This is a genomic window from Aeromonas sp. 603079, from assembly GCF_049172135.1.
Lineage (GTDB): Bacteria > Pseudomonadota > Gammaproteobacteria > Enterobacterales > Aeromonadaceae > Aeromonas > Aeromonas veronii.
On sequence record NZ_JAAKPX010000015.1, the window covers coordinates 57,672 to 113,228 of the forward strand.

The window sequence follows — 55,557 nt, forward strand, 5'->3', positions numbered from 1 at the left end:
ACGCCAGTTTTCGCTGGAGAATGCAAACAGGGTCAATGCCTCGATCTTGGCTCGCGCAGCAAAGGTAACGGCCTCGCGCACTGACTTGACGCCCGCCTTGTGGCCATAAACCCGCATCTTGCCTCGGTTCTGGGCCCAGCGACCGTTACCATCCATGATGATGGCGACGTGACGGGGTAAAGACGAGTTGGCACAATCACCCAACGCAGCCAAAAGCGACATGGTTTTCTCCCACAAAGACAAAAGCGCCGTGCAGGGGCACTACACGGCGCTCGTAATATACCTTTCAGGCGCTTAGATTTCCATTAGCTCCTTCTCCTTTGCAGCAAGAGCCTCATCGACCAGCTTGATGTAGGAGTCAGTCAGTTTCTGGATCTCTTCCTGGGCGCGACGGTCGTCGTCTTCGGAGATCTCTTTGTCCTTCAGCAGCGCTTTCAGGTCGGCGTTGGCATCGCGGCGAATGTTGCGCACGGCAACACGGGCGTTTTCCGCTTCGGCACGGACGATCTTGGTCAGGTCGCGACGGCGCTCTTCGGTCAGCGGCGGCAGCGGCACGCGCAGGGTCTGGCCATTGCTGGAGGGGTTCAGGCCCAGATCGGAGGTCAGGATCGCCTTCTCTACCGCCTGGATCATGGAGCGGTCAAAAATGGAGATGGAGAGGGTGCGAGCATCTTCTGCCACGACGTTGGCCAACTGTTTCAGCGGAGTGGCAGCACCGTAATACTCAACCTGGATGCCGTCGAGCAGGCTCGGGTGAGCACGGCCAGTACGGATCTTGGACATCTGGGTCTTGAGTGATTCGACACTCTTGCCCATACGCTCCTTGGCGTCGTTTTTAATCTCGTTGATCACAGCGGTTTTCCTTTTGGCGAACGAGCCGCCATGCGGCTCGCATCTATATTATTTGCTGACGTAATGGATCAGGGTACCTTCCGGCTCACCCATGATAACCCGGCGCAAAGCGCCCGGCTTGTTCATGTTGAACACCCGGATCGGCAGATCATGGTCACGTGCCAGAGTAAAAGCAGCAAGATCCATCACCTTGAGCTCTTTTTCAAGAACTTCATCATAACTCAATTCATGGTACAGCACGGCATCCGGATTCTTGACTGGATCTTCGTTGTATACACCATCAACCTTGGTGGCCTTGAGCACTACATCGGCTTCGATCTCGATCCCGCGCAGGCAAGCCGCAGAATCGGTAGTGAAGAAGGGGTTGCCAGTACCGGCAGAGAAGATCACCACTTTGCCTGCACGCAGCTGGCTGATTGCCTCGGCCCAGCTGTAGGAATCACAAACCCCTTGCAGGGAAATGGCAGACATCAGACGGGCATTCACATAAGCACGATGCAGAGCATCACGCATGGCCAGACCGTTCATCACGGTTGCCAGCATACCCATGTGGTCGCCCACCACGCGGTTCATGCCCGCCTTGGCAAGACCGGCACCACGGAACAGGTTGCCGCCACCGATGACCAGACCGACCTGAACACCCAGCTCAACCAGCTCTTTGATCTCTTGGGCCATCCGCTCCAGCACTGCCGGATCAATGCCGAAACCCTCGGATCCTTGCAGGGCTTCACCACTCAACTTCAGAAGAACACGTCTGTATGCAGGTTTGGGATTGGTACTCATGTCACTGATTCCTGGTCATATAAAGACCGCGACATAAGTCGCGGTCTGGGGAAACGGAAAAACCGGTTCGATTAGGCCTTTTGAGCGGCCGCGATTTGGGCTGCAACTTCAGCAGCGAAATCGGTCTCTTGCTTCTCGATGCCTTCGCCCACTTCGAAACGGGTGAAGGAGACAACGTCAGCGCCTTCTTTCTTCAGCAGCTCGGCAACAGTCATGGAAGGATCTTTCACGAACGGCTGACCAGTCAGGGAAACCTCACCGGTGAACTTCTTCATGCGACCTTCAACCATCTTCTCGGCGATCTCTTTCGGCTTGCCGGAGTTGATGGCGATGTCGATCTGGATTTCGCGCTCTTTGGCAACGACTTCAGCAGATACATCTTCAGGCTTGACGAATTGCGGGCTGTTGGCTGCAACGTGCATGGCCAGATCTTTGGCCAGTTCGTCGGAACCACCGGTCAGCTTGGTGATAACACCGATGCGGGAACCGTGAACGTAGGTGCCCAGGTTGTCACCTTCAACCAGCATCACGCGACGCAGGTTCATGTTCTCACCGATCTTGGCGATCAGGTTGGTGATGGTCAGCTCGACGGATTCGCCGTTGCCAAAATCAGCGGCTTTCAGCGCATCAACGTCTGCGATCTTCTGGGTAGCTGCGATCTCGACGATCTTCTGACCCATGGCCAGGAAACCGGCATCCTTGGAAACGAAGTCAGTCTCGCAGTTCAGCTCGATCATGACGGCAACGTTGCCTTCGGTACGGGCGAAAATCACACCTTCAGCGGCGATACGGCCAGCTTTCTTGGCGGCTTTGGCCTGACCGGATTTACGCATGTTCTCGATGGCCAGCTCGATATCGCCGTTGGCCTCTTCCAGTGCTTTTTTGCAATCCATCATGCCAGCGGCGGTGCGCTCGCGCAGTTCTTTTACCAGGGCGGCAGAAATGTTTGCCATGTCCAGTATCCTCGGTCTTGAATTGACAAGAAACAGGGGCCACAAGGGCCCCTGCTAACCAATTACATCAGCTTGGTTAATAAGGGCTTTGCAGACCTTATCAATTACTCAGCTTCAACGAAGCCATCTTGTTCGGCTTGAACAACGATGTCCTGCTCGCGAGCTTCCAGTACGGTGTCAGCAGCAGCATTCAGGTACAGCTGTACGGCACGGATAGCGTCGTCGTTACCCGGGATGACGTAATCAACGCCGTCCGGGTTGGAGTTGGTATCAACGATGGAAACTACCGGGATACCCAGGTTGTTGGCTTCTTTGATAGCGATGTGCTCGTGGTCGGCATCGACAACGAACAGAACGTCAGGCAGGCCGCCCATGTTCTTGATACCACCCAGGCTCTTCTCCAGCTTTTCCATTTCGCGAGTACGCATCAGCGCCTCTTTCTTGGTCAGCTTCTCGAAGGTACCGTCCTGGCTCTGGGTTTCCAGATCTTTCAGGCGCTTGATGGACTGACGAACGGTTTTCCAGTTGGTCAGCATGCCGCCCAGCCAGCGGTGGTTAACATAGAACTGGTCGCAACGCTCAGCGGCTTCTTTTACGGCTTCAGACGCGGCACGCTTGGTACCTACGAACAGTACCTTGCCTTTCTTGGCAGCTACGGAGCTGATGAAGTTCATGGCATCGTCAAACATCGGAACGGTTTTTTCCAGGTTGATGATGTGAACTTTGCTGCGGGCACCGAAGATGTAGGATTTCATTTTCGGGTTCCAGTAACGAGTCTGGTGACCGAAGTGAACGCCAGCTTGCAGCATGTCGCGCATAGAAACTTTAGCCATTTTATACCTCTATATTGGGGTTAGGCCTCCACACATCCCATATAACCGACCCGTTAAGGCACCCCGGCATATGTGTCGATGTGTGTGTGTTGTTTAAGTAAGGGTGATGAAATCGGGACGCAAGTTCCCCATTCCGGCGCGCTTTATATCATAACTTTGTTCAGGACACCACCGGCCGACACCCTAAACAGGTGTAAATATGGATCCCGCCAGAGGATGCTGCGACGCTGATTTGACGTTGTGATGACAATCACACTGGAAGTACGAGGGGGTTGCGGATAAAATTTTGCCCTGATTGCAAACGCATCTATTTTTCATTACCTGTCCTGTCTGCCCTCGCAGGCCCAGCGGCAGGCCGCAAGAGAGATCCCATGTCCATTAAAATCAAGACACCGGAAGAGATTGAAAAGATGCGCGTTGCCGGCCAATTGGCCGCCGATGTGCTGGTCATGATTGCGCCCCATGTCAAAGCTGGCGTCACCACTGACGAACTGAACACCCTCTGCCACGACTATATTGTCGACGTACAACAGGCGGTTCCAGCTCCGCTCAACTACCACGGCTTCCCCAAATCCATCTGCACCTCGGTGAACGATGTGATCTGCCACGGTATCCCGAATCACAAGAAGCTGCGTGATGGCGATATCATCAACCTGGATATCACCGTCATCAAGGATGGCTACCACGGCGATACCTCGGCCATGTTCATCGTGGGTGAAACCACCCCGCTGCGCCGCCAGCTCTGCAAGGTTGCGCAAGAGAGCCTCTATGCCGCCATCAAGAAGGTGCGTCCGGGTGCCTGCATTACCGAGATTGGGGCCGTCATTCAGCCCATCGTCGAGAAGGCCGGTTTCTCTGTGGTGCGTGACTACTGCGGTCACGGCATCGGTGCCGAGTTCCACGAAGAGCCGCAGATCCTCCACTACCGCAACAGCGGCAAGCTGGAGCTGAAAGCGGGCATGTGCTTCACCATCGAGCCCATGGTCAACAGCAAGAAGTATCACTGCAAGGTCAATCCGAAGGATGGCTGGACCGTGACCACCAAGGATGGCGGCGACTCCGCCCAGTGGGAGCACACCCTGCTGGTGACCGATGATGGCTGCGAGGTGCTAACCCTGCGCCCCGATGACACTATCGACCGCTTCATCAAACACAGCTAACATCGAACCCCGGCCCTTGTGAAAAGCGCCGGGGTTTTTACTGCCTGTTTCAGCCAGATGCCTGCCACTTGTGTGTGAGATGCCATGGACGCCAGCCTGCTTTCCCCTCATCTGTTACCCGACGACCAGCTCACCCGCGATAACTGCAAAGAGTACCTGAGCCGCTTTCTCGGCTGGCTGCACGCCCGTTTCGATGCCGGTGACAACATCATCGAGCTGGTTGCCACCCGCTCCGAATACATGGATCAGTTGCTCTGCCGCCTGTGGCAGAAGTTTGGCTTCGACAAGAGCGACCTGACCCTGATCGCGGTGGGGGGCTATGGCCGCGGCGAGCTGCACCCCCACTCCGATATCGACCTGCTGATCCTCTATGACGGCGACGAACTGGACGAAGTGTTGGGACTACGCATTGGCGAGTTCATCACCCTGTTGTGGGATCTCAAGCTGGAGGTGGGTCAGGCGGTGCGCAACGTGGCGGAGTGCCTCGAGCAGGGGCGCGCCGATATTACGGTCGCCACCAACCTCATCGAGGCCCGCTACATCACTGGTCGCCAAGAGGGCTTTCGGCAACTGAAAGAGGCCACCGGCCCCCAGCACTTCTGGCCAAGTGAAGCCTTCTTTCGTGCCAAGCGCCAAGAGCAGGCGGAGCGGCACCAGCAGTTTCTCGGTACCGCCTACAAACTGGAGCCGGATCTCAAGTGCAATCCGGGCGGCCTGCGCGACATTCAGACCCTGGCCTGGGTCGCCCGTCGCCACTTCGGCGCCACCACCTTGTTCGAGATGACCAGCCACGGCTTTCTCAACCGCGCCGAGTACCGCGAGCTGCTCGACTGCCAGAACTTCCTCTGGAAGGTGCGTTTCGCCCTACATATGGCCATCAACAAGGGGGACAACCGCCTGCTGTTCGACCGCCAGCGCACCGTGGCCCAGATGCTGGGCTTCGAGGGGGAAGGGAACGCTCCGGTCGAGCAGATGATGAAGCGCTTCTACCAGACGGTGCGGCGGGTCGCCGAACTCAACGAGATGCTGCTGCAACTGTTTGACGAGGCGATCCTCGGCAACAGCGCCATGGATGTGCGCCGCCTCTCCGACGAGTTCCAGCTCCGTGGCCGCCTCATCGATGCGGTCGATGCCGAGCTGTTTGCCCGTGAACCGGTCGCTATTCTGCGTCTCTTCTATCAGATGGCCCAGCATCCCGAGATTGCGGGCATCCACTCCGCCACCCTGCGCCAGCTGCGCGAGGCGCGCCGCAAGCTCAACTGCTGGCTGCAGGAGTTGCCGGACTGCCGCCGCCTGTTTATGGCGCTGCTGCGCCATCCCAACGGCATCGGCCTGCCGCTTACCCTGATGCACAAATACGGCATCCTCGCTGCCTATCTGCCGCAATGGAACCTCATCGTCGGCCAGATGCAGTTTGACATGTTCCACGCCTATACGGTGGATGAGCACACCCACCGGCTGCTCAAGAACATTCACGGCTTTCCCAACCCGGCCAATCGCCAGAGCCACCCGCTCTGCCATGAAGTGTTCACCCGACTGCGTAAACCGGAGCTGCTCAGCATCGCCGCCCTGTTCCACGATATCGCCAAGGGGCGGCGCGGCGATCACTCGGAACTTGGCGCCGTCGATGCGCTGGAGTTCTGTCAGCTGCACGGCCTCGATCGCTACGAGAGCCGGCTGGTCGCCTGGCTGGTGCGCCACCACCTGCTGATGTCGGTCACCGCCCAGCGCCGCGATATATACGATCCCGACGTGGTTACCGACTTTGCCCAGAAGGTGCGCGACGAGCAGCATCTCGACCTGCTCTACTGCCTCACCGTGGCCGATATCTGCGCCACCAACGATAGCCTGTGGAACGACTGGAAGGGCACCCTGCTGCGCGAGCTCTACTTCGCCACCCAGAAGGCGCTGCGTCAGGGGCTGGAGAACCCGCCCGACATGCGGCTGCGCATTCGCGAAAATCAGCGTCAGGCCAAGCAACTGCTGGCACAACGGGATGTATCGGAAGAAGCGATCAATCAGCTCTGGGGCGACTTCAAGGCTGATTACTTCCTGCGTCACAGCCCGGAACAGATCGCCTGGCACTGCCGCCACATCATCGAGCATGGCGACAATCCGGCTCCGCTGGTGATCATCGGCAAACACCCGACCCGCGGCGGCAGCGAGGTGTTCATCTACTGTCGCGACACGCCGAACCTGTTTGCCACCGTGGCCTCGGCGCTGGATCAGAAGAACCTCAACATCCACGACGCCCAGATCATGAACTCGCGCAGCAACTATGTGCTCGATACCTTTGTGGTGCTGGAACCGAACGGCGAACCCATCAGCCCCAACCGCACCGCCACCATCAAGAAGGCGCTGGAGAAAGCGCTGCAGGAGCCGGGCAAGCTGGTACTGCGCAGCAAGCCGTTGTCGCGCCGCCACCGCCAGTTCAGCGTACCAACACGGGTGGTCTTCCTACCCCATAAAGGGGAAAGCCGCCACACTCTGATGGAGCTGACCGCCCTCGACACTCCCGGCCTGCTGGCGCGGATCGGCGCCGTGTTCCAGCAGTGTGGTCTGTCGCTGCATGCCGCCAAGATCGCCACCTTTGGCGAGCGGGTCGAGGACTTTTTCAGCCTGACCAGCCTCGATGGCGAGCCATTGACCGCCGAGCAACAACAGCAATTGGAAGAGCGACTGGTTCATCAGCTTAATCCGCAGCAATTTGCTATGGAGTGAGTGCAATCTGATTCGAAAGAGGCGGTTTTCACCTCTTTTTTCCCATACCAAACAAATGGTTGGCCGGGAAATATGGACGAAATGGTCGTTGGCTGGAAGAATTCCGGTCAGCCACTTAAAAACAGTCGGAAAAGTGTGATACAACAAACAGAATTTTTTAAAGGAAACCTGTCATGACCGAGTTGCAACAGATCATTGAAGCGGCCTTCGAGCGCCGCGACACCATTACCCCGAGCACTGTGGACAGCGCTACCAAGTCCGCCATCCTGCAAGTCATCGAACTGCTGGACTCCGGCAAGGCCCGGGTTGCCGAGAAGATCGCCGGTGAGTGGGTCGTTCATCAGTGGTTGAAGAAAGCGGTACTGCTCTCGTTCCGTATCAACGACAACTACATCATCAAGGGCGACGATGCCCAATACTACGACAAGGTTCCCCTCAAGTTCTCCAACTACACCGCCGAGCAGTTCAAGGAAGCGGGTGTGCGCGTGGTGCCGCCGGCGACCGCCCGCAAAGGCTCCTTTATCGCCCCCAATACCGTGCTGATGCCCTCCTATGTCAACATCGGCGCCTTCGTTGACGAAGGTACCATGGTCGATACCTGGGCTACTGTCGGCTCTTGCGCCCAGATCGGTAAGAACGTCCACCTCTCCGGCGGCGTCGGCATCGGCGGCGTACTGGAACCGCTGCAGGCCAACCCGACCATCATCGAAGACAACTGCTTTATCGGCGCCCGCTCCGAAGTGGTTGAAGGGGTCATCGTCGAGGAAGGTTCCGTCATCTCCATGGGCGTCTTCATCGGCCAGTCCACCCGCATCTATGACCGTGAAACTGGCGAAATCCACTACGGCCGCGTACCGGCTGGCTCCGTGGTCGTCTCCGGCTCCCTGCCCTCCAAATGCGGCAAGTACAGCCTCTACGCGGCGGTGATCGTCAAGAAGGTCGATGCCAAGACTCGCGCCAAAGTCGGCATTAACGCCCTGCTGCGCTCCATCGACGAGTAATCAGCATAGCTGTGATGAAAAGGGCGCCTGATGGCGCCCTTTTGATTTTGGCGCCCTTGTCACAGGCAAGCCATGAGGCATCGGTTAAGATGGATGGGACAGGATCGTTTCAAACCGAGGAAGCCTGATGTACGAGAATCTCAAGAGCCTGGGGATCCAGGATCCCACCTCAGTGGACAGCTATACCCTGCGCCAGGAGGCCAACCACGACATCCTCAAGATCTACTTCAAAAAGCAGAAGGGCGAGTTCTTCGCCAAGAGTGTCAAATTCAAGTATCCCCGCCAGCGCAAGACCATGCTGGTCGACTCCGGTACCCACGAGTACAAGGATGTCACCGAGATCAACGCCAACCTCAAATACGTGGTAGATGAACTCGACAGCCTGACCCAAGGTATCCATCTGCAGGCCGATCCGGACATCAAACAGAAGATCCTGCGCGACCTGCGCCATCTGGAAAAAGTGGTGCAGAACAAGATCAGCGAAATCGAGCGGGATCTCGAGAAACTCTAGCCACACCGATTCGACAAAAGAGCGCCCTGGTGGCGCTCTTTTTATTGGCTGGCTTTATGGGGATATGGGGTTATCTGGCAATGCCGTGCGATAAGGTGAGCGGAGCACACCACCTTGTGCTGTTGGGCCACCATTGAGCAACCCGTTACACATAGCCCCTTGGAAAACACAACCCCTGCCAAGCCCCGAGACACGCTACAAGCAACCACAAATAGCAAGAGGGAGGCTTTCGCCTCCCTCTTCAAACACGCTGATATTCAGGCAACAGAATTAGTTGCTCTTCATCCAGATGTCCATGTCGGTTTTCAGGTTGTCAGACTTGGTACCAAAGATGGCTTGAACGCCGGAACCAGCCACAACCACACCGGCTGCACCCAGCTTCTTCAGACCAGCCTGGTCAACTTTGGCAACATCTTTTACGCCAACACGCAGACGGGTGATGCAGGCATCCAGAGAAGCGATGTTCTCTTTACCACCGAAGGCGGCAACCAGAGCAGCAGACATCTCGTCTTTGCCTTGGCCAACGGCCTCTTCAGCAGTCTCGTCTTCACGACCCGGGGTTTTCAGGTTCATGGCACGGATAACGAAGCTGAATACGACGTAGTAGATGGCCGCGTAAACCAGACCCAGACCAACCAGCAGCAGCATGTTGTCGGCACGCGGTGATTGCACCACGAAGTCGATGAAACCGTTGGAGAAGGTGTGACCGTGTACGATCCCCAGAGAGTTGGTCAGCACATAAGCCAGACCAGCCAGTACAGCGTGGATGGCGTACAGAACCGGAGCGATGAACAGGAAGGAGAATTCAATCGGCTCGGTGATACCGGTCAGGAAAGAGGTCAGGGCTGCAGAGGCCATGATACCAACGATCTTGGCACGGTTTTCCGGCTTGGCAGCGTGAGCAATGGCGAACGCAGCAGCAGGCAGACCGAACATTTTGAACAGGTAGCCACCAGCCAGCTGACCAAAGCCGTTACCGGCAGCGCGGGACGCATCATCAGCAGTCAGGAAGCAGGTCATGATACCGTGAACAGTTTCACCAGCACCGTTGACACAGGTACCCGCCTGATAGAAGAACGGTACGTTCCAGATGTGGTGCAGACCGAACGGGATCAGGGAGCGCTCAACCACGCCGTAGATACCGAAGGCCAGTACCGGGTTCTGGTTGGCAGCCCAGTCAGAGAAGGCACCGATGGCGCCACCCACTGGCGGCCAAATCACGGACAGGATCACACCCAGACCGATGGAGAGGAAACCGGTGATGATGGGTACGGCACGTTTGCCCGCGAAGAAACCCAGGTACTCTGGCAGCTGGATCTTGTAGAAGCGGTTGAACGCCCAGGCAGCGATACCACCGGCCAGGATACCACCCAGCACGCCGGTTTCGATGGTTTCAACACCCATCACAGGTGCCATGACCTTCAGGGTTGCGACCATGATGCCGTAGCCAACGATGGCTGACAGACCGGATACACCGTCGTTATTGGTAAAGCCCAGAGCAACACCCACTGCAAACAGCAGGGCCATCTGGCCAAATACGGAACCACCGGCTTGCTCCATCAATTGGGAGACAATTTCCGGCATCCAGCTGAAGTGGGCAGCACCCACCCCCAGCAGAATACCTGCGACTGGCAAGACTGATACTGGCAGCATCAGCGCCTTACCAACCTTTTGCAGATTAGAGAAAGCATTTTTGAACATTGTGTGCGCTCCTGAATGGATTGTCGTCCCTGAACGATCTATCTGGATGAAATAAGCACTAATTCATTCAGATATCTTCGAGTCGGGCTTGTTTATTTTGACCATCAGAATATAACCCAGCGGGTCATAAATTGCTGCTTTCGAAGGCGGGGGAATATTGAATTTGGAGGGAAGATCACAACTTGTTTAGCGGCTAAAAAACGTCTCTAATATAAGTTAATAATCGGCATTATCACTTTATTACAAAGACATATAAATAGCAGTTTCACTTTGTATTTTAATAATGCCATTTACATCAAACAGAAACCAATTGTAACCAAATGTAACAGCTTGATTTTTATTTATTACAGCCTACCGATTAAAAAGGCCTCCAACAAGGGAGGCCTCAATAAATATATCTGACCAATAAATGGTCGTATTATTCTATTTTTGCGACCGCTTGACCGCATCAATAAACACGCTTTTTGCCTTGGTTGAACCAGCCCGCTCGGCCTCGTTCACCAGCTTCATCGCCTTGTCGATATCCCCCGTCTTGACCGCTTTTTCGATCTGGCTCTGGTAGAAGGCTTCTGTTTCACTCAGCATGGCAGGAGCAGGTTTGGCTGCGACCGCAGCTGTTGCAGTTGTGGTAACGGCTGCAGTCGTCGCTATCGCGGCAACCTGCTGACCCTGGCTCATGGCCACCTTATCGGCATATTCGGGTTTGAATACCGCATCAAGACCACTTCCACGGGCCATATCTTTGACTTTGATCTGCACCAAACCCCAAGGGGAGTGCGGGATCACCGGATCCTTGATATCAGGCTCAACGGTACCATTAGCACGAGCAAACGCTTTTGATGGATGAAGGATTGTTGTGCTGCCAGAGAGTTGGTCCGCAGGCGCATAGACGATCATGTATGTTTCGCTGGCCGGGTTGCCAGGCATGCTGCGGTCAACAAAGAGACGCCCTTCGATACGGTCGTTATCGAGCAGGTGAGCAGGCTGATAACTGAATACAGACTCACCCAGTACGCGAGTCACCTTGAACTCGGCATCCAGCATAATGACTTTGGGCACCATCACGGTTTTGCTCACCTGTGATGCCAGGCTAATCGCCAGATTACCGGTGTTGGCCGGCAGGCGATAAGCCGCAAAGTAACTCATCCCCTCATCAAACTGAAAAGTGGGTTGCTTGCCATCGATGGCCAGCAAGGTCTCACCTTCAGGCAAGGGGGCATAACTGAAATCTTTAAACGCCACACAGCAGCTGGAGGCTTTGGCCAACGCTTGCTTGGCTTGATCTGCATCGCTCAAGATAGAGCCATGTTCTTGCAGAGGAACAACCATGTTGCCGGCACAACCGGTTAATAGCGCAGTGATTACGGCTGCAATAGACATCTTTACCCGTTTCATTTTTCTTATCTCCATAATCCGGTGGCCGTGATCCGGCGAAACAAAACTGCCCCCATAAGGGGGCAGTCACTAACTTAACTTAAACTTTTGCTTACCACCAAGCTTCTGCTTGCACACCAAACTGGTAGGTGTCTTTGGAGGTATTGCCTTCGAAGACTTTCTTGTCTTCGTCGTTAGCCAGGTAGGAGGCGAACACACGGATTTCCGGACGGGCCCAGAAGCTGGAACCAGCAGACCAGGCTTGAGCCAGGGTCAGCTTGTAGCCGGCATCTTTGTCTTCGCTGCCATTGGTGGACTTGTTGTTGTCCTTGAAGTAACCGCCTTCAAAGATGGTCTTGTTGAAGTCATCCCACTTGTACATCGGGCGAACAACAACAGACATGGTTTCCCACTTGTCGTTGCCGTCCCACATTTCGTTGCCTACACCGTAAACCAGCTGGTGACCCATCTCCCAGGAGTTGCCCATCGGAACAACGCCCCAGTTGATGATACGGAAACCGTCAGCACCGTCTTTGGCTTCAGCGCCGTACCAGGAACCATCGCCATAGAAAGCCATGGTCTTGGAGTAACCTTCGGTACCGTATTGCAGCACGGTTTTGTTGAAACCACCGAGGATGCCAGCGGTCAGTTCAGCAGTCAGCATCACGCCATCTTGCGGATTCTTTTTCAGTGCTTTCTGATCGTTGGTCTCATTGACCAGAGCATAGTCAACGCCCAGTTCCAAGGACGCATCGGTCCACAGCGGGATGCCGGCATAACGCAGATCCAAGGTGTTAACGTTCAGATCTTCATTCTTCTGATAGGTCGGGTTACCGTTGCCATCCACTCCGGTTTGGGTGTACTGGCCAAACACATCGGCAGCGCTGCGATCGTTGCGTACCCATGCGAAAGAAACTTTACCCGGACCAGCCTGGATGCCTTCGATACCAGCACCGGCACCGGAGATGTTCCAGTAGTAGAAGTCGGAGATGTGGATGTCATGGCGTTGATAGTAACGCTTACCAGCCCACAGGGTTGCTTCAGGAGCAAAGTTCAGCAAGCCTTTGGCTTGTACGTTGAACTGACGCAGAGCGAAGTCGGAATCACCATTGCACTGCTTGGCATCGAAGTTACAAACAGTACCGGTACCTTCCCAGTCGTTTGAACCGTTGGAAGCCATGGCAAACATGGAATCAACATAGAAAGTCTTGCCATCTTTGTTGAATACTTCCTGACCCAGTTGCACTTCACCGTAGGTATCATTTTCGTTACCAAGACGGCCAACTTTATTGACGTTGTATTTAACCATGTCGCCGTCGCCGGAAACACCGACGCCGGAGCGGAAATAACCGTGGAAATCTACGGCAAAGGCGGCTTGGGAAGCCAGGGCGGCAGTAACAGCTGCTGCAATCGGGAGCCACTTCATTTTCATTGTCATATTCCTTATTTCCCGCAGTGAGGAGTGTGATCCTGAATATTCAACTTCTTATCACCATGTAATCCTGTCGGTGATAACCGAGGTTGATTATAGGGAGCGTATTTCACGACAAATATGAAGCGACTCACAAAATGGCGACAAATCGCTCGGCAAACGATCGCCACAACAACAACAAGTAAAAAAGCCATTAACCGCGCAATTAAAATCCGAAAAAAAAGAAAAACACACAACAACAGCAACCATGAAAGCGTTATCATTAATTAATTCGCGATAGAACCAAAGTCATTATTTTGTAGTTAGATGACAAAAACATGACTGAGATCGCTTTCAAGATGGAACTTTTATTTGGATGACGGGTCTGCGGTGCGCGTGAAACCATTACGGCAATGGAATGCTAAAAGGGGAAAATACCCCTCCGCCATCAGGGGAAATATGCGTTGCAGAGTGAGATGGTTTTTGTGCAAATAACAATCCCCTGCGACTTAAGGCTCAGGGGATTGATATGGCTCTATTTCAGAGAATATTCAGGGCTGAATATCCCACTTTTTCAGCCAGCTGAGTGCTACCTGTTCGGGTTCATCGTGCACGGTGGCATCCAGCTCCAGCGGGGGCATCACTCGCGTGGCCCCCAACTCTTGCAGCAATCCGTCCAGCCGACGGCCCGCGCCACAAAAATGGTCATAGCTGCTGTCCCCCATGGCAATCAGGGCATAACGCAATCCCTTGAGCCAAGGTGCCTTGTCGGCCAGCTCGCTGGCAAAAGGCTGCAGATTGGGTGGAATATCCCCCTGCCCGGTGGTGGCACTGACCAGCAATAAAAAACGGCCGGGGTCGATGTCCGCCAGCCGTGCTTCTTCGTGCAGAGAACAGTGATGCCCATTGCGTTCCAGCTCATCTGCCAAGGTCTCGGCCACCAACATGGCTGCGCCATAGACAGTTCCTACCACGATATCGATCTGCGCCATTCTCCTCTCCCTGTTTGAGTCACTCTTTTGAGCAACTCTATCAGCAAGCTGGCGTCAGATGCTACCGGTTCAGGGCTGAGGAGCAGGCGCTTAGTAGTCGCTCTCGCTGGCGGGCCAGCCCAGCTCGGCAAACAGGCGCAGCACATCCTGACCGAGCGGAGCCTGGATCCGCATTGGCACCTTGAGCACCGGATGGGTAAAGCTCAGGGTGCGGGCCACCAGCAGCAGCCGCTCGCAACCAAAGTGCTCGCGGAAGAAGCGGTTATGGCGGCCATCGCCGTGGGTGGTGTCGCCCACAATCGGGTGGAACAGATGATCCATATGGCGGCGTAGCTGATGCTTGCGGCCGGTCTTCGGGAACAATCGGACCAGACTGTAACGACTGGTGGGATGCTTCTTGGAGACCGCGTGGGGCAGCTCGACCTGATGCAGGCGCCGGAAAGTGGTGACGGCATCCTGCGCGGGACGATCCGGGTTGCTCATGGCATCGGCAATCTTGTCCAGCTGCTCCTTGAGGGGATAGTCGATCACCCCCTGCTCGGGCGCCCAGCCACGCACCAATGCCAGATACTCCTTGTGCACCTGACGCTGGGTAAAGGCTTCGGTCAGCGCGCGGGCAATCACCGGATCGAGCGCAAACAGCAGCACGCCTGAGGTGGGACGGTCGAGGCGATGCACCGGATAGACATGGCGACCACCGATGAGATCCCGGGTCATCTGCATGGCAAAACGGGTCTCGCCCTTGTCGAGCCAGCTGCGGTGCACCAGCAGACCGGACGGCTTGTTGACCGCCACCAGCCACTCATCCTGATAGAGCAGGGTCAGCTTCAGGTCACTCTCTTCTCGAGTTTGCGCAGGCATCATTGTTCGATCACTTTGCCGGAAAGCAGCAGATCGAAGCGGGCGATCAGGCGCAGCAGCGCTTCTGCCTCGGCCAGATCTTCTTTGTAGACTTCGCTGGCCATGGGATAGAGGGAAACGCTAGTTGGCAGCGGAGCCTGCAACATCACCAGCTGCTCCATGCGCGGGATCAGCACGAACTGCAGCCACTGATCAAAGCTCAGGGTATCGACACAAAAAGGCAGGGTGCTTGCCAGGGCTTCGTCACCGGGATGGTCAGCTTGCCAGCGCTCAAGGCGCTGCAACTCGGCGGTGAGTTCCCCCAACAGGCCAGCTACCAGCAAATATTGATTCATCTCGCTCTCTTCCTTATAACCACAGATTGATCCGCCGACCCGACAGGGTCAGCCAGGATGCCGATACATTCAGTCACGTAGCACCGGCGGTTCAGCCAGCTCGTCGACATACACAGCAGCCAGCGCGGCCTACCGCCTTTAAAAAAGGGCGATACTATACACCTCCCCCCGCATGGCTGCCATGTTGATATCTGCCGCAGCGCACGTCTGCTGCCACTGGCTATCCTCGGCAAGGGCCTTATAATCGGCCCGCATCACCATTAGCCGGATCTCACCATGTCTGTGACGCCTACTGCCATCAATACCTTGACCGAATTTCTGACTCAGGCTGGCACCCAGTTCCAGCTGTTTGACATGGGCCGCCAGGTGCGGCCACTGGCAAGCGACACCTTTGTGCGCATCGAACAGCAGCAGGAGCCCTATCCCTGGCCGCTGCAACAGCACGCCTGGCTCGGTGTACACTTCTTCCAGCCAAGCGAGTCTCGCCACTACCTCTGGTTCCTCAAGTTTGCCCTCGATGAGCGCGGCCTGCTGATGTCAAACGGCCCCAAGCTGTTCATGGATCAGGTGGTGGAGACCCTGGGCTACAAGCTCACCGGCGATCTGGACGAGGAAAAAGCCCAGCGCTTGGCCGACAATCCCTACACCTTCCGCCCGGCGGAGGCCAAGATGGCCAGTCTGCACGCCAAACTGGCGCGCCAGCTGGAACAGGCCCCTTCTGCCTATTACGATGCCCTCTGCCACTATCTGGCCGCCCCCAACGACACTGGTTGGCAGACGCTGGGGCTGCAGGGCTTTGCCGATCTGGCCGAACGACTGCATGATGAGCGCAATCTGGCGCTGATCTGCAAGGCGCTGCCCAAACTGCCGCAAGAGCCGCTCTACGCCCTCTGCCAAAGCCTTGAAAACGCCCCGCTGCCGCCGGCAGTACAAGGCGCCCTGCTTGAGCGGATCGGCAAGGAGCAGGAGTGCGCCGCCCCCAACCCTGAGACCCTGGCCTATCTCTGCCGCGCGATGTCCTCCTGTCCCGGCAGCTCTTTGCGCACCAACAAGCTACTGACCCTGCTGCAAACCCAGCCGAGCCCGGCGCTGCTGCTCGCCATTGCGGGCCGGCTCTGGCCCGACCTGAAAGATGCCAATCTGCTCAGCCACTATCTGGAACAGCTGGCACTGCAACCGACCCAGTTCTTCAATCAGGTTTTTGCCGAGTTGGTCACTTTACCGGCCCTGCGCAATGATATGCTGGCCAGACTGCGTGACCCCGACCGCAGCGATGCGCTGGGCAAGGCCATCGGCCGTCTGTTTGCCTCGGCCTGATCCCTCGCCCCCCCCTCACGCCACTAGGCAACACGGCGGGAAATAGAAAAGGAGATCGGGAGTACCGAGCAGGACTCCCGGTTATCGACATCACGATAAGGAAGCCCGCCTATGGGAGAGATGCTCGGAATTTTGTTGCTGATTGCGATTGCCGGCCTGTTCTGGCTGCAACGCCAACAGGCAGAAGTGGCCTGGCAATACATGCGCCGCTACTGCCAGCACCATGATCTGCAACTGCTGTCGCTGGCCCGCAACCGGCGGGAGCTGGCCCGCAATCCCCTGCGGCTGCTGACCCACTATCAGTTTGAATTCTCCAGCGATGGCGAGAGCCACTATCAGGGCACCCTCAAGATGCAGGGGCTGCACGTCGTAGGCGTTGATCTGCCACCCCATCGCATCCCCTCTGCCTGATCTCCACTCTCGTCTCTGCGCCCGATGGCTGTGCCTGTCTATAATCTCAGGGATTAAACAAAGGGAGAGACGAGATGGAACCCCTTGTCCACGATCTGCCAGCCCTGTTTGCCCAGCTCGGGATGGCCAACGACGAGCTGAGCCTGCACCGCTTTGTGCACGACCATCACCTCGACAATGAGACCCTGCTGCCGGAGGCCGGTTTCTGGAACGCCGCCCAGGCCAGCTTTCTGCGCGACGCCCTGTGGAACGACTCCGACTGGTGTGAAGCGATCGACCAGCTCGATGTGATGCTGCGCCAACCCCGCTAAGCCGCCCTTTCCTCCCCTGCCGGCTTTGGTTAAGATCCCGCCCCGATATCGATCCCCCCTTCTCACCCAGAGCATGCTTATGTCCGCCCACGAGATCATCCGAATTGCCAACGAGCTGGCCGCCAAGGGCCTGACGCCCACCACTGCCATGATCAAGGCCCGCCTCACCCAGCCTGTGCCGATGGCCGAGCTGCTGAAAGTGCTGAGCCAGTGGAAGCAGCAGCCAGTTGCGACCGCCGAGAGCGAGCTCCTGCCAGAGGCTGTGCCTCAGCCAGCACCGGAGCTCACCCTGCAGCAACTCGCCGAACAGCTCGCGCGCATCGAACAGAAGGTGGATCGCCTGACCGACCTGCTCCTCCAGCAGAAGCAAGGCTGAACCATGTATATCATCGAACTCTGCTTTGAGTGCTACCGCGATACCTCCCTTGGCGACGCCGAGCGGGCCATCGTCAACTACCTAGACATGCTGCGTTATCAGGGCCAGATCCTCGGGCGGGAGTTCCCCACCAGCATGCATGAGGGCTATTTCGTCAGTCGGGTGGTCTGCCCAGAGCAGGATAGCCTGCACCCCGACAACCAGAGCGAGCTGGTCAAACTGGCCGAACAGCAGCTCAATCAGGCGGGGTTGCTGGCGCCCAAACTCCAGCTGCAGGGAGCGGATCTGCTCTCCGACAGCACAGATCCTTGCAGCCAGCAGGGCGAGCGGCCGAGCTGGATGATGCTCTACACCAGCTTCCTGCACACCTGCTCGCCGCTGCGCTGTGGCGACCACTTCGCCCCGATTCCGCTCTACCAGCTGCCCGCAGTCGCCAACGGAGATCAGAAGCAGATCATCAAGTGGCAGGAGGATTGGGAGGCGTGCGATCAGTTGCAGATGAACGGCTCCATCGCCGAACATGCGGCGCTGCACGAAATCGGCGAAGTGGGCAGCCGCCTCTACCGGCGCGGCACCGATCTGGCCAAACGGCTGGAAGTGCTGAGCGGCATCCCCACCTACTACTACCTCTACCGGGTGGGCGGGCTGAGCGCCGCCGAGGAGAAGGCGCGCCCCTGCCCCAGCTGTGGCGGTGAGTGGGCGCTGGCAGAGCCACTGCACGAGATCTTCGACTTCAAGTGCGACAGCTGCCGTCTGATCTCCAACCTCTCCTGGGATTTCAAGGATTAAGCGCGTTCCCTGTACGCGATGCCATAAAAAAGAGCCTTGCCGCATGGCAAGGCTCTTTTCGTTCCGATGGGTAACCTTGGCTCGAGCAGGTGCTATTGCGGCAACGTCTCCAGCCGTTCCAGAAACGCCGGCAAAGAGGGCGCCAGCGTCAGACGGCGGCCTGAATCGAGCCACTCCAGCCACACCTGACCACTCTCGTTATCCAGCGAGATGAGCGTCATCTCGTTGCGGGTGGTGGCAATAAAGATGGAGGGGGTTCGTTTTAACTTGCGCAGCATCAGCAGGTGGCCGATGAGGTTCTCCCTGAGCAGGTCGAGATCCGCGTCGTTCCATGGCAGGATCAATTCAAGGCGCAGCCCCTTGAAAAGGCAGGGGATGGGGCGGCTGAACCAGTGCCCGAACAGGGCAATGGCGCCGGGATGAATCGTCAGCTCGAGGGCATCGGCCATGGCTGTAAAATCGGCGGGTTCGGGACGATGGTGAGGACGCCAGGCCACCCGACCATCGGCAGGCTCACCAAGCTGGCAGGGGGAACGCCAGTCCGCCTCCCACTCGCACAGGGGCAGGCCTCGTCTGGCCTCGCCATCCCGTTGCCAGCGGGCAAAAAAGTGCTCCAGGGCAGACAAAACTTGATCCGACATCGAAAATCCCCACAATTGCTGGCAAAGTCCGCTATTGCACCACCAAACCCGGTAACAGACAAGGTTGCCAGCCGACCTAGTGACCCGGGAAACAGAACCCGGGATACAGAGAGGCCGACGCCCAAGCCAAGCGGCTGCAACCATCCGGCCCTGCAATGGCCCGTTTCATTCCACTCATCATGAGCACATTACGTGAGCAACCCTGTGAGCAAACAAGATAGATACGCCGGGGCCAGCGCCCTGACCGGCCTGAGCCTGGGCCAGCAATCCGATTACATTAGCCAGTACACCCCCTCCCTGCTGCAGCCGGTTCCACGTAGCCTGAACCGGGATGATCTCAAGCTGGGCGATGACCTGCCCTTTAGCGGTTGCGATGTCTGGACCCTCTATGAGCTCTCCTGGCTCAATGCCAAGGGCAAGCCGATGGTGGCGGTGGGTGAAGTGGCCATTCCGGCCACCAGTGCGAACCTGATCGAATCCAAATCCTTCAAGCTCTACCTCAACTCCTTCAACCAGACCCGTTGCGACTCTATCGAGGCAGTCGCCGCCATGCTGACCAAGGATCTGAGTGCCTGTGCCGGTGAGACCGTCAAGGTGACCCTGTTCCCCCTCGACAAGGCGCCGCACCAGATTGCCCTGCTGCCCGGCGAGTGCATTGATGAGCAGGATATCGAGGTAGACAATTACGAGTTTGATGCGTCCCTGCTGCAAGGGGCGGCCGGCAGCGAGCAGGTTGAAGAGACTCTGCACAGCCACCTGCTCAAATCCAACTGCCTGGTCACCAGCCAGCCCGACTGGGGCTCCGTGGTAATCCGCTACAAGGGGCCGAAACTCGATCGGGAGAAGCTGCTGCGCTACCTCATCTCGTTCCGCCAACACAACGAGTTCCACGAGCAGTGCATCGAGCGGATCTTTATCGACCTCAAGCACTATTGCCAGCCTGAGCAGTTGACCGTCTATGCACGCTATACCCGCCGCGGCGGCCTCGACATCAACCCGTTCCGCTCCGATTTCGAAGCCGTGCCAACCAACCTGCGTCTGATCCGTCAATAAGAGCAGACGTTGATAAAGGGCTTCCCGGTATCACACCCGAGCGCCCTGCTATCTCAACCCTGCTGGCGCCTTGATGCATCCGGCTACAAAGGAGCCTGAGCACACCATCAGTAAACGCTGGACTCGCAGGGGTGGGCTTGGATAACATGCCAACACCTCTGCGCCGTCCTTAATCCAATGAATCAACTGTTTTTTCTGGCTATGATGATGTCTTCTCTGTCCGCTCCGAATCTGGATCTGGACAAGGAGCAACTATCCCTGGATCTGCAACAGGCCCAATCACTGGTGCTGACCGACCCTGCCAGATGTGTTCAGATCACCTCCGCCTTTCTGACGCGTGCGGCCAATAATCCCCAGCAAATCATCAGTAATCGTCAGGAGTTCGGCTATCGCGAGCCTCTGCTCAGCTACAGCACCGTTTCGCAAACCATCGGAGCACACCTGCTTGAAGGGGAGTGCCGAATCCAGCTTGGCCAATATCAAGCTACCCAGCAAACCCTCGACAAAGCGATGGAGCTGGCGGAGAGAGAACGCCAACCCGAACTCAAGGCCCACGCCCTCTATCTCAAAATCCGTAGCCAGGGGCTAAGGCAAGATGGCCAGAACAACAGCCGTATCCTGCTGGAACAATTGGACGAACAGCTGGCCCGTCCCGACCTCAAACAGAGCCAGTTACAGATCTATAGCCGCCTGCAACGCACCAGCTACGAGATTGAAAATCAGCATCTTGAAGACGCCAAGACCCATCTGGCGGATGCAAGGATCTGGGCTGCCAAAGCCACCAATCCTCTTGCCAGCGCCTGGGTCAGCGCCATCAGCGGCGACCTTTATCGTGTGCTGCAACAACCCCAGCTGGCACTGGGTGAATATATCGATGCCCAGCAGCAGGCCAAGAATCTCAACGACCCGCTCTTTCTCGGCTTGCTCTCCAACCAGATAGTCAAACTCTATCAGCAAGAGCAGGAGCCCCAGAAAGCACTGCAATATGCTAATGAAGCGGCCAACTATTTTCACTCCATCGGCAATCCGTCACTGCTATGCGACTCACTTATCGTGCTGGCCCGACTCAACCGCGATCAGGGCGACCTCAATATGGCGCTGGTCTACTTCTTCAATGCGCTGGATTTGCTTGATGAGGGAAGCAGTCGGCCGCATGCCTCTCTGCTCAAGTACGAGATAGGCAAGACCTATCTGCAAAGCGGTAACCTCTCGCTGGCCGGCAACTACCTCAATGCATCCCGGCAGTCCCACGAGTTGGGCGATGCCAAAGAGCCGCTGATCGATACCCTGCTGTTGCTCGGCGAGCTCTATCTGAAGAAGCAGGAGGCGGCCATCGCCATCCTGCAGCTGGAAAATGCCCGGGCACTGGCCAATCAGGTAGGCGACACTCGCCGCCAGTACGAAGTATTCCGCCTGTTGTCACTTGCGTATGAACAGAAGGGATACCTGCACCAGGCCCTCGACAGTTACAAGCGCTTCCATCGTTTGGGAGAAGAGGTTCGCCAGCAGGAAATTGATCAGGAGCAGGCTGCGATCCGCGACAACTATGTCCAGGTTGAACGGGTACAACACATCAAGGAGCTGGAGCAGCAGCTTAACAACAGCCAGCACCAGCAGGAGCGCTATCTCTGGTCGAGCATTACCACCAGCCTGCTGCTGGCGCTCTTTATCTACCTCTTCTTCACCCTCTGGCTAAAATTGCGTACCGCCCGTCTGCAACTGAAACGCACTGGCGAGGCCCTGCTGATCGAACCCCGCTCCGGACTTGCCAACTGGCAGCGGCTGATGAATCGCTGGCCGCGGGAGATGGCAAAACGCCAGCTGAAATCGGAGCGCTGGTATCTGAGCGAAGAGCACAGTGAATTCGATGACAAGCTGCACTATCTGCTGTTCCGGGTACCCTTCCTGGTCAATACGCTGGAGCGCCACGGCTATCAGGCCAGCCGTGAAATCGAGCAGGCGTTCGGCATCTATATGGATACCCTGACCCCGCAAGATGGCCGTATCTATGACTTGCGGGAAGGGCACATGCTGTACGTTGTGCCGCAGCGCCACGTGACCAACCTGCATCAACTTGCGGGAGACCTGCTAACCGCCATCGCCGCCTTCCCTTGCCAATACGAGCTTGATCGCCAGATAAGCCTGGGGATTGTCAGCCACCCCTTCCTGCCCAAGGCGGCGACCGCGCTCGATCACAATGGCCTGTTCGACCTCTGCTATCTCGCCCTGTCGGGAGCCATTCAGCTCAGTGAAAAATACCGGCAAAACGCCTGGTTGGAGCTCGCCGCCATCGATTGCCAGCAGGCTGCATTTTTTAATGGGGATGTGTGGCAATGCGGCTTGATGGCAATTGACAAGGGGCTGGTAAAAGTCAATTCTTCTCATGAAAAGCAATGGGTTAACTGGCCCAGCCTCGCAAGGATGCAAGCGGCTGAAGGCCAGCCGGCAAATAATAGATAACAGACGACACTCAACCTCGGGTTCGGCCACTGTTGCTATCCAACACCAAAAACAATAATGACAACAGGGCGACCTGATAATGAATGACATCGCTGCCGTAGCAGGACAATTGGCCAGGCTCAGGGAATCCCTCCAGCAAAAACAGCTGGAGCTCGACGGCGTTCTCTCCTTTTCCGATGCAGAGCGAGCTCGTGGCATCCAGTTTATCAACAAGCTGATGCTCTCTTGCCGCGGCTTCGATCGTGAGCTGGACAATCGCTTCGCCAAGCTCAAGCAGAGACTGGATAGCAATCCCGCATTCACCTCGCTGGATGCAGAGCTACTTGCCATCGAGAAGTTGCTGCAGCAGCACAGCAATGCACTGGAAGAGTCGCTCACCCTGACCCAGGCAGCCATTGATCTTGGCTCAAAACAGCTAAAAACCATCAAGGGCTTCCCGGAAGAGACCCGAAAATCCCTCAAGGAATTTCTGAAAAGCCCCGCCGGCTATGGTATTGCCGATCATCAAAAGAAGGTGATCCGCCTGCTTGAATTCTATCAGCAGGCGATCAAGATCCAGCTGCTGCCAAGCCAGCCACTGTCCGGCTCTTCAGCGCCCCAACAGCTAGAGAGCGAGCCCGGTTGTGAACCCCAACCTGATGTTGAGCCGTTTGACCTCAAAGATCATGCGCGTATCGCAGACGAACTGCAGCGGCTGATCACCGAACTTGATTTCGCCGGTTCAATTGGCGAGAGCCTCGGGGATATCCGCCGTCAACTGCTGATCGGCATCAATCCTGCCATGCTGGCAGAGACCTGTATGCAGGTCATCGAACTTATCATCGAAGGCACCCGCGAGGAGCGCAAAGCCTCCCGCGCCTTTCTCAGCTCCCTCAACGAGAGCCTGTCAGCAGTGCATGTCGGCTTTACCGAATCCCTCGATGAGGGGCGTGCGCTACAAAATGAAACCCGTGAAACCCGCGAAGCTCTGGTCTGCGAACTGCAGGCGATCGACCACTCCCTGGCCAGCCATAACTCCATCGATGCGCTCAAGCGTGCCATCTCCGGCCATATGGGCGCCATCAATCTGCTGCTGCAAGAACGGGAAAGTACCGCAGCACGGGAACGTCACCTGCTCACCCGCCTCTCCACCATGGAGTCCAAGCTGCGCTTGATGAAGGATGAGACCGCCGAATACAAGAAGCGGCTGACCATTCAGAAGCACAAGCTGTTCCTCGACAGCCTGACTCAGGTACACAACCGGGCCGCCCTCGACGAGCGGCTGGAGCAGGAGTTCAAGCGCTGGCTTCGCTACCGCACTCCGCTCTGCATGGCGATCATCGACATCGATCACTTCAAGAACATCAATGACAATTATGGCCACATGGCCGGCGACAAGGCGTTGAAGGTTGTTGCCAAAGCGCTGCAGAGCGCCCTGCGTGACACTGACTTCATCGCCCGTTTCGGCGGCGAAGAGTTCGTGGTGCTGCTGCCCAATATCAACCCGGACAAGTTCCAGAAGCCGCTGGAAACCCTGCGCCAGACCATCAAGAGCATCCCGTTCCGTTTTCGCGATGCCAAGGTGGAGATCACCATCTCCATCGGCGCAACCCTGTTCAAGGATGGTGACAACCCCTCCGATGTGTTCGAACGGGCGGACAGAGCGCTCTACCACTCCAAGAACGCAGGTCGGGATCAAGTGACACTGGCCTGAGTGGTGACTAAAAAAACAGCGAACAGTCGTCGCCCTATTTCCCTCCCCCCTCCGTTGCCACTACTATCAAACTCAGGGGATGCAACATGGCATCCCTTTTCTCCCCAGGGAAAAAACACAACGATAACAAGTGAGTAAAGGGGAACCTATGATTACGCACATCAATCCCGTTGGCAGCATGGATTTGCTGTCACAGCTTGAGGTGGATCGCCTCAAGCAGACTGCCTCCAGCGATATCTATCAACTGTTTCGCAACTGCTCGCTGGCGGTGCTCAATTCCGGCAGCCATACCGACAGCTCCAAGGAGATCCTGGAGCGCTTCAAATCATTCGACATTCATGTGATCCGGCGCGAGCGCGGGGTCAAGCTGGAACTGTTCAACGCCCCCGAGCACGCGTTCGTCGATGGCGAGATCATTCGTGGTATTCAGGAGCACCTCTTCTCGGTGCTGCGCGACATTCTCTATGTCTCCAACCAGCTTGAATCGAACCGGCTGGTCAACCTCACCAATTCGACTCATATCTCCAACGTGGTGTTCGCCATCCTGCGCAACGCCAAGGTGATCCTGCCTGGCGCCGATCCCAACCTGATCGTCTGCTGGGGTGGCCACTCCATCAACGAGATCGAGTACCAGTACACCCGCGCCGTGGGCAGCGAACTGGGCTTGCGTGAGCTGAACATCTGTACCGGCTGTGGCCCTGGCGCCATGGAGGGTCCGATGAAGGGGGCCGCCGTCGGCCATGCCAAACAACGGGTACGCAACGGGCGCTACATCGGCCTGACCGAGCCCTCCATTATCGCGGCCGAACCGCCCAACCCCATCGTCAACGAGCTGGTGATCCTGCCGGATATCGAGAAACGGCTGGAAGCCTTCGTGCGCCTCGGCCATGGCATCATCATCTTCCCGGGCGGAGTCGGCACCGCCGAAGAGCTGCTCTATCTGCTCGGCATCATGATGCATCCGGCCAACGAGCGGCAGCCGATGCCCATCATCCTGACCGGCCCGAAAGAGAGTGCCGACTACTTCCGTGCCATCGACGACTTCATCAAGGCGACCCTAGGTGAACCGGCGACCAAGCTCTACCGGATCATTGTCGGCGATGCACCGGAAGTGGCCCGGGTGATGAAAGAGGCGATGCCGAAAATCCGCGAATACCGCAAATCGGTCGGCGATGCCTACTCTTTCAACTGGTCCCTCAAGATTGAACCGGAGTTCCAGCTCCCCTTCGAGCCGGATCACGCCAGCATGGCAAGTCTGGATCTGCACCGCAACCAGCCGCCCCAGTTGCTGGCAGCCAACCTGCGTCGTGCCTTCTCCGGTATCGTCGCCGGCAACGTCAAGGAAGGGGGCATTCGCGCCATCGAGAAGAAAGGCCCCTTCAAGCTGCACGGCGACAAGGAGCTGATGCACCTGATGGACAAGCTGCTGGAGAGTTTCGTCAAGCAGCAGCGGATGAAGCTGCCGGGCAGCCAGTATGTGCCCTGCTACGAAATCGTCCGCTAGGGTACAGATACATCATCGACAGAGGGGCGCATCGGCGCCCCTCTTTATTGGCTCAATGCCTTCCCGACTGCCATCAATCCCCCATAAGGCGAGCGGTTTGTTACAATGGGGCGTCCCTACCGCCAAGAGTGCCCCATGTCAGCTATCCGGCCACACCTGCTCATCATCGATGCCCTCAATCTCATTCGCCGTCTGCACGCGGTACAGGCCCAGCAGGCACTGACCCCTGCCCAGGCGCTGGTTGCAACTCGCGCCAACCTTATCAATACCTGCCGCAAGCTGCTGGCCAATAGCGAGCCAACCCATGTCATTGCCGTGTTTGATGGCGAGGTGCATAGCTGGCGCAAAGAGGTCTATCCGGCCTACAAGGAGGGGCGAACCCCCATGCCCCCTGAACTGCGTGAGGGGTTGGCGACCCTGCAGGATGCCTTTTGGGAGTGCGGTGTCGATGCCCTGCTCTCCGAGACCGATGAAGCGGATGACCTTATCGCCACCCTGGCCAGCGGCATCGCCAGCCATGGCCATCAGGCGACCATCATCTCCACCGACAAGGGCTTCTGCCAACTGATCTGCCCGCAGATCCGGGTACGCGACTACTTCAACAAACGCTGGCTGGATGCCGCCTTCGTCCAGCAGCAATATGGGGTAGCCCCTGCTCAGCTGGTCGACTTCTGGGCCCTGACCGGTATCAGCGGTTCCAATATCAAGGGGGTTCCGGGGATCGGCCCCAAGACCGCCACCCAGCTGTTGCAGCAATATGGCAATCTGGCAGCCATGCTCGAAGCCTGTCAGCAAGAGGATGCCGCCAAGCCACTGCTCAAGCTGCGCCAGCATCAGGATGAGGCCCTGCTGGCCCAGCGGCTGGTGCGCTTGCAGCGGGATATTCCACTGGGATTCAACCTGCGGGACATCCGCTACCCGCCCCAGCCGGACTAAATGGCCGAACAAAAATGCAGGCAAGGGGGCGAACCATGACGAGACTCACCCTCGCTGTTGATGAAAGTGAGTAGAATGTAAAGGAATGTGGTTGGTTTGCTGAGTAAATGCTATAAAACAGCCCCATCCTCCCCTATACCCTGGAAGTGGAACCCTCTCATGTCCAAAAGAAAAATTACCGTGATCCCCGGCGACGGCATCGGCCCCAGCATCATTGAATCAGCCATCCAGATCCTGACCCATGCGGGTTGTGACTTTGAGTACGAATACGCTGATGCGGGTCTGGTTGCCCTCGAGAAGCATGGCGAGCTGCTGCCCCAATCCACCCTGGATCTGATTGAGAAGAACAAGGTGAGCCTGAAAGGGCCATTGACCACACCGGTCGGCGGCGGTTTTACCTCCATCAACGTCTCCCTGCGCAAGAAGTTCAACCTCTACGCCAACGTGCGCCCGGTCATCTCCTTCAAGGGCACCAGAAGCCGTTACGACAACATCGACATCATCACAGTGCGTGAAAACACCGAAGGGATGTACTCGGGTGTAGGCCAGAAGCGCAGTGATGACAACAAGAGCGCCGAGGCGATGAGCATCATCACCCGCGAAGGGGCCGAGCGCATCGTCAAGTTCGCCTTCGAGCTGGCTCGTCAGGAAGGGCGCAAGAAGGTCACCATCATCCACAAGGCGAACATCCTCAAGTCAACCTCCGGCCTGTTCCTCGAAGTAGCCCGTGAAATCGCCAGCCACTACCCGGATATCCAGAGCGAAGAGATGATCGTCGATGCCGCCTGCATGAATCTGGTGATGTACCCAGAGCGTTTCGATGTCATGGTCACCACCAACCTGTTCGGCGACATCCTCTCGGATCTTTGCGCCGGTCTGGTTGGCGGCCTTGGCATGGCGCCCGGCGCCAACATCGGCGATGGCGCGGCCATCTTCGAAGCGGTCCACGGCTCAGCCCCCGACATTGCAGGCAAGAACATTGCCAACCCGACCTCGGTGATCCTCGCCTCCATCCAGATGCTGGAGTACCTCGGCATGCAGGATAAAGCAGAGCGGATACGCGAAGCAGTACGAGCCACCATCGAATCCGGTGATCGGGTCACCCGCGATCTGGGTGGCACGGCTTCCACCAGCGAATTCACCCAAGCCATCATCGATCGCCTGTAAGCTAACCAATTGATTTTAAAAGGGAGCATAGGCTCCCTTTTTTATATTTCCGAATCCTTTGCCACTCCCCAAACAGCAACTATGTTCAATAGAGAAGAAGAACAGGGAGTGTTTTTCATGAAGGGATACGGGTGCTATCTGGTTTCGGGTTTGATGCTGGTTTGTGGTGCTGCAAGTGCCTTCGAACAGGCTCAATCAACCCAAACCGCCAAACTGCCGCAGCAGGAAAAACGGACTGCCACCGAGGTATGGCGTTCAAGCCTGGATACCAACGACCTGCTCAAGGCCCCCAAACCCCTGTCGTTTGGTATTGAAGTCTCCACCGACAACTTTGGTAATCAAAAGATCACCTCCTACCCGCAGCTTAATCTGACCCCGGAAAAGAGCGTCAGTCTGTCGGTCGAACGCTTCAGACCCAAGGTCAAGTTTAAGGCTGGCGGAATGAACACCGCCCTCAGGCTGAGAGGAGACGGGATAAAGATGCAATTCAATCCGGTCGACAAAACCATCCCGCTGCAGATAGAGATCAAGGTGACCGACGACGAATCTTCCCTGCGCCTCGATTACCGTTTCTGATTTTTCGAGCCCCGAATAGTAAAAGACCGGCAGGGTTCCCTGTCGGTCTTGGTTTTTATCGTACGGGCTGAACGGCTACATCACGCCTTGGGCTCGAGTTTGGAGACCCAGTACTTGTTGTAAACATGCACGGTGATCTCTTCTCGATCGTGATAGAGCTGTTTGGCCTGGATCACAAACGCGTTGTCGATCTCCTTGAGCATCTCGCGCAATACCTCGATATTGTGCACCGACTCGGCATAACGCTTCTTCATCGGCAGCTTGAGGTTGAACATCGCCTCTTGGCAGTCGCCCTCACGGAACCAGTCCGCAATCATGTGAACGACCCGCGCAGGTTTATCGACCATGTCGCACACCAGCCAGTAGGTGTTCTTCTTGCTCGGACGCCAGACGAAACCGTCATCCCGGATATGCTTGACCTGACCGGTATCCATCAGGGATTGGGCCATCATGCCGTTGTCGACCGCCGTCACCATCATGCCACGACGCACCAGCTGATAGGTCCAGCCACCCGGGCAGGCGCCCAGATCCACCGCCTTCATGCCTGAGCAGAGACGCACATCCCACTCTTCCCGCGGTACGAACACGTAAAACGCCTCCTCCAGCTTGAGGCTGGAGCGGCTCGGCGCATCGGCCGGGAAGCGCAGGCGCGGGATCCCCATGTGGAATCCGGAGTTGTTGAACGAATAGGAGTAGCCCAGCAACACGTGATCATTGGCCATGAAGAAGGCATGGAACACCGGACGGTTTGGCGTCTCCTTCTTGGTCAGGATCTCGTTGCTGCGCAGCGCCTGACGAAGCGGCACGGTGAACTTGCGGCAGAAGGCCGACAGCTCTTTCGCTTCGTTGGTATCCGCGGTTTCGACCCGCAGATCGCCGCAAATGGTGTAGTCACTCACCGCCTCAAGGATCGGGGAGATCCTGTCCGCGACATCCAGATCCTTCAGCTCATGGGTGACCACCAGCATCTGGCGGATGAAGATGAGCTCCCGGAACGGCAGCTTGCGAGCCAGCAGGTCCGCCTGCTCCTCGTCATACAGTTCGAAGATCACATAACCGCTGTCGTCCTTGACCCGGGCGAAACCGTAGCACTGCATGTTACCGGCACGCTCGGTGATCTCTGCAGCCGCCTCTTTCTCAAAACCGGGGCGGCAATAAAGCAGCAGATTATTCATTTTTTCCTCCAAGACGACAGCCAGCCCAGATCAGGGCCGTCCATCCCAACATAAAACAGAGGCCACCGGCCGGGGTAATCAATCCCAGCCCCTTGCTGCCAAGCAGCACCATGGCGTAAATACTGCCGGAAAATCCGATGATCCCCAGCACAAAAGCGGTGCCAGCCAGGTGGATCACCTTGCTGCGCACACCACACCAGCCCAGAACCAGCAGGGCCAATGCGTGAAAAAACTGATATTGCACGGCGGTATTGAATGCCGCCAGACGCTCGGGTGTAATGCCGGTCGCCGCCAATCCATGGGCGCCATAAGCCCCCAGCATGGTGGCCGTCAACCCGAAGAGACCGGCCAGTATCAGCCAATGTCGATGGATCTGCATCCTCACTCTCCCTCTCTCATCACGGCTGGCAATCAAACCAACCCTCTCGTGCTATCCATGTCGGGCCACAAAATGGCTGATGGCCGCCGCTGCATGCTGCATATTCTCCTGCTCACTCACGCCACTGGCTTTACGCGGTTTGAAACCATGATCACCATCGGTCAACCAATGGACCGATACGGCGGGTGAGAAGGGGAAATCGGCCAGTTCGGCGCGACTACCGAAGGTATCGCGCTCCCCCTGCAACAGCAGGGTTGGCACTGCAATATGCTTGAGTACCTCGCCTCGCCAGCTGTCGGGCTTGGCCGGAGGGTGGAAAGGATACCCGAGAATGAGCAATCCTGCAGCATTCATCTCACCCTCGCCTTCGCTATACAGTTCCGCCGCCATCCGCCCGCCCATCGACTTGCCCGCCAGAAACAGCCGTGGATGGGCAAACTCGCGGATCATGTCGCGCCAATGGGCTAGCAGCACAGGTGCTCTGTCCGGCGGGCGGCGCTTGCCATCCTGTGCACGCTTTGTCATGTAGGGAAAGTTGAAGCGCACCACTTCGATGTCGGGGCCAGCCAGCAGACGTGACAACTCGGTAAGAAAGGCATGATCCATCCCCGCGCCTGCCCCGTGGGCCAGCAAAATGCGAACGGGGGCATCAATTGCCCCCTCGCGGATTACATCAGGCATCGGCGAGCCTTGCCCTGCGACGCGCCTCTTCCTGCTCCACCAGCTCCAGCATCCAGTCGCGGAAGGCAACGATCTTGCCCTGATCCGACTGTTGCTCCTGACACACCAGATAGAAAGCATTTTTGCTCACCAGCACCTGCTCGAATGGGCAGATAAGGCGGCCGGCCTCAATCTCGGGTTGTGCCAGCACGCTGTGGCCAAGCGCCACCCCCTGGCCGTGGATCGCCGCCTGGATCACCATGGTGGAGTGGCTGAAGATGGGCCCCTGATTGACGTTGGGTGCATCGATATCGAGCTGGCGGAACCAAGCCTTCCAGTCGCGACGGGAGGTATCGTGCAGCAGGGTATGAAGAGTCAAGTCTTGCGGCGTACGCAGCGGTTTGGGCCCGGTCAGCAGCAAGGGGGAGCAGACCGGGATCAGGTATTCGGTATGCAGCTTGTCCGAGCGCAGACCCGGCCAGTTTCCGCGCCCGTAGTAGATGGCGACATCCACATCGTCGGTGAGCGACCCTTCGTCGAGATCGACCGCCTTGATCCGCACATCGATATCGGGGTGGCGCTCGCTGAACTTGACCAACCGCGGCACCAGCCACTGGATGGCGAAACTCGGCTGCAAACTGACAGTCAACGCCCCCTTGGCACTGCGGGCCAGCAGCTTGTCGGTCGCCTCAGAGATGGAGGCAAAGATGTCCTTGATATCCAGGAAATAACCCTGCCCCTCTTCGGTCAGCAACAAGGAGCGGTTTTTACGGCGGAACAGCTTGATGCCAAGATACTCCTCCAACGCCTTGATCTGGTGACTGATGGCAGCCTGAGTCACAAACAACTCTTCTGCTGCGCGGGTAAAGCTTAAGTGACGAGCCGCTGCTTCAAAGGCCTTGAGGGCATTGAGCGGGGGTAAACGACGAGACATGACACCAGCCGACGATGAGTTTTTCTAATGGGGCGCATTATAATTTGTCGGTTGCGGGTCGACCAGTGAATAAACATAATTCGCCCAGCAATCAGTCGTCATATGGCTCACATTTTCTACTACGTGTTGGTTTACATGTGTTTTTAGTGAGTCTTTCGACTGTGATTGTGGTGTTGTGTTTCTTCCTCTGCGGGAAGAGGGGCTCAAATCTCACCGGTTTGACCCAGTCTGTCATCTGAATGTGTTTGGCGCCTCCAGCTGGATGGCGCCTTTTTTCATCCCTTCTATACCTTGAACTGCCCCACCAGCTGCTGCTGCTTGTCCGCCAGCGCAGAGAGCTCGCGACCATTTTCGGCGGAGGTCGCCGCCTCGGCCCGAATGGTGTGGCTCACATCGCGAATGTTGCTGACGTTGCGGTTGATCTCGTCCGCCACCCGGCTCTGCTCCTGTGCCGCCCGGGCAATCTGCTCGTTCATCTGATGGATGGTGGAGACCGACTGGATAATCTGCTCCAGTACCTGCACCGAGAGATCCACCTTGGCGAGGGTCTCGTCAGCCTGTCCATGGCCATCGCGGATCGCCTTGACCACGGCGCCGGTACCGGATTGCAGTTGGCTGATCAGGGTCTGGATCTCGACGATGGCATTCTGGGTGCGACCGGCCAGATTGCGCACCTCATCAGCCACCACGGCAAAGCCACGGCCCTGCTCACCGGCCCGCGCCGCTTCAATAGCCGCATTCAGCGCCAGCAAGTTGGTCTGCTCGGCAATTCCCTGGATCACGGTGAGAATATCGTTGATGTTGTCGCTGTTGGCGGAGAGTCGCTCCACCACCGGCTGGGCATCGTTGATGATGGTCATCAGCTTGCGCATCGCCTCCTGGGTGTCAGCAACGACATATTTGCCCTCTTGCGCCGCGGCATCAGTGGTGTTGGCAGCCGCCACCGCCGAGCCGGCATTACCGGAGACCTGCAACGCCGTGGCGCTCAGCTCTTCAAATGCCGTCGCCACCAGATCGATCTCCTGATACTGGGCCTGCATGCCGCTGCTGGTGCGCTCGGCCACCTGCGCGGCTCGCTCGGCACTGTTACGCGTACCGGAGACAGTATCAATCACCTGACTGATGGTGGATTGCAACTTGTTGAGGAAGCTGTTGAACCACTTAGCCAGTTCGCCGATCTCGTCTTGCCGCTGGATCTCGATACGCTGGGTCAAATCCCCCTCACCGCTGGCGATATCCTTGAGGCGGGCAACCACGGCGCGGATGGGCGCCACAATCTGGCGCGCCATCAACCAGATAAAACTCAGGGCCACCAGCGAGATCAGCACCCCGATTGACAGCTGCGAGACCACGCTGCGATTGGCTTCACTGGCCAGCTCATCTTGCAGTTGCTGGGCCGAGGCCAGCACTACGGCCCGTGGCAATTCAATGTAGATGCCCCATTTACGGTCGGTGCCACGCATGGATACCGGGACAAAGGTCTGCAACAGGGCGCCGTCGCTGCTCCAGCGAGTCAGCTCCTGACCCTGACTGAGCCAGCCTTTCAGCTCGCTGGCCAGCCCCTGATACTTCTGATCCAGCCCGCGCCCCATGGTCACATCGAACTCATCGGCTCCCGCCACGCGCCCTTCGTGACTGACCAGCAAGATTCTGCCCTTGCCCTCATAGAGCTCCTTGTCCATGGTGCTGACCAGACTCTGCAAAGTGGCCAGCGAGATATCGACCCCGACCATCCCCAGCAAGGTCTCCTGCTCCAGTAGCGGGACCGTCACCGAGGTCATCAATATCTGTTTATCGCCCACATCGTCCAGATAGGGCTCCAGCAGGCAGAGGGCACGGGTGCGAATGCTGCAGCGATACCACTCGTTTTCGATGCCACCAGCCTCGGTCGGGCTCTCATCGGCCAGTACATCCTCATTCTGCACTTCCGGCTCTATCTTGCCGTTGTCATAGGCCCAGTAACTGGAAAAACGCCCCTTGTCATTTGAGCCCAGTTCCGTAGAGCCCTGATAGTTGCTGTCCTCCCCATCCAGCTGATCGGGCTCAAATACCGCATAGACGCCGAGCAGGTTGTTCGATGAGGCTGCCGCATCGTGCAATTGCTGATTGATAGCCCCGCGCAGCGCCTCCGAATGAACGAAGTTGTCGGCCGCATTCTTGCGCTGGAACAGCACGCTCTCGGCCAGCAGACTGGCACGAAAATAGGCTTCATCAAGATAGCTGGTCACCTTGGCGGCCTGCTCTGACCCCATCGCTTTCATCCTGTTTTCGGCTGACAGCTGTGCCTCATGCATGGTGGCTTGCCGCACCTGGGACTGCATCTTGCTCGCGTTATAAATAGAGGAGGTGACCAGCGCAGCGGCCGTGACCAGCAGACAGCAACCGGCGATCAGGGTAATCCGTCCCTGGACAGAAAGAGCATTCATGCCAATATTCCTACTTCATGCAGATACAGGTAGATTATCGACTTTATAAACAAAAACTTAACCATCTCATAGCAAATCCAGCGAGAGTTGGTTTACTTCTCCCTCCTTCGGTAGCCCGACTACCAGTCCCAGCAGACGTATCGAACGCCCTTGCGCCCGCAGCAGCCCTTCCTTGAGCAGTGGTGTGAACAATGCGGCCTGATAGCCCCCCTGGCTGCGATAGACGGTAGTCTGATGGAAGTCGGCAAACTTGAGTTTAATCCCCTGGCCCATCACCTGCTCGGCAGGACACGCCAGCTGAAATCGCCGTTCCAGCTCAGGCAGCAGTTGCTGCAATACCTTCAGACAGGCCTCTTCGTCACAGAGATCGCTTGCCAGGGTGGTCTCCACCCCGATGGTTTTGCGGATCCGGTGCGCCTGCACCGGCTGTTCATCCAGCCCCCAGATACGGGTCGTCAGCATTTCGCCCAGCTTGCCAAAGCGACGGCACAACTCCTCTGCCGACAAGGCTCGGGCATCTTCGCAGGTGTATAGCCCCTGCGCCTCCAGCCGCTCGGCAGTCTTGCGCCCCACCCCGGGCAGTTTGCCGAGGGGCAACTGGCAAACAAATTCGGCTACTTCATCGGGACGAATGACAAACAGACCATCAGGCTTGCGCTGCTCCGAGGCGAGCTTGGCGAGAAACTTGTTGGGGGCCACTCCAGCCGAGGCGGTCAATCCCAGTTCGGTGACGATGGCTTGCCGGATCTCTTGCGCCATCAGGGTGGCGCTGCCGCCACAGCAACGACTGTGGGTCACGTCGAGGTAAGCCTCGTCCAGCGACAGTGGTTCAACCTGATCGGTATAGCGCAGGAAAATTGCCCTGAGCTGACGGGAGATATCCTTGTATACCGCCATTCGCCCAGGGATCAGTACCAGCGGCGGGCAGAGTTTTTTCGCCAGTGCGCTCGGCATGGCGGAGCGCACACCGAACCGGCGCGCCACATAGTTGCAGGTCGAGATGACGCCGCGCCGCTCGGAGGCCCCCCCTATCGCAAGCGGAACTTCCCGCAATGCGGGGTTATCCCGCATCTCCACCGCGGCAAAAAAGCAGTCCATGTCGATATGGATGATCTTGCGCATACCACTGTATAAATAAACAGACATGGCATCATCTTACCCCAAGGATAACCACAGCTCTATCTCTCTCGTTACGGCTAAAACGATAGACTCTAAAGAGACCCTCACCACCACAATGACAAGGAGCGTTCGGAATGAAATATCTCTGGCTGGGACTCTGTGTGCTGCCGCTGACCGGCATCGGCAAGAACAACCCGACGGCGGAGTGCCGCTGGCTGTTCGACCGGATTGAGATACTGGAACAGGCCATCAAGAAAGGAGACACGCTGGGCACTCAGGAAGAGCTGGCACGCTGGCGTGAGGAATACAGCAAGAAACAGTGTTCACAATACGACTACTGAGCCGGACAAGATGGCGTGACCGACAACGGCAGATAACAAACGGGCCCCGATCAAGATGACCGGGGCCCGGTTTTCAAAGCATGGCTAGTTTGATTCAGCAACAGAGTGCGCGCAAGGCAGCACCATAGGGCCAACCACGGCGGTAGCCACATCATCCCCACGCAGCACCCGAACCAGTTCAAGGGCAAACTCGATGGCACTGCCCGGCCCCTGGCTGGTGATAAGGCGATGAGCCTCATCCCTGACGACCCGCTCATGTGACAGTTGCGATGTCGGTAGTCGGGACTGAAAGCCGGGATGACAGGTGACGATGGCATCATCCAGCAGAGCGTGATGTTGCAACACCACCACAGGGGCGGCGCAGATGGCTGCGCGCCAGCGACCAAGAGCGGCCTGCTCTTTGAGCCGTTCGATGGCCAGCGGGGTATCGCGGATCACTTCGCTGCCGGGCAAACCACCGGGTACCACGATGGCTTCAAAGTCCCGACGGGTCAGCTCGTCGATATGACAATCAGCCACCAGCTGTACCCCGCGCGATGCCTTCACCTGCCGCGATCCGGCTGGGCAACAAGAGGCCAGCACCACCTCGATGCTGGCGCGCACCAGGGTATCGACAATCGCGACCGTCTCTATCTCTTCCGACCCGGGGGCCACCAGCACCAGTACACTCACGTTCGCCTCCTTGCAGCTTGCTCTGCCATGTAAAAGATCAGACGGCCTGACTCTTCTCTTTAATCGCCTGATAGAGACCCTGATTGACCGGTACGGCAATGCCATGCCGGGCAGCCTTGGCCAACAGGAAGCCGGTGATGGCCTCAATCTCGGTCTCGCGTCCCAGCTCCATATCCTGATGCATGGAGGAGTAATTGTCAGCTGTCAGTTCCACCACTGTCATCACCCGACGCTGCAACTCCTCTGCCGTTGTTGCAACTCCTTCGGCGCACATCACATCCGCCACCTCCACGCAGATCTGCTGCAGGGCATCGGCAAAACGGGGGCCAGCTAGCTCGCCATTTTTCAGCTTGTAGAGGGCCGTCAGGGGATTGATGGCACAGTTGATGGCCAGCTTTTGCCACTGGCGTGCCACTATCTGCTCATCCCAACCCGCCTGACCCAATGCCTGCGCCAACTCATCTGCCAGTGATGCATGAGCCTTGGCCGCCTCGTTAAATGGCCCCAACCAGGTTTCCCCCTTGCCGGTATGACGGAACACGAAATGGCCCGCCTTCATGGCACCATGGCTGGTCACCCCTGCAATCACCGGGTTATGCGGAAACATCTGGACCACCTTCTCGGCAATCCCCATCCCGTTGTGCAGCAGTACGATCGGCACGCCAGCATCCAGATGGCCAACCAGTGGAGCCAGGGCGCCAACCACCTGACTGGCCTTGGTCATCACCAACAGACGCTGGATTTTTCCCGGCTGGCCGGCAAATGCACGTTCGATATTGAGCAGCTGTACCTGCCCCTCCAACGAAGTAAAGTCAAATCCGGGGTGCAGGGTAGATTGATGATGCTCACGCAACAAGACTCGGGTGGATTGACCGCTCTGGGTCAGCAGGGAGGCAAAAACGCCGCCGAGAGCTCCGCACCCGAGCAGTGTCCACTTGGGCGCTACAGGTGGCATAACGGGTTGTCGGGAATTTTTTAATCCGCTTGGCATGATGTGACTCTGTCAGGGTAAGGGTTGCAATCCTCTCAACCTGTTACCGGGAATAAATGAAAAATAGCGCGAACGGACACTAACGGGTCCAACCTTCCTGTGCGCAGGGGATTCTAGCAGAGCACTCCCATCAAAATCAGCAAATTTGCCGTATTTCTGGTAGATTTGGCCCCCGATAACGCAACATGAGGAGCTTCGGCTATGCCGTCATTCGATATTGTCTCTGAAGTCAAAATGAACGAGGTGTTGAACGCAGTCGACAACGCCAATCGTGAACTGGCCACCCGTTTCGATTTTCGTGGGGTAGAAGCCAGCTTCGAGTTGAACAAAGAAGAGGTAAAGCTGGAAGCCGATGCCGATTTCCAGCTCAAGCAGATGGTCGAAATCCTGCGCGGTGCCCTGCTCAAGCGCAACATCGAAAACAGCTCCATGGAAGTGGGTGACTCCGTTCACTCCGGCAAACGCTTCCACCTGACCGTCAAGTTCAAACAGGGGATCGAGAAAGAGATCGCCAAGAAGCTGGTCAAGCTGATCAAGGACTCCAAGATCAAGGTACAGGTCGCCATCCAGGGTGATGAAGTACGTGTCACCGGCAAGAAGCGTGACGATCTGCAAGAGACCATGGCACTGGTCCGTGGCGCCGACCTGGGCCAACCGATGCAGTTTCAGAATTTCCGCGACTGATGATGGGAGAGAAGGGCTCTCCCTTCTCCTCTTCTTTAATCGTCCGAGCATAAAAAAACCGGAGCAAATGCTCCGGTTTTTTGTTCCCCAAGTTTTATTAGAACTTGTAGGTAACAGAGAAGTAGTGGCTGAAGCCGGTGCTCTTCCACGGGGTACCGTCGTAGGCTTTGGAGCCATCTTTGGTACCGTAGGCATCCATGAAATACTTCAGGCCATAACCAACCGCGTAGCGATCGGAGTGCCAGTAGATACCGTGGAAGGTGGCCAGGTTGTCGCTGGTACGGTCAGCACGGTCATGGGTATCCAGGCCGAATTGATAATCCAGATAACCCTGGTAGGAGACAAAGCTGCCATTGCCGAAGGTATAGAAAGGCTTGAACCAGTTCATGGAGAACTGATAACCGTTCCACTCACCTTCTTCTTCGGTGAAGAACTGGTTCTCGGTGGCGTGACGTGCATACAGGTTCATGCCAACCTTGCCAAACCAGGGAACCATCACATCGGCACCCAGACCCAGCTGGTTTTCCATCTGCTTGTCACCAACGTTGTTCAGGTTGGCAATGTAAAGCTCTTGCACAGGACCAAAGGAGAGATCTTTACCTGTCAGCGCATCCAGAGACATACGCGGTGCAAACTTCATGAACAGGTTCTGACCATGGTGTTTATTGCTGTGACGGGAGTCGAAAATATCGAATACGTCGACGTAACCGTACAGGTCAAACAGGCCGGAGCGACCACCGAACTCCATTTCAAAATAGGTATCGTTGTAGTCCTCTTCACCGGTAGTGAAAGGACGCTGGTCGATGGTATGCATTACGTTGAACTGCATCCACTTGTAGTCATTCTTGTGGATGTCACCGCTGTAGTCAGCAGCAAAGGCCGGAGTAGCGGCAGCAGCCAGCAGACCGGCAGCGATCAGAGTCTTGGTAAATTTGGCCATTTTATTGGTCTCTTGTGCGTTAGTTGAGGTTTTCCGTAGCCTGCCCACAAGGAGCGAGAGGAATTCTAATCAAATAAAATTGGGGGTGAAACAACTTCTCGGGAACTTTATCCGGAAGTGTGAATCTAATCACCCCCGATTCTACGCAAACGCTTGCTATTTGTCAGCATCTGAGAACAACTCACCCCCCTTGCGGGCGACCAGCACAATCAACAACAACACAGGCAAGCCCAACAGACTGGTGCCGACGAAGAAAGCACTGTAGCCAATCTGCTCCACCACCTGTCCCGAAAAACCGGCTAGCAACTTGGGCAGCAGCAACATCACCGAGCTGAACAGTGCGTATTGCGTCGCCGAAAATGCCACATTGGTCAGGCTGGACAAATAGGTGACAAATGCCGCAGTGGCGATGCCGGCGCTGAGGTTATCCAGCGAAATGATCAGGGTCAGCAGCTCGAGATTATGGCCAACCTGATTGAGCAGAGCGAACAGCAGATTGGTGCTGGCGGTGAGCAGCGCCCCCAGAAACAGGATCCGCAGCGTGCCAAAGCGCATCACCAGCACGCCCCCCAGTGCCGCCCCCACCAGCGTCATGATAACGCCAAACACCTTGGTGATAGTGGCGACTTCGGTCTTGCTGAACTGCATATCCACATAGAAGCTGTTGGACATCACCCCCATCACCACATCGGCAACCCGATAGCAGGCGATCAGAGCCAGGATCAGCAGCGCCGAGCTGCCATAGCGACGAAAGAAGTCAGCAAACGGACACCAGACCGCCTCATAGCCCCAGGCCCCCGCACTCGCCAGCAGCGCAGGCCACCCTTTTTCCAGGAGCTGCGCCTTGCGTTCGGCCTGTTGTTTACCCTGCTCGGCCAGATCGATATCCGGCTCGTGGCAAAACAGCGTGGTGATGACCCCGAGTGACATCAGACCCGCCATCACCAGATAGGTAATCTGCCAGCCACGATAGTCATAGCCGCTGTTGCTGCCAAACCACGCTGCCAGTGCCAGCGCACCGGCGCCCGCCATGATCATCGCCAGCCGGTAACCGGTCATGTAGGAGGCAGCCATCGCCGCCTGTAGCCGCTCGGGGGCGGATTCGATGCGATAGGCGTCGATGACGATATCCTGCGTGGCCGAGGCAAAGGCCACCAGCAGGGCAAACATCGCCAGCTGGGCCAGCTCGGTCTTGGGATCGCAGAACGCCATGCCGACCAGCGCGGCGGCAATCAACAACTGGGAGAAGAACATCCAACTGCGGCGACGCCCCAGCAGCGCGGAGAGCAACGGCAGCGGCATGCGATCCACCAGCGGCGACCAAAGCCATTTAAAGCCATAGGCGAGCGCCACCCAGCTCATATAGCCGATATCGGTCAGGCTGACATCGGCCTCGCGCAACCAGAATGAGAGGGTACCGAACACCAGTAGCAACGGCAGACCCGATGAAAAACCCATGGCAAAGAGAATAAACACCCGAAATTCGAGATAGACGGCGAGGGACTCTCTCCAGCTTGGTTTGCGGATCATGTTCAACTACCTGACGACTTTGGAAAAGTGCGTCATTTTGGCAGGTTGATGGCAGATAGCCAAGGCGAGCAAAGAGATAGGCAAAAGAAGCCCGGATAGAGAAAAGGCTCATCCCGAACGGGATGAGCCTTTTATTGTGGCCTGACGAGGGCGAGGTGACGAACCGCGTCCGGCGAGAGTTACTTGCCCGCTTTCTTGTCGACTTTCTTGTCTGCCGGAGTTTCTGCCAGCAAGACCACCTTCTTCAGAATGATGGGACTGGTCGGCACATCGTTGGCACGCAAAATGGGGCTGTAACCGGTCTGAACCTGGGCCAACTTGTCCAGCACTTCCATCCCCTGCACCACCTGGCCGAACACGGTATACCCCGCACCAGCATTGGCGTTGAGGTTATTGTTATCGACCAGATTGAAGTAGAACTGGCGAGTGGCACTGTCGACTGCCTGGGTGCGGGCCATGGCGATAGTGCCGCGCTTGTTGGGCAAGCCACCGCGAGACTCGTTGACCACCGGCTCATAAGTTGGCAGTTGCTGGAACTGCTGGTTGTAGCCCCCACCCTGCACCACGAAATCCTGGATCACCCGGTGGAAGATGCTGCCGTCATAGCTGCCATCAGCCACGTAGCGCAGGAAGTTTTTCACCGTCTGGGGCGCCTGCTTGGACGCCAGCTCCACCACGATATTGCCGTGGTTGGTCTCCATTCTGACTTTCGGACCCGCGAACGCCAGCGGGGCGATCAACATGGCCAGCAACCAAAGTTTTTTCATCATCAGACCCCTGCGCCGTTCGGTTGACCTTTAAGGTAACCGCGCAGAGCCTCATCGGCCATGATCTGCTGCAGCACGCTACCCAGTTGCAGGTTCAGTGTAGACTCGAGATCGGCCATGCTTGGCTCGCTCGGGCTCTCCTTGCTGGAGGACATGTTGAACTGCTTGGTCAGACGGTTACCCTGGAAATCGGCGATCACCTGCAGGCTGACACGGGACTTGGTGACATAGGTAAAGGTCTTCTCTTCCACATTGACCGCGGCACTGGAGATCACCAGCGTCAGGTTGGTGGTACCACTGTTGCCCACTTCCAGACCCTGACTACGCAGTCCTTCCGCCAGCCGTTCGGCCATCAGCAGATTGAGCGGGCGCTCGCTGTTGACCAGCACCGGCGCTTTCTCCTTGTGTTTGATGGAGAAGACATAGGCAGCCTCACGCTTGTCTACCCCTTCCATGGTGATGCGATTGCCAGAGTAATATTGCTGGTTGGCGGGGATCACCTGCGGATTGAGCAGCGCCGTCTCCGGCCAATGAGTGGCACACCCGCCCAGCATCAGGGCGGCCAGCAGCAAGAGTGACTTTTTCATCATGGTTTCCTTTGGCTTTAGCGTTTGATGGCTTTCAAAATAACGAATTTGCTGTTCGACGCAACGACTTGTGCGTTGGCAAACAAGCGCTTGAGTTTGTTGTGATAGTCCAGATGACGGTTGCCTACTATCCAGAGTTCACCCCCCTGAGGCAACACCCGGTGCGCATCGCTGAACATCTGCCAGGCGATATGATCGGTGATCGCCTGTAACTGATGGAAAGGAGGGTTGCAGAGGATCCGATCCGCCGAACCTACCGCCACCCCGTCGAGACAGTTATTGACCATAAAGCGGGCACGCGGCAGAGCATCGGGCAGATTGTGCTCGACGTTGAGCTGTGCCGAGGCGACCGCCATATAGGATTCATCGATAAAGGTCACCTCCACCTCGCTATCTTTGGCGAGCAGCGATAACCCCAACACCCCGTTGCCACAGCCCAGATCGATCACCTTGCGGGCACTGTGGATGGGCAGGTTGTCCAGCATAAAGCGGGCACCGATATCGAGACTGGTGCGCGAGAAGACGTTGGCGTGGTTGTGGATGAGCATGCCACTCCCCTCCAACGGCCAGACAGTCGGGAAGGGGTTGGCCAGCGCGGGGCGTTCTGCCTGCGGCTCGCAGTGAATGAGACGCGCCTTCTTCCAGGCCAACGAGGTACGGGTAGGCCCCAGATACTTCTCGAACAACTTGAGGGTGGAGGTATGAATATCCTTCGCCTTGCCGGCAGCGATAACGCGGGTTGCCGGTGTCACCACCTCCCGCAGCGCCAGCAGTTGCTGCTCCAGCAGTGCCTGATATTTGGAGACCTTGATCACCACCAGCGCAGGAGCATCGGGCAGCGGTGCCAACGCATCCTGCAAGGTAATCCCGCTCGTATCCAGCCCATTTTCGGCCAAATTGGCCATGGTAGCCCGCTCACTGATGTAGGAGTCGGTGACACAGCAGGGGGAGTGCGGATGCAGATAGGCGGCAAGCGCGCCAAAACCGTCATTCATGATGATGACGTGGCCCGCCTGCTCGAGGGGGGACTCCGCCAGAGTGTTGATCAGATATTCGTCAGCCGCATCCCAGGCTTGCAGTGTCTCCTGACTCTGGCGCGGATAGCGGTAGAGCGTGAGCTGGCAATGGGGAGTGTCGAGAAGGGTTTGCATAGGAAGAGTCCAACCTCGGCTTGATTCATGGATACAGGCGCCAGGGGCGACGCAAAGTGGCGCTATTCTAGCGAGGAGCAGGAATTTCACCAGTTCGGAGCGTGCCAATGAACGGATAGCAGGCGATTTTCCTTTTGCGGGGGCTTATTCCACACCTAGACAGCCGATAGAATGGCCCGACATTCACTCTGGAAGCTGATCCTATGACCATCCAACAACTGATTGAAGCCAAGCTGACGGCAGCCCTCTCCCCCACTCTGCTGGAAGTGATCAACGAGAGCCACATGCACCGAGTGGAGCCGGGCTCTGAGAGCCACTTCAAGGTGGTGATCGTCAGCGAACAGTTTGCGGGTCAGCGCCTTCTCTCTCGCCATCGTCAGGTCAACGCCATCCTGGCCGATGAACTGGCCGGCGCTGTCCATGCACTTGCACTGCATACCTACACGGCAAGCGAGTGGCAGGAGAAGGGTAAGGCACCACGCACACCAGCTTGTGTTGGCAACCCCTCGCACTCCTGAACGGCTAGCTGTCACCCATTGCTCTGACCCACCACCCTATGGGTGACAAACAAAAATTAAACAAAAAGCCGCCAGCCTGCTGATCCTGACAACCATAAATAGGTATTTAATTCAGTTTTCCCTGGCGGCTTAGTCACAGCCTTACACAAGCATACCCCCATGGGGGTATTAAACTAAAAAAACCTTTAAAACCACAGCTTACAAGGAATTCAGGGGTTATTCATTGCAGGTTAATTTTGTGATGACGCAGGGATTTTGCCTATTTGGCATGGCAGAAAATGGGCCTTAAGTGGTAGACTCAAGCGCTTTTGAGTGACCTCGCATGTTGAATAATTGCTGAGCCTGACCACCCGGCGCAGCCACAACAGCGACTCATTCAACCACCCGTCGTGATGTATTTCTCGGCGCTAACCAACCTCTCTTCCCGTAACGGTAGTGCAATTAAGTATGATTACAATCAAAAGAGGACTGGACATCCCCGTGCTGGGTGCGCCAGAGCAAGTAATCTACGATGGCCCCGCCATCACCCGTGTTGCTACACTGGGCGAGGAGTTCGTGGGGATGCGACCTACTATGTTCGTCAAAGTAGGTGATCGCGTCATCAAAGGTCAGGAGCTCTTCGAAGACAAGAAGAATCCCGGCGTTAAATTCACGGCCCCCGCCACCGGCGTAGTTTCAGAGATCAACCGTGGAGCCAAACGTGTGCTCCAGTCAGTGGTCATCGACCTCGACGGCTCCGATGAACAGGTGACCTTCGAGCATTTTGCCTCTTCCGAGCTGGTCAAGCTCGAGCGCAGCAAGGTGCAAGAGATCCTGGTTGCATCAGGTCAGTGGATAGCACTGCGCACTCGCCCGTTCAGCAAAGTCCCTGCGGTTGGCTCAGCCCCGCGCGCCATCTTCGTGACCGCGATGGACACCAACCCGCTGGCTGCCGATGCCGAGCTGATTATCAAGGAACAGCCGCAGGCCTTCCTCGATGGTCTGGCCGTATTGACCCGCCTGACCGACGGCACCGTCTATGTCTGTAAAGGCGAAGGCAGTCTGCCTCACTCCTCTTTGGCTCAGGTCAAGGAAGAGATCTTCGTCGGTCCGCACCCTGCCGGTCTGCCGGGTACCCATATCCACTTCCTAGATCCGGTCAGCAGCACCAAGGTGCAGTGGCACATCAACTATCAGGATGTGATCGCATTCGGCAAGCTGTTCACCACCGGTCAGATCTGCACCGACAAGGTGATCGCGCTGGCCGGCCCGAATGTGCTCAAGCCGCGTCTGCTGCGTACCCGTCTGGGGGCCTGCATCAGCCAACTCACCAACAATGAGCTGCGTGCCGATGAAAACCGCGTCATCTCCGGTTCCCTGCTGAGCGGCGCCAAGGCTGAGGGTGTTCACGACTATCTGGGTCGTTACCACAATCAGGTCTGTGCACTGGGCGAGGGTCGCGAGAAAGAGTTCCTGGGCTGGATCAACCCCAGTGCCAACAAGTTCTCCATCACCCGCACCACCCTCTCTCATCTGATGAAGGGTCGCCTTATCAACTTCACCACCACTACCAACGGTAGTGACCGTTCCATGGTGCCTATCGGCAACTATGAACGGGTGATGCCACTCGACATCCTGCCTACCCTGCTGCTGCGGGACATGGTCTCCGGCGATACCGACGGTGCGCAAGCACTGGGCTGCCTGGAGCTGGATGAGGAAGATTTGGCCCTCTGTACTTTCGTTTGCCCCGGCAAGACCGAGTACGGCCCTATCTTGCGTGAGTGCCTGACCAAGATTGAACTGGAAGGTTAAGCGATGAGTTTCAAGCAACTTCTTGAAAATATGGAACATCACTTCGAACCGGGTGGAAAGTACGCCAAGTACTACGCCCTGTTCGAAGCGGCGTATACCCTGTTCTATACCCCGGGTAGCGTTACCCGCAATGCCGCCCACGTCCGTGATGCGCTCGATCTGAAGCGCATGATGATCATGGTGTGGCTGGCCGTGTTCCCGGCCATGTTCTGGGGCATGTACAACGTTGGCAACCAGGCCATCGCCGCCATTGCCCACATGGGCTCGGCAGCCGGTGCCAGCAGCTGGCAATATGCCCTGGCCACCATGCTGGGTGCCTCCCTCGATCCGTCTGTTGCCGGTATCGGCAGCAAGATGCTGATTGGCGCCACCCACTTCTTCCCGATCTACATCACCGTCTTCTTTGTCGGTGGTTTCTGGGAAGTGCTGTTTGCCATGGTGCGCAAGCACGAGATCAACGAAGGCTTCTTCGTGACCTCCATCCTGTTTGCCCTGATCGTGCCGCCCGAGCTGCCCTTGTGGCAAGCTGCGCTGGGCATCACCTTCGGTGTGGTAATGGCCAAGGAAGTGTTCGGTGGTACCGGCAAAAACTTCCTGAACCCTGCGCTGGCAGGTCGTGCCTTCCTGTTCTTCGCCTACCCAGGCCAAATCTCCGGTGACGCAGTCTGGGTTGCCGTTGATGGCTACTCCGGTGCAACCGCGCTGAGCCAGTGGGCTCAGGGCGGCCAGATGGCGCTGATCAACGGTGCCACCGGTCAGGCTATCAGCTGGATGGACGCTTTCCTTGGCAACCTGCCGGGTTCCATCGGTGAAGTCTCCACCCTGATGATCCTGCTGGGTGCGGCCATGATCGTCTATATGCGCATCGCCTCCTGGCGCATCATCGCCGGCGTGATGGTCGGTATGATCGCCACTTCCCTGCTGTTCAACGTCATCGGTTCCGATACCAACCCCATGTTCAACATGCCGTGGCACTGGCATCTGGTACTGGGTGGCTTCGCCTTCGGTATGGCCTTCATGGCGACCGACCCTGTCTCCGCCGCCTTTACCAACAAGGGCAAGTGGTGGTACGGCGCCCTGATCGGCGTGATGGTCGTGCTGGTTCGCGTGGTCAACCCTGCGTTCCCGGAAGGCATGATGCTGGCCATTCTGTTTGCAAACCTGTTTGCTCCCCTGTTTGACCACTTCGTCGCTCAGGCAAACATCAAGCGGAGGATTGCTCGTGGCGTTTAATAAAGACTCAACCTTCGGCACCATCAGCGTGGTCACCGGCCTGTGTCTGGCCTGTTCCATCGTGGTATCCGTTGCAGCTGTGGGCCTGCGTTCTACCCAGCAGGAAAACAAGGCGCTGGACAAGCAGAGCAACATTCTCGCCGTAGCCGGTGTGGATGTGAGCGAAGTGGCCAAGCGCGACCTGGCCAAACTGTATGGCGAGAAGATCGAAGCGCGTCTGGTGGATCTGGCGACCGGTGACTTTGTTGACGGCGATGCCGACAACTTCGACACCAAGCAGGCAGCCAAAGATCCGGCCCGCAGCATCCGTCTTGCCGCCGCTGACGACAAGGCCAGCCTGCGTCAGATCTCCAAGCAGATCCCGGTATTCTTCGCCAAGGATGCCGAAGGCAAGATCGACAGCATCATCCTGCCCATCTACGGTCAGGGTCTGTGGTCGACCATGTATGCCTTCGTCGCCGTTGCCGCTGATGGCCAGACCATCAAGGGCATCACCTACTATGACCACGGTGAAACCCCGGGTCTGGGTGGCGAGATCGAAAATCCGGCCTGGCGCGAGCTGTTTGTCGGCAAGAAGCTGTTCGATCAGGATGGCATGCCGGCGCTGCGCGTCATCAAGGGTCACGCTCCGGCGGGCTCCGAGCACGAGATCGACGGTCTCTCCGGTGCTACCCTGACCGGTAACGGTGTACAGCATACCTTTGACTTCTGGATGGGTCCCAAGGGCTTCGGTCCTTTCCTGGCCAAGGTTCGTGCAGGAGAAATCAACAATGGCTGACAAGAGCGAAATGAAAAAGTTGCTGTTGACTCCAGTGCTGGGCAACAACCCCATCGCCTTGCAGGTGCTGGGTGTCTGTTCCGCACTGGCGGTTACCAGCCAGATGAAGACAGCGTTTGTAATGACCCTTGCGGTCATGGCGGTCACCGCCTTCTCAAACCTGTTCATCTCCCTGATCCGCAACCAGATCCCGAACAGCGTGCGGATCATTGCCCAGATGGCGATCATCGCCTCGCTGGTTATCGTGGTTGACCAGGTGCTCAAGGCGTATGCCTATGACATCTCCAAGCAGCTGTCAGTCTTCGTCGGTCTCATCATTACCAACTGTATCGTGATGGGCCGCGCCGAAGCCTACGCCATGAAGAGCGCGCCGCTCCCCTCCTTCCTAGATGGTATCGGTAACGGTCTGGGCTATGGCGCCATTCTGCTGAGTGTCGCGACCGTGCGTGAACTGCTGGGCTCCGGCACCTGGTTTGGCATCGAGCTGCTGCCGCTAGTGAACAACGGTGGCTGGTATGTACCCAACGGCCTCCTGCTGCTGCCGCCGAGTGCATTCTTCATCATTGGTCTGATCATCTGGGGCGTGCGCACCAAGGATCCCAAGCAGGTGGAGGCGAAGGATTAAGGTATGGAACACTATCTGAGTCTGTTGATTAAATCGATCTTCATCGAAAACCTGGCACTCTCCTTCTTCCTGGGGATGTGTACCTTCCTGGCGGTATCCAAGAAGGTCAAGACCTCCATGGGTCTGGGTATTGCCGTTATCGTGGTGCAAACCATCGCCGTACCGGTCAACAACCTGATCTACAACTACGTGCTGAAGGCCGGAGCTCTCTCCCCTGACCTAGATCTGAGCTTCCTGAGCTTCATCACCTTTATCGGGGTGATCGCAGCGCTGGTACAGATCCTGGAGATGGCGCTGGACAAGTACTTCCCGGCTCTCTACAACGCGCTGGGCATCTTCCTGCCGCTCATCACCGTGAACTGCGCCATCTTCGGTGGCGTCTCCTTCATGGTGCAGCGTGACTACACCTTCGTGGAGTCTGTGGTCTACGGCGTGGGCTCAGGGGCAGGCTGGATGCTGGCGATCGTTGCGCTGGCGGGTATCCGCGAGAAGATGAAGTACTCCGATGTTCCGGAAGGCCTGCGTGGTCTGGGCATCACCTTCATCACCGCCGGTCTGATGGCGCTGGGCTTCATGTCCTTCTCTGGTATCTCCCTGTAATCGGCTTTCCTGCAATCAGAAAGGAACGATAGATGGAAATTATTTTGGGTGTGGTCATGTTTACCGTGATCCTGCTGGCACTGGTGGCAGTCATTCTGTTCGCCAAGTCCAAGCTGGTGACCGCGGGCGACGTGACAATCAGCATCAATGGTGACCCGGCCAAGGCTGTGACCAGCCCGGCCGGTGGCAAGCTGCTCGGCGTACTCGCCGGCAACGGTATCTTCGTCTCTTCCGCCTGTGGCGGCGGTGGCTCCTGCGGCCAGTGCAAGGTACGGGTGAAATCCGGTGGCGGCGACATCCTGCCGACCGAACTGGATCACATCAGCAAGGGTGAAGCCCGTCACGGCGAGCGTCTGGCCTGCCAGGTCACCGTGCGTGGCGACATGGACATCGAACTGCCGGAAGAGATCTTCGGGGTGAAGAAGTGGGAATGTACTGTTATCTCCAACGATAACAAGGCCACCTTCATCAAGGAGCTCAAGCTGCAGATCCCCGATGGCGAGAGCGTACCGTTCCGCGCCGGTGGTTATATCCAGATCGAAGCGCCGGCTCACCATGTCTACTACAAGAACTTCGATATTCCCGAGGAGTATCGCGGTGACTGGGATCGCTTCAAGATTTTTGAGCTGGAGTCCAAGGTCGATGAGCCGATCATCCGTGCCTACTCCATGGCAAACTATCCGGAAGAGTTCGGCATCATCATGCTGAACGTGCGTATCGCGACCCCGCCCCCGAGCAACTGGACTGCCCCTCCGGGACAGATGTCCTCCTACATCTTCAGCCTGAAGGCTGGCGACAAGGTGACTATCTCCGGTCCGTTCGGTGAGTTCTTCGCCAAGGATACCGATGCCGAAATGGTATTCATCGGTGGTGGTGCAGGTATGGCGCCGATGCGTTCCCATATCTTCGACCAGCTGCGTCGCCTGAAGTCCAAGCGCAAGATGAGCTTCTGGTACGGTGCCCGTTCCAAACGCGAGATGTTCTATGTCGAAGACTTCGACATGCTGGCGGCCGAGAACGAGAACTTCACCTGGAACGTAGCCCTGTCCGATCCGCAACCGGAAGACAACTGGGATGGCTACACCGGCTTCATCCACAACGTGCTCTACGAGAACTATCTCAAGAACCACGAAGCGCCGGAAGATTGCGAGTTCTACATGTGTGGACCTCCCGTGATGAACGCAGCCGTCATCAACATGCTCAAAGATCTGGGCGTTGAGGACGAAAACATCCTGCTGGATGACTTTGGTGGTTAATCCATGAACAGCGTTGTAAAGACCTGGCTAGCCTTCGGGCTAGCCTTTTTCTTGACAGGGTGCGGTCAGGAAAGCACGGTCCAGTCGAAACCGGAGATCCATATCACCGGCAGCACCATGGGCACTTACTACTCCATCAAGGTGGCGGACAACGTCATCAGCGATGCAGCCAAGTTTCAGGCCGAGGTCGATGTACTGCTGGAGCGAGTCAACGATCAGATGTCCACCTATCGCCCCGATTCCGAACTGTCGCGCTTCAATCAGCACCACAGTTCGACACCGGTAGTGGTATCGCGGGACACCGCGCGGGTCATTACAGAAGCCATTCATATTGGCCGTGAGAGCCAGGGGGCGCTGGACGTCACCGTCGGCCCCTTGGTCAATCTGTGGGGCTTCGGTCCGGACAAACGGCCGACCAAGATGCCATCAGAGGAGCTGATCACCCAGACCCGTCAGAAGACCGGCCTGGGCAACCTGCACGTCATCACTTCGGTCGATGCCGACACCCTGCAAAAGGACATCCCGGATCTTTACGTTGATCTCTCCGCCATTGCCAAGGGCTTTGGTGTCGACAAGGTGGCCGAGTATCTGGAGTCTCTGGGTGCGCGCAACTATCTGGTGGAGATCGGCGGCGAGCTGCGGATCAATGGCGTCAACGGCAAGGGACACCCCTGGCGCGTTGCCATCGAAAAGCCGACAGCCAATGCCGGTTCGGTGCAGGAGGTGATCGTTCCGGGTGACAACGGAGTGGCCACTTCGGGCGAATATCGCAACTACTATGAGATGGATGGCCAGCGCTTCTCCCACACCATAGATCCACGCACCGGCAAGCCAATCCAGCACCGCATGGTGTCGGTCACCGTGATCCACCCCTCCTGCATGACCGCAGACGGGCTGGCGACCGTATTCATGGTAATGGGACCGGAGAAGAGCCTGGCCTATGCCAAAGAGCGCGGCCTGGCGATCTTCGTGATCACCAAGACGGACAACGGCTTTGAAGAGGCCTACTCCGATGCGTTCAAACAGTATCTGGTCAGGAAATAGGGAGGATAGATGCAGGTTTTTCTGATCACCTTCGGGGTATTCATGCTGGTGATAGCCGCCATGGCTATCGGCTATATCTTCCAGAAAAAATCCATCTCCGGCTCCTGTGGCGGTCTGGGAAGCGTTGGCATCGAGAAAGAGTGCGACTGCCCCGAGCCCTGCGACAATCGCAAGAAGAAGATGGCCAAGGAAGAGGCCCGTCGCAAGATGCTGGAAGAGAACCGCATCATCTGATGACTCTGATTGTTCGATAAACAAAAGCGCGCCATCGGCGCGCTTTTTACTGGGCGTTATCTTGCGTTAACGGTCAGGCTGACGTTCGATATAGAGGATCACCTCGCCAAGATGGATACCGAACTTGCTGATCTCGGCACGATTGATCAGACGATCTTCGTCCAGCAGATACATCCAGTCATCGAAGCTCACCCGCACTACCTCGCCATCCGGCAGCGCCAGATCAAGCTGATAATGCCAGTTGAGGGCAAACCCTTGGCTTTTACCCATCGCCTCCCCCACCACATCGGAAGCAGTACCTCGCCAGTGACCGTCAACCCCCTTGCTCAGATACCAGGTACGGGTCTGCTGGCGGCCATCATCAAAGTAGAACTGCTCGAACAGCTCTCCCTTGCCATCCTTCCAACGACCCACCATCTCGACCCGAAAGCGACTGGTCACTTCGCCGCTGCGGTCGGTTACCAGGCCGTGAGCCACTAATTTACCGTTGAAGAAACGGGCGAGATCCCAGCTTGGCCCCTGCCCCCGATAGTCATCGAGACTGGCACCACAGCCGCTCAGCAGCAAAAAAGGGAGCAACAGCAACCAGCGGTATGCACGATAGAAAAACATTGGAAACTCCATGTTCAGGGTTGGCCACGCAGGCGGCGGGTCAGGGCGGGATCGCGGCTGTTGTCAGCCAGCCAGATGGCGAGAAAAGCGGCCGAGAATTGCGGATCGGCCAGAGTGCCGAGGGGTTTTTCCTGCCACCAGAAGTGGCCTGCCCCCTCCTTGTCGACATAGAAGGTGAGCTTGTCGCCTGCCTGCACATCGGGCCAGAGTGCAGCGAGCTGGCCGAGCCAGCGCTGACGCTCGGCGTCAGTGCCAAGACCTAGCCGCTGCCACTCGGCGGCGGTGGCGCTCAGCAGATCTTCCCGCTCGATGGATCGGGCATAGGTGAGAGTCAGAGCCTGTGGATAGTGACCGGGCTGATAGCGCCCGCTCGCGCTGTAGAGGGTGGCATCGTAGAGCTTGAACCAGAGCCAGTTCATCTCCCCCTGCCCGACCGGGCGCAACTGCTGCCAGGGGGCGGCAGAAGCCTGCACTGCGGTTGCAGCAAAGAGCGCAAACGCCAGCATCAGCGGGTTAATTCCACCCCATATGCCAGTGGTTGGGGTCTTCCAGTTCATGCCAGTCCATCTCCTGTTCCTGCAGGGTGTTGATATCCTGCATCACCACCTGCATCAGCTCCCCTTTCGCGTTCCGCTGGCAGGCAACCACCAGATAGAAGCGATCAGCGAGCTCATGCTGGCCCTCTTTGGTCCATTTGGAAAAAAGCAACGAGTCGGTCGAAAAGGTGTTTGTCATGACTCACCCTCCAGCTTGACCATTACCCACAGGAGTACGGGTAACCACCACATCCAGATCACTGCCAGCAGCGCCGTGCTGATCCATATGCCCCAGGGTAAGTTTACTGCCCCCATGGCGGCCCCCGCCACATAGGAGGAGGTGCCGCCAAATACGCCAAACAGCGCCTGCTGCCAGCGAGGCAAGCTCAGCAGCCAGCGCATACCGTGGGCCAGCGTCAGGGCAAAACCGAGCCAGAGCAGCACCAGCCAGAGGGGAAAACCGGACGGGAACCGGAACAGGCCGAGCTGCCAGAGCAGGGCATCCAGCAGACAGCCGACGACCGCGATGGGAAGCAGCCGCCAGTCACGCTGGCGGCTGGGTGAGAAAATAAAGTGCAGCAGCAACATTGCCAGCAGCGGGCCCGGCTGCTGCCACTTCACCGCCAGCAACCAGTAGAGGTTGAACCCCAGCAGATGAGCCCACTGCCACATGGTCAGTGACCGCTTACTGGCACATCACCCGACCAGCCAGCGGGCCCCGGCTTGGCGGCCTCCAGCTGCACCAGACTGATGGTGCGCTCCCAGAATCCCCCCTCGCAATAGGCGAAGTAGAAGTGCCACAGCCGGATGAAATCCTGGCTGTAACCGAGCTTGGGCAGCTCGGGCGCCAGCGCCAGAAAGCGATCGCACCAGTGAGCCAGGGTGCGAGCATAGTGATGGCCGTGATCGTGCAGCCGCACCAGCTGCATATCGGTCTCCCGTGCCAGCAACCCCGCCATCTGGGAGACGCTCGGCAGGCAGCCACCGGGGAAGATGTAGCGCTGGATGAAATCAACCCCGCGCAGATACTGGGCATGACGCTGATCGGCGATGGTAATGGCCTGAATGAGCAGGCGGCCACCCGGCTTGAGCAACCGTGACAACTGGCGGAAATAGTCGGGCAGGAAGGCGTGGCCCACCGCCTCGATCATCTCGATGGAGACCAGCTTGTCATAGGTGCCCTCCAGCTTGCGGTAATCCTCCAGCAGCAAGGTGATGCGATCCCCCAGCCCCTCCCGCGCAATCCACTCCTTGGCGTAGTCATGCTGGGCCCGGGAGATAGTCGTGGTGGTCACCCGGCAGCCATAGTGGCGGGCGGCATAGACGGCGAGGCCGCCCCAGCCGGTGCCGATCTCCAGCAGATGATCGTCAGGGCCCAGCTCCAACCGCTCGCAGATGGTACGCAGCTTGGCCTGCTGCCCCTCTTCCAGAGTGGCGTCGGCGCTCGGGTAGATGGCGCTCGAGTACTGCATATGGCTGTCGAGAAACCCCTGATAGAGGGTATTGCCGAGATCGTAGTGGGCGGCAATGTTGGAGCGCGAGCCGGTCAGGGTATTGCGATTAAGCCAGTGGCGCACCTTATTGAACGGGAAACTGAGCCAGCCGAGGCGCCGCTCAAGGGAGTCGAGCAGGGTCAGGTTGCGGGCCAGCAGCCGCACCAGCGCCACCGGATCCGGGCTGGTCCAGAGCCCCTCCACCCAGGTTTCCCCAGCGGCGATGCTGCCTCCCAGCAACAAGCGACGATAGAAGGCCGGATCCTGCACCACCAGTTCGGCATGCAGATCGGTGCCCGCCACGCCAAAGCTGTGGCGCTCACCGCCATCCCGCAGCAGCAGTTGGCCATGTTCAAGGCGTCCCAGCAGATTGAGCAGCAGTTGCCTTGCCCCCTTGTCGATGAAAGAGGCAGAGAGGGTTGATTGAGCAAGTTCCATTAGCGGCTCTCCGGATGGGTAAAAATCGGGGTTCGTTTGATAAAAAGACGCAGGGCCTGCCAGTAGATCCCGAGCAGTACCTTCATGGTCATCCAGGGCCAGCGGGCCAGCAGGGCCACCAGCCCCTTGCGCGACAAGGGTTCGCGAGTGAGCGCCAGGGTTGCGTCAAACAGCTTGGCTTCACCGGATACGGGATGACTCTCGATATGGATCAGTGTCTCCTGCGCGGGCGGCCTGATCCGCCAGTGATAACGCATCGCCAGCCCCATAAAGGGGGAGACGTGAAAATCCTTATCATGGGGCGCCAGCGCCGCCAGATCCAGCAGGTAGTAGTGACGCTCGTTCCAGGGGGTGTTCGACACCTCCGCCAGCAGATAGCGCGCCTCGCCCTGCCGGTAGCAGAAGTAGAAGTTGACCGGACTGAAGTAGAAGCCCAGACAACGCACATTGCCGAGCAGCAGCACCCGCCCCTCGGGGTCGGCATCGCCCCCCAGTTCGCTCACCTTCTGCCACACCGCCTGCTTGAGGCTTCCCTCACTGCCCTTGAGATAATCATGGCGGTGAAACGAGAGCAGCCCCGAGCGCTCCACACCGAACCAGCGCCCCTGATCGAGCTGCGGCAGTTCGTCGAGATCCAGTCCCAGCATAAAGAGGCTGTAGGAGAAGGCGTGGGCCCGAGGTGCGAAACGGCGGTGGCGCACCGAACCCTGCCAGATGGCGCTAGTGACACCGGCCAGTTCGCCAGCGCCCTCATGTTCGGTGGCCACGGTGGCGCCGTTCATAGCTCGGCACCGAAGCGCCTGGCGACATCCAGCGCGCTGCACACCCCATCCTCGTGGAAGCCGTTGTACCAGTAGGCGCCACAGAAATGGGTGTGCTGCTGGCCGCAGATCTCCGCGCGCCGCTGCTGAGCGGCGATGGAGGCCTGATTGAACACCGGATGGTGGTAGACGAAGCGGCGCAGTACCTTGCTCTCATCCACCTTGCCCTTGGGGTTGAGGCTGACGCAGAAGGGCTCCGGCGAGTTCACCCCCTGCAGGATGTTCATGTTGTAGCTCACCAGCGGCCGCGCCTCGTCATTGCCATCGAGCTGATAGTTCCAGCTGGCCCATGCCTTGCGGCGGGTGGGCAGGCAGCGAGCATCGGTATGGAGCCAGACATCGTTGGCCTGATAGGGCATGTCGCCGAGGATGGCCTGCTCCCGCTCGCCGGGATCCGCCAGCAGCGCCAGCGCCTGATCGCTGTGGCAGGCGAAGATCACCTCGTCAAACCGCTCCTCGCCGTAACTGCTCTGGATCACAACGCCATCCGCGTCCCGCCG

General features: G+C 57.5%; 59 protein-coding genes (2 of these 59 running past the window's edge). 27 read left to right on the forward strand and 32 right to left on the reverse strand.

What is annotated here, in order from left to right:
* The 5 genes from uppS to rpsB form a co-directional block, all read right to left on the reverse strand.
* Positions 1-222, reverse strand: partial view of a polyprenyl diphosphate synthase gene (gene uppS, locus G5287_RS12675; RefSeq protein ID WP_216951881.1) — the start only. It extends 555 nt beyond the left edge of the window; only the first 222 of its 777 coding nucleotides appear in the window; it begins with the start codon at positions 220-222; its stop codon lies beyond the left edge, outside the window.
* A gap of 72 nt (positions 223-294) precedes the next feature.
* Entirely contained in the window at positions 295-852 is a 558-nt protein-coding gene (gene frr / locus G5287_RS12680) for a ribosome recycling factor (protein ID WP_216951882.1), read from the reverse strand.
* Positions 853-900: 48 nt separating this feature from the next.
* On the reverse strand, positions 901-1,635 hold the full coding sequence (gene pyrH, locus G5287_RS12685; protein WP_005343782.1) for a UMP kinase: 735 nt from the start codon (positions 1,633-1,635) through the stop codon (positions 901-903).
* A gap of 71 nt (positions 1,636-1,706) precedes the next feature.
* Positions 1,707-2,588: a translation elongation factor Ts gene (gene tsf, locus G5287_RS12690; RefSeq protein ID WP_005343781.1), complete on the reverse strand. Its 882-nt coding sequence runs from the start codon at positions 2,586-2,588 to the stop codon at positions 1,707-1,709.
* 104 nt (positions 2,589-2,692) lie between these two features.
* Positions 2,693-3,421, reverse strand: coding sequence for a 30S ribosomal protein S2 (gene rpsB / locus G5287_RS12695; protein WP_204385178.1), 729 nt, complete (start codon positions 3,419-3,421; stop codon positions 2,693-2,695).
* 371 nt (positions 3,422-3,792) lie between these two features.
* On the opposite strand from rpsB, the gene map reads away from it, so the two are divergent.
* The 4 genes from map (at position 3,793) to G5287_RS12715 (ending at position 8,814) form a co-directional block, all read left to right on the forward strand.
* Complete coding sequence (gene map / locus G5287_RS12700) at positions 3,793-4,581, forward strand: type I methionyl aminopeptidase (protein WP_021229216.1); 789 nt, start codon at positions 3,793-3,795, stop codon at positions 4,579-4,581.
* An 84-nt stretch (positions 4,582-4,665) separates the two neighbouring features.
* Positions 4,666-7,302: a bifunctional uridylyltransferase/uridylyl-removing protein GlnD gene (gene glnD / locus G5287_RS12705; protein ID WP_421222312.1), complete on the forward strand. Its 2,637-nt coding sequence runs from the start codon at positions 4,666-4,668 to the stop codon at positions 7,300-7,302.
* Positions 7,303-7,475: 173 nt separating this feature from the next.
* Positions 7,476-8,303 carry a 2,3,4,5-tetrahydropyridine-2,6-dicarboxylate N-succinyltransferase gene (dapD, locus tag G5287_RS12710; protein WP_421222314.1) on the forward strand — a complete coding sequence of 276 codons (828 nt, stop codon included), beginning with the start codon at positions 7,476-7,478 and terminating at the stop codon, positions 8,301-8,303.
* A gap of 127 nt (positions 8,304-8,430) precedes the next feature.
* A complete protein-coding gene (locus tag G5287_RS12715; RefSeq protein WP_005343775.1) occupies positions 8,431-8,814 on the forward strand; it encodes a DUF3461 family protein in 384 nt (127 codons plus the stop codon).
* 270 nt (positions 8,815-9,084) lie between these two features.
* Here the strand turns inward: G5287_RS12715 and ptsG are convergent, their stop codons facing one another.
* The 6 genes from ptsG to G5287_RS12745 form a co-directional block, all read right to left on the reverse strand.
* Positions 9,085-10,515, reverse strand: a complete 1,431-nt coding sequence (gene ptsG / locus G5287_RS12720) for a PTS glucose transporter subunit IIBC (protein WP_005338586.1) — start codon at positions 10,513-10,515, stop codon at positions 9,085-9,087.
* Between the two features lie 423 nt (positions 10,516-10,938).
* Positions 10,939-11,910, reverse strand: a complete 972-nt coding sequence (locus G5287_RS12725) for a MalM family protein (protein ID WP_421172794.1) — start codon at positions 11,908-11,910, stop codon at positions 10,939-10,941.
* Positions 11,911-12,001: 91 nt separating this feature from the next.
* Positions 12,002-13,321 carry a maltoporin gene (locus G5287_RS12730; RefSeq protein WP_302054505.1) on the reverse strand — a complete coding sequence of 440 codons (1,320 nt, stop codon included), beginning with the start codon at positions 13,319-13,321 and terminating at the stop codon, positions 12,002-12,004.
* 530 nt (positions 13,322-13,851) lie between these two features.
* Complete coding sequence (locus G5287_RS12735; protein ID WP_201991790.1) at positions 13,852-14,292, reverse strand: flavodoxin; 441 nt, start codon at positions 14,290-14,292, stop codon at positions 13,852-13,854.
* A 90-nt stretch (positions 14,293-14,382) separates the two neighbouring features.
* Complete coding sequence (truC, locus tag G5287_RS12740; RefSeq protein WP_019445213.1) at positions 14,383-15,156, reverse strand: tRNA pseudouridine(65) synthase TruC; 774 nt, start codon at positions 15,154-15,156, stop codon at positions 14,383-14,385.
* The gene (locus tag G5287_RS12745) at positions 15,153-15,488 is read right to left on the reverse strand and encodes a YqcC family protein (protein ID WP_005338596.1); all 336 of its coding nucleotides are present in this window, start codon (positions 15,486-15,488) and stop codon (positions 15,153-15,155) included. Before G5287_RS12745 ends, truC begins: the two co-directional genes overlap by 4 nt.
* A gap of 276 nt (positions 15,489-15,764) precedes the next feature.
* Between G5287_RS12745 and G5287_RS12750 the strand changes: the two genes are divergently transcribed.
* From G5287_RS12750 to G5287_RS12770, 5 genes are all read left to right on the forward strand, one after another.
* A complete protein-coding gene (locus tag G5287_RS12750; protein ID WP_421231391.1) occupies positions 15,765-16,805 on the forward strand; it encodes a DUF3549 family protein in 1,041 nt (346 codons plus the stop codon).
* A gap of 111 nt (positions 16,806-16,916) precedes the next feature.
* On the forward strand, positions 16,917-17,216 hold the full coding sequence (locus G5287_RS12755) for a DUF3301 domain-containing protein (RefSeq protein ID WP_042657215.1): 300 nt from the start codon (positions 16,917-16,919) through the stop codon (positions 17,214-17,216).
* Positions 17,217-17,290: 74 nt separating this feature from the next.
* A complete protein-coding gene (locus G5287_RS12760; protein ID WP_005338602.1) occupies positions 17,291-17,527 on the forward strand; it encodes a DUF2789 family protein in 237 nt (78 codons plus the stop codon).
* Between the two features lie 79 nt (positions 17,528-17,606).
* Entirely contained in the window at positions 17,607-17,903 is a 297-nt protein-coding gene (locus G5287_RS12765) for a DNA-binding protein (protein ID WP_421231392.1), read from the forward strand.
* 3 nt (positions 17,904-17,906) lie between these two features.
* Positions 17,907-18,692: a Zn-ribbon-containing protein gene (locus G5287_RS12770; protein WP_421231393.1), complete on the forward strand. Its 786-nt coding sequence runs from the start codon at positions 17,907-17,909 to the stop codon at positions 18,690-18,692.
* Between the two features lie 92 nt (positions 18,693-18,784).
* Here the strand turns inward: G5287_RS12770 and syd are convergent, their stop codons facing one another.
* On the reverse strand, positions 18,785-19,333 hold the full coding sequence (syd, locus tag G5287_RS12775) for a SecY-interacting protein (RefSeq protein ID WP_201943214.1): 549 nt from the start codon (positions 19,331-19,333) through the stop codon (positions 18,785-18,787).
* 204 nt (positions 19,334-19,537) lie between these two features.
* Between syd and queF the strand changes: the two genes are divergently transcribed.
* From queF to G5287_RS12810, 7 genes are all read left to right on the forward strand, one after another.
* Complete coding sequence (queF, locus tag G5287_RS12780; protein ID WP_101530823.1) at positions 19,538-20,386, forward strand: NADPH-dependent 7-cyano-7-deazaguanine reductase QueF; 849 nt, start codon at positions 19,538-19,540, stop codon at positions 20,384-20,386.
* Between the two features lie 177 nt (positions 20,387-20,563).
* The gene (locus G5287_RS12785; protein WP_421231394.1) at positions 20,564-22,846 is read left to right on the forward strand and encodes a hypothetical protein; all 2,283 of its coding nucleotides are present in this window, start codon (positions 20,564-20,566) and stop codon (positions 22,844-22,846) included.
* Between the two features lie 79 nt (positions 22,847-22,925).
* Positions 22,926-24,539, forward strand: coding sequence for a diguanylate cyclase (locus tag G5287_RS12790; protein WP_421231395.1), 1,614 nt, complete (start codon positions 22,926-22,928; stop codon positions 24,537-24,539).
* A 148-nt stretch (positions 24,540-24,687) separates the two neighbouring features.
* Complete coding sequence (ppnN, locus tag G5287_RS12795) at positions 24,688-26,043, forward strand: nucleotide 5'-monophosphate nucleosidase PpnN (protein WP_019445906.1); 1,356 nt, start codon at positions 24,688-24,690, stop codon at positions 26,041-26,043.
* Between the two features lie 135 nt (positions 26,044-26,178).
* Positions 26,179-26,979, forward strand: coding sequence for a flap endonuclease Xni (gene xni, locus G5287_RS12800; protein ID WP_216958970.1), 801 nt, complete (start codon positions 26,179-26,181; stop codon positions 26,977-26,979).
* 159 nt (positions 26,980-27,138) lie between these two features.
* Positions 27,139-28,146 (forward strand): isocitrate dehydrogenase, encoded by a 1,008-nt coding sequence (locus tag G5287_RS12805; RefSeq protein WP_421231396.1) that lies wholly within the window; start codon positions 27,139-27,141, stop codon positions 28,144-28,146.
* Between the two features lie 117 nt (positions 28,147-28,263).
* Entirely contained in the window at positions 28,264-28,722 is a 459-nt protein-coding gene (locus G5287_RS12810; protein WP_128816320.1) for a hypothetical protein, read from the forward strand.
* An 80-nt stretch (positions 28,723-28,802) separates the two neighbouring features.
* Here the strand turns inward: G5287_RS12810 and rlmM are convergent, their stop codons facing one another.
* From rlmM to dinB, 6 genes are all read right to left on the reverse strand, one after another.
* Positions 28,803-29,897, reverse strand: a complete 1,095-nt coding sequence (gene rlmM / locus G5287_RS12815) for a 23S rRNA (cytidine(2498)-2'-O)-methyltransferase RlmM (protein WP_005338617.1) — start codon at positions 29,895-29,897, stop codon at positions 28,803-28,805.
* Positions 29,890-30,276, reverse strand: coding sequence for a DUF423 domain-containing protein (locus G5287_RS12820; protein WP_075115000.1), 387 nt, complete (start codon positions 30,274-30,276; stop codon positions 29,890-29,892). Before G5287_RS12820 ends, rlmM begins: the two co-directional genes overlap by 8 nt.
* Before the next feature lie 51 nt (positions 30,277-30,327).
* Positions 30,328-30,957 (reverse strand): alpha/beta family hydrolase, encoded by a 630-nt coding sequence (locus tag G5287_RS12825; RefSeq protein WP_088869975.1) that lies wholly within the window; start codon positions 30,955-30,957, stop codon positions 30,328-30,330.
* Positions 30,950-31,870, reverse strand: a complete 921-nt coding sequence (locus G5287_RS12830; RefSeq protein ID WP_005338622.1) for a transcriptional regulator GcvA — start codon at positions 31,868-31,870, stop codon at positions 30,950-30,952. Before G5287_RS12830 ends, G5287_RS12825 begins: the two co-directional genes overlap by 8 nt.
* Positions 31,871-32,154: 284 nt before the next feature.
* Positions 32,155-34,296 carry a methyl-accepting chemotaxis protein gene (locus G5287_RS12835; protein WP_421231397.1) on the reverse strand — a complete coding sequence of 714 codons (2,142 nt, stop codon included), beginning with the start codon at positions 34,294-34,296 and terminating at the stop codon, positions 32,155-32,157.
* Between the two features lie 66 nt (positions 34,297-34,362).
* Entirely contained in the window at positions 34,363-35,418 is a 1,056-nt protein-coding gene (gene dinB / locus G5287_RS12840) for a DNA polymerase IV (RefSeq protein ID WP_421231409.1), read from the reverse strand.
* Positions 35,419-35,549: 131 nt separating this feature from the next.
* Here dinB and G5287_RS12845 point away from each other — a divergent pair, with 131 nt between their 5' ends.
* Entirely contained in the window at positions 35,550-35,756 is a 207-nt protein-coding gene (locus G5287_RS12845; RefSeq protein ID WP_245131523.1) for a hypothetical protein, read from the forward strand.
* A gap of 84 nt (positions 35,757-35,840) precedes the next feature.
* On the opposite strand, the gene G5287_RS12850 is transcribed toward G5287_RS12845, so the two are convergent.
* Complete coding sequence (locus G5287_RS12850; RefSeq protein ID WP_421231398.1) at positions 35,841-36,428, reverse strand: DJ-1 family glyoxalase III; 588 nt, start codon at positions 36,426-36,428, stop codon at positions 35,841-35,843.
* 37 nt (positions 36,429-36,465) lie between these two features.
* Positions 36,466-37,419, reverse strand: a complete 954-nt coding sequence (locus G5287_RS12855) for a ketopantoate reductase family protein (RefSeq protein ID WP_227341202.1) — start codon at positions 37,417-37,419, stop codon at positions 36,466-36,468.
* 201 nt (positions 37,420-37,620) lie between these two features.
* On the opposite strand from G5287_RS12855, the gene G5287_RS12860 reads away from it, so the two are divergent.
* Positions 37,621-38,103, forward strand: coding sequence for a YajQ family cyclic di-GMP-binding protein (locus G5287_RS12860; protein ID WP_216951900.1), 483 nt, complete (start codon positions 37,621-37,623; stop codon positions 38,101-38,103).
* 97 nt (positions 38,104-38,200) lie between these two features.
* Here G5287_RS12860 and G5287_RS12865 read toward each other — a convergent pair whose 3' ends face one another.
* The 5 genes from G5287_RS12865 to G5287_RS12885 form a co-directional block, all read right to left on the reverse strand.
* Positions 38,201-39,043 (reverse strand): outer membrane protein OmpK, encoded by an 843-nt coding sequence (locus tag G5287_RS12865; protein ID WP_204385165.1) that lies wholly within the window; start codon positions 39,041-39,043, stop codon positions 38,201-38,203.
* 156 nt (positions 39,044-39,199) lie between these two features.
* Positions 39,200-40,579, reverse strand: coding sequence for an AmpG family muropeptide MFS transporter (locus G5287_RS12870; protein WP_421231399.1), 1,380 nt, complete (start codon positions 40,577-40,579; stop codon positions 39,200-39,202).
* A 173-nt stretch (positions 40,580-40,752) separates the two neighbouring features.
* Complete coding sequence (locus G5287_RS12875; RefSeq protein WP_421231410.1) at positions 40,753-41,340, reverse strand: peptidylprolyl isomerase; 588 nt, start codon at positions 41,338-41,340, stop codon at positions 40,753-40,755.
* A 2-nt stretch (positions 41,341-41,342) separates the two neighbouring features.
* The gene (locus tag G5287_RS12880; RefSeq protein ID WP_005343685.1) at positions 41,343-41,927 is read right to left on the reverse strand and encodes a YajG family lipoprotein; all 585 of its coding nucleotides are present in this window, start codon (positions 41,925-41,927) and stop codon (positions 41,343-41,345) included.
* A gap of 17 nt (positions 41,928-41,944) precedes the next feature.
* Positions 41,945-43,078 carry a methyltransferase gene (locus G5287_RS12885; protein WP_227341205.1) on the reverse strand — a complete coding sequence of 378 codons (1,134 nt, stop codon included), beginning with the start codon at positions 43,076-43,078 and terminating at the stop codon, positions 41,945-41,947.
* Positions 43,079-43,281: 203 nt separating this feature from the next.
* Between G5287_RS12885 and G5287_RS12890 the strand changes: the two genes are divergently transcribed.
* The 9 genes from G5287_RS12890 (at position 43,282) to nqrM (ending at position 51,157) form a co-directional block, all read left to right on the forward strand.
* Positions 43,282-43,596, forward strand: a complete 315-nt coding sequence (locus G5287_RS12890; protein WP_227341207.1) for a BolA family protein — start codon at positions 43,282-43,284, stop codon at positions 43,594-43,596.
* 447 nt (positions 43,597-44,043) lie between these two features.
* Positions 44,044-45,387, forward strand: coding sequence for a Na(+)-translocating NADH-quinone reductase subunit A (locus G5287_RS12895; protein WP_421209761.1), 1,344 nt, complete (start codon positions 44,044-44,046; stop codon positions 45,385-45,387).
* 3 nt (positions 45,388-45,390) lie between these two features.
* Positions 45,391-46,620 (forward strand): NADH:ubiquinone reductase (Na(+)-transporting) subunit B, encoded by a 1,230-nt coding sequence (locus G5287_RS12900; protein WP_216951905.1) that lies wholly within the window; start codon positions 45,391-45,393, stop codon positions 46,618-46,620.
* Complete coding sequence (locus G5287_RS12905) at positions 46,610-47,398, forward strand: Na(+)-translocating NADH-quinone reductase subunit C (protein ID WP_421231400.1); 789 nt, start codon at positions 46,610-46,612, stop codon at positions 47,396-47,398. Before G5287_RS12900 ends, G5287_RS12905 begins: the two co-directional genes overlap by 11 nt.
* Positions 47,391-48,023 (forward strand): NADH:ubiquinone reductase (Na(+)-transporting) subunit D, encoded by a 633-nt coding sequence (locus G5287_RS12910; RefSeq protein WP_033114212.1) that lies wholly within the window; start codon positions 47,391-47,393, stop codon positions 48,021-48,023. Before G5287_RS12905 ends, G5287_RS12910 begins: the two co-directional genes overlap by 8 nt.
* A 3-nt stretch (positions 48,024-48,026) precedes the next feature.
* The gene (gene nqrE, locus G5287_RS12915) at positions 48,027-48,623 is read left to right on the forward strand and encodes an NADH:ubiquinone reductase (Na(+)-transporting) subunit E (protein WP_227341212.1); all 597 of its coding nucleotides are present in this window, start codon (positions 48,027-48,029) and stop codon (positions 48,621-48,623) included.
* 32 nt (positions 48,624-48,655) lie between these two features.
* On the forward strand, positions 48,656-49,879 hold the full coding sequence (gene nqrF / locus G5287_RS12920; protein WP_216951907.1) for an NADH:ubiquinone reductase (Na(+)-transporting) subunit F: 1,224 nt from the start codon (positions 48,656-48,658) through the stop codon (positions 49,877-49,879).
* Positions 49,880-49,882: 3 nt separating this feature from the next.
* On the forward strand, positions 49,883-50,923 hold the full coding sequence (locus G5287_RS12925; protein ID WP_216951908.1) for an FAD:protein FMN transferase: 1,041 nt from the start codon (positions 49,883-49,885) through the stop codon (positions 50,921-50,923).
* A gap of 9 nt (positions 50,924-50,932) precedes the next feature.
* On the forward strand, positions 50,933-51,157 hold the full coding sequence (gene nqrM / locus G5287_RS12930; RefSeq protein WP_216951909.1) for a (Na+)-NQR maturation NqrM: 225 nt from the start codon (positions 50,933-50,935) through the stop codon (positions 51,155-51,157).
* 66 nt (positions 51,158-51,223) lie between these two features.
* On the opposite strand, the gene G5287_RS12935 is transcribed toward nqrM, so the two are convergent.
* The 7 genes in view from G5287_RS12935 to G5287_RS12965 are tightly spaced (at most 14 nt apart) and all read right to left on the reverse strand, a layout consistent with a single transcriptional unit that may run on beyond the window.
* Complete coding sequence (locus G5287_RS12935; RefSeq protein WP_421231401.1) at positions 51,224-51,769, reverse strand: DUF3833 domain-containing protein; 546 nt, start codon at positions 51,767-51,769, stop codon at positions 51,224-51,226.
* Between the two features lie 14 nt (positions 51,770-51,783).
* On the reverse strand, positions 51,784-52,326 hold the full coding sequence (locus G5287_RS12940) for a chalcone isomerase family protein (protein WP_421231402.1): 543 nt from the start codon (positions 52,324-52,326) through the stop codon (positions 51,784-51,786).
* Positions 52,283-52,504 (reverse strand): TIGR02450 family Trp-rich protein, encoded by a 222-nt coding sequence (locus G5287_RS12945; protein WP_421231403.1) that lies wholly within the window; start codon positions 52,502-52,504, stop codon positions 52,283-52,285. The genes G5287_RS12940 and G5287_RS12945 overlap by 44 nt, the downstream gene beginning before the upstream one ends.
* Positions 52,501-52,977: a DUF2878 domain-containing protein gene (locus G5287_RS12950; RefSeq protein ID WP_421231404.1), complete on the reverse strand. Its 477-nt coding sequence runs from the start codon at positions 52,975-52,977 to the stop codon at positions 52,501-52,503. Before G5287_RS12950 ends, G5287_RS12945 begins: the two co-directional genes overlap by 4 nt.
* A gap of 2 nt (positions 52,978-52,979) precedes the next feature.
* The gene (locus G5287_RS12955) at positions 52,980-54,236 is read right to left on the reverse strand and encodes a cyclopropane-fatty-acyl-phospholipid synthase family protein (RefSeq protein ID WP_335841662.1); all 1,257 of its coding nucleotides are present in this window, start codon (positions 54,234-54,236) and stop codon (positions 52,980-52,982) included.
* Positions 54,236-55,018 (reverse strand): DUF1365 domain-containing protein, encoded by a 783-nt coding sequence (locus tag G5287_RS12960; RefSeq protein ID WP_268011947.1) that lies wholly within the window; start codon positions 55,016-55,018, stop codon positions 54,236-54,238. The genes G5287_RS12955 and G5287_RS12960 overlap by 1 nt, the downstream gene beginning before the upstream one ends.
* A protein-coding gene (locus G5287_RS12965) for an NAD(P)/FAD-dependent oxidoreductase (RefSeq protein WP_421231405.1) crosses the window boundary here: on the reverse strand, positions 55,015-55,557 show its end. 717 nt of this gene lie beyond the right edge of the window; 543 of the gene's 1,260 nt are visible here — the last part of the coding sequence; the start codon falls outside the window, past its right edge; its stop codon occupies positions 55,015-55,017. The genes G5287_RS12960 and G5287_RS12965 overlap by 4 nt, the downstream gene beginning before the upstream one ends.

What these genes read in the sequence shown, in the direction of transcription:
- pyrH (WP_005343782.1), bottom strand. Translation starts at nt 1,635, where the DNA reads ATGAGTACCAATCCCAAACCTGCATACAGACGTGTTCTTCTGAAGTTG.
- tsf (WP_005343781.1), bottom strand. Translation starts at nt 2,588, where the DNA reads ATGGCAAACATTTCTGCCGCCCTGGTAAAAGAACTGCGCGAGCGCACC.
- rpsB (WP_204385178.1), bottom strand. Translation starts at nt 3,421, where the DNA reads ATGGCTAAAGTTTCTATGCGCGACATGCTGCAAGCTGGCGTTCACTTC.
- map (WP_021229216.1), top strand. Translation starts at nt 3,793, where the DNA reads ATGTCCATTAAAATCAAGACACCGGAAGAGATTGAAAAGATGCGCGTT.
- glnD (WP_421222312.1), top strand. Translation starts at nt 4,666, where the DNA reads ATGGACGCCAGCCTGCTTTCCCCTCATCTGTTACCCGACGACCAGCTC.
- dapD (WP_421222314.1), top strand. Translation starts at nt 7,476, where the DNA reads ATGACCGAGTTGCAACAGATCATTGAAGCGGCCTTCGAGCGCCGCGAC.
- G5287_RS12715 (WP_005343775.1), top strand. Translation starts at nt 8,431, where the DNA reads ATGTACGAGAATCTCAAGAGCCTGGGGATCCAGGATCCCACCTCAGTG.
- ptsG (WP_005338586.1), bottom strand. Translation starts at nt 10,515, where the DNA reads ATGTTCAAAAATGCTTTCTCTAATCTGCAAAAGGTTGGTAAGGCGCTG.
- G5287_RS12725 (WP_421172794.1), bottom strand. Translation starts at nt 11,910, where the DNA reads ATGAAACGGGTAAAGATGTCTATTGCAGCCGTAATCACTGCGCTATTA.
- G5287_RS12730 (WP_302054505.1), bottom strand. Translation starts at nt 13,321, where the DNA reads ATGAAAATGAAGTGGCTCCCGATTGCAGCAGCTGTTACTGCCGCCCTG.
- G5287_RS12735 (WP_201991790.1), bottom strand. Translation starts at nt 14,292, where the DNA reads ATGGCGCAGATCGATATCGTGGTAGGAACTGTCTATGGCGCAGCCATG.
- truC (WP_019445213.1), bottom strand. Translation starts at nt 15,156, where the DNA reads ATGATGCCTGCGCAAACTCGAGAAGAGAGTGACCTGAAGCTGACCCTG.
- G5287_RS12745 (WP_005338596.1), bottom strand. Translation starts at nt 15,488, where the DNA reads ATGAATCAATATTTGCTGGTAGCTGGCCTGTTGGGGGAACTCACCGCC.
- G5287_RS12750 (WP_421231391.1), top strand. Translation starts at nt 15,765, where the DNA reads ATGTCTGTGACGCCTACTGCCATCAATACCTTGACCGAATTTCTGACT.
- G5287_RS12755 (WP_042657215.1), top strand. Translation starts at nt 16,917, where the DNA reads ATGGGAGAGATGCTCGGAATTTTGTTGCTGATTGCGATTGCCGGCCTG.
- G5287_RS12760 (WP_005338602.1), top strand. Translation starts at nt 17,291, where the DNA reads ATGGAACCCCTTGTCCACGATCTGCCAGCCCTGTTTGCCCAGCTCGGG.
- G5287_RS12765 (WP_421231392.1), top strand. Translation starts at nt 17,607, where the DNA reads ATGTCCGCCCACGAGATCATCCGAATTGCCAACGAGCTGGCCGCCAAG.
- G5287_RS12770 (WP_421231393.1), top strand. Translation starts at nt 17,907, where the DNA reads ATGTATATCATCGAACTCTGCTTTGAGTGCTACCGCGATACCTCCCTT.
- syd (WP_201943214.1), bottom strand. Translation starts at nt 19,333, where the DNA reads ATGTCGGATCAAGTTTTGTCTGCCCTGGAGCACTTTTTTGCCCGCTGG.
- G5287_RS12785 (WP_421231394.1), top strand. Translation starts at nt 20,564, where the DNA reads ATGAATCAACTGTTTTTTCTGGCTATGATGATGTCTTCTCTGTCCGCT.
- G5287_RS12790 (WP_421231395.1), top strand. Translation starts at nt 22,926, where the DNA reads ATGAATGACATCGCTGCCGTAGCAGGACAATTGGCCAGGCTCAGGGAA.
- ppnN (WP_019445906.1), top strand. Translation starts at nt 24,688, where the DNA reads ATGATTACGCACATCAATCCCGTTGGCAGCATGGATTTGCTGTCACAG.
- xni (WP_216958970.1), top strand. Translation starts at nt 26,179, where the DNA reads ATGTCAGCTATCCGGCCACACCTGCTCATCATCGATGCCCTCAATCTC.
- G5287_RS12805 (WP_421231396.1), top strand. Translation starts at nt 27,139, where the DNA reads ATGTCCAAAAGAAAAATTACCGTGATCCCCGGCGACGGCATCGGCCCC.
- G5287_RS12810 (WP_128816320.1), top strand. Translation starts at nt 28,264, where the DNA reads ATGAAGGGATACGGGTGCTATCTGGTTTCGGGTTTGATGCTGGTTTGT.
- rlmM (WP_005338617.1), bottom strand. Translation starts at nt 29,897, where the DNA reads ATGAATAATCTGCTGCTTTATTGCCGCCCCGGTTTTGAGAAAGAGGCG.
- G5287_RS12820 (WP_075115000.1), bottom strand. Translation starts at nt 30,276, where the DNA reads ATGCAGATCCATCGACATTGGCTGATACTGGCCGGTCTCTTCGGGTTG.
- G5287_RS12825 (WP_088869975.1), bottom strand. Translation starts at nt 30,957, where the DNA reads ATGCCTGATGTAATCCGCGAGGGGGCAATTGATGCCCCCGTTCGCATT.
- G5287_RS12830 (WP_005338622.1), bottom strand. Translation starts at nt 31,870, where the DNA reads ATGTCTCGTCGTTTACCCCCGCTCAATGCCCTCAAGGCCTTTGAAGCA.
- G5287_RS12835 (WP_421231397.1), bottom strand. Translation starts at nt 34,296, where the DNA reads ATGAATGCTCTTTCTGTCCAGGGACGGATTACCCTGATCGCCGGTTGC.
- dinB (WP_421231409.1), bottom strand. Translation starts at nt 35,418, where the DNA reads ATGCGCAAGATCATCCATATCGACATGGACTGCTTTTTTGCCGCGGTG.
- G5287_RS12845 (WP_245131523.1), top strand. Translation starts at nt 35,550, where the DNA reads ATGAAATATCTCTGGCTGGGACTCTGTGTGCTGCCGCTGACCGGCATC.
- G5287_RS12855 (WP_227341202.1), bottom strand. Translation starts at nt 37,419, where the DNA reads ATGCCAAGCGGATTAAAAAATTCCCGACAACCCGTTATGCCACCTGTA.
- G5287_RS12860 (WP_216951900.1), top strand. Translation starts at nt 37,621, where the DNA reads ATGCCGTCATTCGATATTGTCTCTGAAGTCAAAATGAACGAGGTGTTG.
- G5287_RS12865 (WP_204385165.1), bottom strand. Translation starts at nt 39,043, where the DNA reads ATGGCCAAATTTACCAAGACTCTGATCGCTGCCGGTCTGCTGGCTGCT.
- G5287_RS12875 (WP_421231410.1), bottom strand. Translation starts at nt 41,340, where the DNA reads ATGAAAAAACTTTGGTTGCTGGCCATGTTGATCGCCCCGCTGGCGTTC.
- G5287_RS12880 (WP_005343685.1), bottom strand. Translation starts at nt 41,927, where the DNA reads ATGAAAAAGTCACTCTTGCTGCTGGCCGCCCTGATGCTGGGCGGGTGT.
- G5287_RS12885 (WP_227341205.1), bottom strand. Translation starts at nt 43,078, where the DNA reads ATGCAAACCCTTCTCGACACTCCCCATTGCCAGCTCACGCTCTACCGC.
- G5287_RS12890 (WP_227341207.1), top strand. Translation starts at nt 43,282, where the DNA reads ATGACCATCCAACAACTGATTGAAGCCAAGCTGACGGCAGCCCTCTCC.
- G5287_RS12895 (WP_421209761.1), top strand. Translation starts at nt 44,044, where the DNA reads ATGATTACAATCAAAAGAGGACTGGACATCCCCGTGCTGGGTGCGCCA.
- G5287_RS12900 (WP_216951905.1), top strand. Translation starts at nt 45,391, where the DNA reads ATGAGTTTCAAGCAACTTCTTGAAAATATGGAACATCACTTCGAACCG.
- G5287_RS12910 (WP_033114212.1), top strand. Translation starts at nt 47,391, where the DNA reads ATGGCTGACAAGAGCGAAATGAAAAAGTTGCTGTTGACTCCAGTGCTG.
- nqrE (WP_227341212.1), top strand. Translation starts at nt 48,027, where the DNA reads ATGGAACACTATCTGAGTCTGTTGATTAAATCGATCTTCATCGAAAAC.
- nqrF (WP_216951907.1), top strand. Translation starts at nt 48,656, where the DNA reads ATGGAAATTATTTTGGGTGTGGTCATGTTTACCGTGATCCTGCTGGCA.
- G5287_RS12925 (WP_216951908.1), top strand. Translation starts at nt 49,883, where the DNA reads ATGAACAGCGTTGTAAAGACCTGGCTAGCCTTCGGGCTAGCCTTTTTC.
- nqrM (WP_216951909.1), top strand. Translation starts at nt 50,933, where the DNA reads ATGCAGGTTTTTCTGATCACCTTCGGGGTATTCATGCTGGTGATAGCC.
- G5287_RS12935 (WP_421231401.1), bottom strand. Translation starts at nt 51,769, where the DNA reads ATGTTTTTCTATCGTGCATACCGCTGGTTGCTGTTGCTCCCTTTTTTG.
- G5287_RS12940 (WP_421231402.1), bottom strand. Translation starts at nt 52,326, where the DNA reads ATGAACTGGAAGACCCCAACCACTGGCATATGGGGTGGAATTAACCCG.
- G5287_RS12945 (WP_421231403.1), bottom strand. Translation starts at nt 52,504, where the DNA reads ATGACAAACACCTTTTCGACCGACTCGTTGCTTTTTTCCAAATGGACC.
- G5287_RS12950 (WP_421231404.1), bottom strand. Translation starts at nt 52,977, where the DNA reads ATGTGGCAGTGGGCTCATCTGCTGGGGTTCAACCTCTACTGGTTGCTG.
- G5287_RS12955 (WP_335841662.1), bottom strand. Translation starts at nt 54,236, where the DNA reads ATGGAACTTGCTCAATCAACCCTCTCTGCCTCTTTCATCGACAAGGGG.
- G5287_RS12960 (WP_268011947.1), bottom strand. Translation starts at nt 55,018, where the DNA reads ATGAACGGCGCCACCGTGGCCACCGAACATGAGGGCGCTGGCGAACTG.